Source organism: Bradyrhizobium sp. 157 (assembly GCF_023073815.1).
Taxonomy (GTDB): domain Bacteria; phylum Pseudomonadota; class Alphaproteobacteria; order Rhizobiales; family Xanthobacteraceae; genus Bradyrhizobium.
The window spans coordinates 56,420-100,000 of sequence record NZ_JADPKF010000048.1; the positions used below are offsets into that span (position 1 = coordinate 56,420).

Below are 43,581 nucleotides of genomic sequence, written 5' to 3' on the forward strand. Positions count from 1 at the left end.
TCTACGAATCCTATCTGGCGCGCTCCAAGGAAACCACCGCGCAAGAGAGCCTGGAGATGCCGGATTCCCGGATCGTGACCAAGGCCAGCATTCCGATCAGGCCATCGTCGCCCAAGACGATGCTGATCCTGGGCCTTGCCGTGATGCTTGGCCTCGGCGCCGGCAGCGTGCTCGCATTTCTCACCGACTATCTCGACGGCCGCATCAAGACGCTCGAACAGGCCGAAGCCATTGCGGGCGTGCCGGCCCTTGCCGCAGTTCCGTTGATCGGCACGCGAGAGTTGGCCCGCCTCGCCAAGCGCGGGCGCAGCGAACTCGGCCGCTACGATCCGAAGACCACGAAGCTTCTGCCAGCGCCGCTGCAGCCGCCTTTGACGCGCTACGCGATCGACGAGCCCGGCACGTTCTTCGCGGAGGCAGTCCGCGCGGTCCGCCTCGCGCTGCAACGGACGATGCGATCGCAGCCGGTGAAGGTGGTGCAGGTCACTTCGGCACTCGACAGCGAGGGCAAAACCACGCTTGCCATCAACCTGGCGCAGTCGCTGGCGACCCTCGGCATTCGAACGCTGCTCATCGATGGCGACCTCCGCAATCCACAAGTGACCCGATCCCTGTGTCCGCGCGCCGATGCCGGGCTTCTGGAGGTCGCGATCGGCCAGGTCGCTCCGGAACACGCCGTCCTCGTGGATCAAAGCACCGGGCTCTCCGTGTTGCCGTCGACCAGGATCAAGCAGGTCGAATACATCACGGAGCTGATGTTCTCCGACCGGATCGTCGACGTGCTCGATTATTTCCGCCACCGCTACGAATTGATCGTGATCGACTCGCCGCCGCTGGTGCCTCTGGTCGATGGCCGCGCGCTCGCCGAACTGGCCGATCGCATCATTCTGGCACTGGCCTGGGACCAGACGCCCCGCGAGGTGCTGTCCCATGCCATGGACCTGCTGTCCCCCGTCAGCGACCGGATCATGGGAACGGTGCTGACCCGCGTCGATCTCAGCCGCCTGCAATTCTATGATTATTACCGCAGCTCGGCCTACCTGAAGCCATACGGCACTGCGAGCCTGCATGCCGGAGCGGCCCGGTGAGAGCGCGCGGACCGTTGAACGGAGCTGCCGGTGTCGCACGGGCGCGTCCTCGCCACCCGGCATCACCGGCAGTGCGGGCAGCTTCCCCTATTGGCGGGCATGTCACGAATGCCGACGCGTTCATTGAACGGATCGCGACCGGCTTGATGCTGCTGGCCGTCATGGCGACATTCACGCTCTCGTCGTCCGTGCTGACCAATTGGAAGATCCACTATTTGACGGCGGGTGGAAATTTTTACGAAAAGCTGCACCCGGCAACCTATTTCACGTTGCTGGCATTCTCGCTGCTGCTGATGCGCAGCCGCGGACCGGTCGGCGAGATCAACCGGATGTTTTCCGAATCGAAGCTGCTGCTGGCCTATCTGCTCTGCTGGCTGTTTCTGCTGGTCCAAGTCATCGTGCTCGGCCGCCCGTTCACGGTCATCATCGACACGTTTCTGCTGCCGATCCTGATCGCGATGGTAATGTGGCAGTTGTCGCCGGCGCAACGGCGCCCGCTGGCCTGGGCCATTCACCTGACGATCCTGCTGAATGTCGTGCTCGGATATTATGAGTATTTCTCCGGCCATCGGCTGATCCCGCTGACGCTCGGCGACATCGTGGTGATGGGCGAATGGCGCTCCGCGGCACTGCTGGGTCACCCGCTCACGGCATCCGGTATCGTCGGCGCCTACGTGCTGGCGCTGGCGCTTCGTCCGGCGATTTGTCCACCAATCCTGCTGCGGCTGCCCTTGATCGCATTCTGCCTGGGATCGCTGATGGCCTTCGGCGGCCGAACGGCGCTGGTCACGGTCCTTGGAGTCCTCGGGCTGATCGGAGCTTTCGAGGCGCTCCGTCTGATGCGCGGAAAGCGAACGCAGCTTCCCGCGGCCATCCTGGCCATCTGCGTTCTGTTCGCTGCCGGTGCCATCATATTCGCCGCGCTTGACCTCGGCATTTTCGACAAGATGCTGCTGCGCTTCTCTTCCGATAAGGGCAGCGCGTTGGCGCGCTTTGCCACCTTCAACCTGCTCTCGCACTTCGATTGGCACGAACTGATCCTCGGCCCCAATCCGGTCCGGGTGAATGCGCTGCAGTCGCAACTCGGCCTCAACTATGGCATCGAGAACTTCTGGATTTCCGCCATCGTCCAGTTCGGACTCATCCATACCGTCGTCCTGACGATCGGATTGATCTGCTTCTTCGTCGAATTGCTGCGCCGTTCGAGCGTCGCCGTGTGGGCCACCGTGCTGCTGATCATCGTCATCGCCGCGAGTTCAGTGAGCTTCTCGTCGAAGAACATTCAGCTCGCGCAATTCGTGATCCTCATTTCGGTCCTGCTGCCGCGCGAGCAGCGGCGCATCGCCGCGTCCCCGCAAGTCCGCGCGCCTGTCACCTACCGGTCCGTTCCGGCATAACTTTAGGATCCACTTTCGTATGGCCATCTACGTCGACAACACCCACCTTGGACGCCACGTCACCGGTCTCGAACGAATTACGCTGGAGCTGTTCTCCGCCGCAGCGCTTGCGCCGCTCGAGGTCGTGCCGGTGACGGCGAAGGGTCTTCGCCAGATGCTGACGACGCAGACCCTGGGTCTGCCGATGCGGCTCGCCGCGTCGTCCTCGATCCTGCTCTGTCCCGGCTTTCCGCCCAGTCCGCTGCTGCGCCCGTTCGCATCGCGGGTGCTGCCCTATATCCACGATGATTTCCTGATCACGCGGCGCGCCGAGCTCAACATGCGGGCGCGGCTTTACATGGCCGGCCCCTTCAAGCTCGCGCTGCGCCACTATCCGCGCTTTCTAGCCAACTCCGGCGATACCAGGCGCAAACTTGCCGCGCATTGCCGGTCCGATGCCGAAGTGACGCTCTATCGGCCGGCGGTGCGCAATGTGTTTGACCTCGATCCCAAACAGCGCGGCGAACGCAGCGCGCAGCCGCGACCACTTCGGCTGATCGCGCTCGGCACGGTGGAGCCGCGCAAGAATTTTACTGCGGCGGCGAAGATCCTCGACGCGTTACGCATGCAGGGATTTCCGGACGCTACGCTGGAGATCGTCGGACGGCCGGGATGGGGTAACGACTGGCAAGCCCTCGAGCGGCAACCGGGCGTAACGTTGCACGGATATCAGTCTACTGACCGGGTCAATCAGTTGCTTGACGCGGCCGACCTGTTCATCTGCACCTCCCATGACGAAGGTCTGGGATTGCCGCTGCTGGAGGCGCAATACGCCGGCCTGCCGATTATCGCCCCCGATGCTTCCATCTTTCGCGAGGTGCTCGGCGAGTCCGGCATCTACATCGATACCGCTGATCCTGCTTCGGCGGCCGCGCGGATCGCGGCTGCGCTTTCGAACGAGGAATGGCGCGCCCGATACGTGGCGCAGGCAGTACGGAATCTGGCGCGCTGGAACGATCTCGCCCGCAGTGACCGCGAAAATGTCATCAGCCTGATTGCCCGCCTTGCTCACCTCCAGGGAAGCGCTACTCCGGAGTACCGCCGTCTTGCATGACACCAGCGCCACCAGGCATCAGGATGGATTGCGGATCATTGCGGCCGGCGCCGTGGTGATCCTTCACTATTCCGATTACTTCAAGGACCTGCCCATCGGCCGTTTCATGGTCGCGCACACCTGGCATTTCAATTTGTTCGTGGACCTGTTCTTTGTGGTCTCCGGCTTTGTCATCGCCCGTCAATATTTCGACCGCGTCGACAATGCCGCATCGATCGGCCGCTTCCTGTGGCGTCGCCTCGCGCGCATCTACCCGCTACATCTCGCCACGCTTGCGTTCTATGTGGCGCTTGCCGGCGCACTCCATTTCGGCGCTGCCCGGACGGACAACCCGGCCCGTTACCCGCTTTCCGATCTGCCGGCGCAGTTCCTGCTGCTTCATGCATTTGTCGGCGAGCGCCTGACGTTCAACTTCCCGAGCTGGTCGCTCTCGGCGGAGATGTTCTGCTATCTGCTTTTTCCGCTGGTCGCGCTGATTGCGCAACGCCGCAAGGAGGCGGTCATCGCGCTCGTGGTCGTTGCCGCTCTCGCCAATTCCCTTTGGGCATCGGCTCTCGGAACGGCGCCGTGGGCCGACTGGATCAACCAGGGCGGCGCCTTCCGGGCGCTGCCTGCCTTCAACCTCGGCATGGCCTGCTATCTGTTTCGCGACCGGATCGCCCGTTGGCCCGCGATTCCGGGCGCGCTGGCAGCGTCGCTGGCGGCCTTTATCGTGCTCGGCTCTTTGCTGCCGACGATGACCGCGCTGCTTGCGATCTACGCCATCGCGATGCTTGCGATTCAGGCCGACTGCGCCGGGCGTGAGACGCTGCTGTCGCGGCTCGGCTTCGATCGCTGGTCGGCGCTGACCTACTCCTGTTACATGCTGCACATCCCGGTTGCGACCGTCGTCATCACCCTTGGATCGCGCCTGTTCTCCTTATCGGAGCATGAACGACTGATTCTGGCGCCGGTAGCGATCATCGTTCTTGCATTCGCGAGCGTCGTCTCGCTGCGCACGTTCGAAACGCCGCTGCGGCGATATCTGACCGAGGCTTACGACCGCCGCGCCCTCAAACATGTGCCGTCTCCAGCGATCTCGCGGCAGGAGAGCACATGATGACGGTCGTCGAACGCATATCAGCAAACCCGCCATCTCTGAGCGTCTCGCGCTCAACGGCCCAAATCCGCGATGGCGTCGTCGACACCATGCGCGGCATCGCCATTCTGATGGTGATCGGCATCCATTCGCTGCCGCAGCCGCTCGACGCCATCTGGGCAAAATCACTTGATGCAGCGCTGCGGCCCTGCGTGCCGGTGTTCCTGTTCGCTTCCGGATATCTCACGGCGCTTTCCGGCCGCGTGCCGCTGGCAAAGCGGTTAAAGGCAGCCCTGGTCCCTTACGCGATCGCGTTCACCGCCGCCTACGTCTACATGGCGCTGCATAATCCGGCGATGGACCATCGCATCGGCACGACGCTCGCCAGGTTCGGGCTGGGATATGTGTTCGTCTATTATTACGTCTTCGTCTATGTCTGCTGCACGCTCGGTCTGTGGCTCGTCTTTGCCGCTGGCGGGGACGGACAAACCGCTTCAAGGCAGCGCATCGCGACTCTGCTACTGCTATCGATCGGCTGCGGCTTGCTTGCCGGCAGTTATCTCGACCCCGCCATGTCCAGGCTCGGCGCGTCGGACGCACTGCTCGACGAAATCCGCATGCGCGACATTCCGTTCTGGTTCTCGTTTGCCGCGCTTGGCGCGCTGACCGCGATGTTCGCAAGTCCAACCGATCAGAGCATGCGGCGCTCGCTGCTTGGCGCCATGGCGGCGGCCTACCTGGTCTATGCCGCCGTTCGCATTCTCAACCTCGGCGACGCCGCCACTTACGATTCGACCGCGTTCTTCCTCTATGCGGCCCTGTTCTGCATTTCACTGTTCGCGATCCAGCCGAAATTCCCGCTGCTCGGCTGGATAGGCTCCGGCAGCTACTTCATCTATCTCTGGCACATCTTCGTCGTGATGGCGCTGCGCGATCATACCGTGCTGCGCCAGCTCGGCGGTGTCGCCAGCTTTGCCGTTTCCTGCATCCTGACCGCCCTCGTCTCTACCGCAGCGCTGCTCGCCGTCCGGCAACTCGCCTCGCCCCGAATCTGCCGCTGGCTGGGGGCTTGAGCCATGCTCCTGAAGCACACCCTGCTCTATCTGCCCGCGCAGTTCGTCGGACCGCTGTTCCAGCTTCTGGCGATGATCGTATGGACGCATGTCGTCGACGAGCACACGCTCGGCGTCATCACCCTGATTACGGCCACGCACGAATTGCTGCAGATCGGCTTTCTCGCCTGGTGGTCGCAATTTGCGTTGCGTTTCCTCGGACGATATCAAGACGTCAACGACGCGCCTCGGTTCTACCGCACCGAAAACGCGGTCCTGCTGGCATCTCTTGCCTTGCAAAGCGCGGCCGTCATCGGAATTCTGCATCTGGTCATCGCGCCGGGCGCCGGAACGGGACTTTTGCTGGCCGCCGTCGCCTATGTGATGACCCGGTCGCTCAACCTCTATATCGGTGAACGTGCCCGCGCGCGGCAGCAGATCCGGGTCTACACGATCCAGCAGGTGTTCGGGCCATCCGTCGGATTCGTTGTTGGCCTGGTGTTAATCAAACTGCTTGGCCAATGCCCGGATTGGCCACTTGCGGGTTACGCCGCCGCGCAACTGACGGCCGCGCTCATCGTCCTGCCCTGGATCGGCTGGGGTCACCGCCTGTGGCCGATCGACCGGGAGATCGTAGTCCACGCCCTGCGCTACGGCCTTCCGCTGATTGTCGGCGGCGCGCTCGGCTGGGTCGGCCTCAACGCTTCGCGCTTCATCGTCAACGAAATGTCCGGAGTGGCCGCCGCCGGGCTGTTCGCCGTTGGCTACGGCCTCGGCCAGCGGGCCGCGGCGGTCGCAGCCATGCTGGTCACGGCGGCGGCGTTTCCGCTGGCGGTGAAAAGCATCGAGCAACACGGCGACCAGGCCGGGATGCGCCAGCTCGCCAACAACAGCGCTCTCCTTGTCGCAATCCTGGCGCCAAGCCTCGCCGGCATCGTCATACTGAGAACGGAGATCGTGCATCTCCTGATCGCAGCGCCGTTCCAGGCGGTGACGCTCGCCATCCTGCCGCTCTCAACGCTCGCCGGCTCAATCCGCAACCTGCGCGCCCATTTCGGCGACCAGGTATTCCTGCTGCAAAACCGCACGCGCTGGATGATGGCCATTGCCGCAATCGACGCGTCGATGACCGTGGCGTTGAGCGCCTTGTTCCTGCCGCGATGGGGACTGCCCGGCGTCGCCGGCGCCACGGTTCTGGCAGCACTGGCCGCCGCCACCGTGAGTTTTTCAATCGGGTTTACACGGTTTGGCCTGCGGCTTCCGGTCGGTCATCTCGTGCGCATCGTATTGGCCACCATCGCCATGGCGGCCGTGCTGCGGATATTTCCGGAGGCCCGGACGATCACGATTCTGGCCGGCCACATTGCGGCAGGCGCAGCCACTTATTTCGCAGCGCTTGCCCTGCTCTATGCACCGTCGCTGGTGCGGATACTTCGGCCACGCCCCCAACATTCAGGGGCGTGAGCGCATTCGAAACGATCGGCGCTTACGATTTTCTGGCATTCTCGAACGCGCGCGCCATCGCGAACCAAAGCGGCTTCTTCTGCATCGACGAATCGAACGGAAGCGGCCGAGGCAGCCGTCGCGCGAGCGGATCCTTCTTCTTCGCCGCGTCGGTATAGAACGAGTAGTTATCGGCAAGCTCCCACGCGATCACCACTTTGACGGCCGGCACGCGAAGCGCGTTGGTCAGGAACTTCTCCGCCGTCTCGGCGATCATGGCATCGCGCGCTGCGATGTCGTCCGGAAACGTGTCGTCGCGCACGTCGAACTCGGTCAGATAGATATCGACACCACGTCCGGCGAGCGCATGAAGGAACTCGGAAAAGCGCCCGGGGTCGTGCGGGTAGCGAGGCTGCAGGTGGCTTTGCAACCCGACGGCATGCAGCGGCACGCCGGCATGCTTCAATTCATCGACCAGTTGCAGCAGGCCGCGGCGAACCGCGAGGCCAACATCGTCGTCGCGTTCGCTCTGCGCCTCGTTGAGAACCAGTTTCGTCTTGCGGTCTATCATCGCCACGCGCTCGAAGGCGCGGCGCACATAACCGGTACCGAACGTGTCGTACCACGGACCGAGCCGGTAGCCGCCGGGCGCCTTGTGCCCAGGCCAGAACGGCTCGTTGACGACATCCCATGAATGCAATTTGCCTACATAGCGGGCAGCCACTTCGTCGATATAGGAATCGAAAAACCTCTCACGCTCGGCACTGCTCATGCTTTTGATCCATTGCGGAACCCATTCGTTCCAGATCAGGCAATGTCCGCGCATCGGAATGTTATGGCTCGCACAAAATTGCAGCAGACGATCCGCGCTTTCGAATCGCTTCGGTCCCGGTTGCGGCGCGATGGTGCCCATCTTCATTGCAATGTCCGTTGTGACGATGCGGACCTGCGTCTGATACAGCTCGCGATACGCAAGATCCTTGTCGATCACCGGCCCTGCAGCCGCGCCGAACACGATTCCGTTACGAGCGGCGATGACGCCGAGACTCTGCGCAGGCTGTGCGGCGAATACTTCCTTCCCGCACGAAGCAACGCTTGCTCCTGCGATAAGAGCGAGCGCATCTCGCCTCGACCACTCCTGCATAGCTGATCTCCATCATGTGAATGATTCGCCGCGATGTCTCGTCCTTCGCAACGCGGCATCGCCATCGTTGCGTCGCATTAGTTCGATTTCGTGACGAATGTCGGTCGAGAAAATTTTCGGCACGCAGTTCCCGTCGCGAAGCAACGCGCCTGTCGATAGTCCTCCACGAGTGCGTCTCTCGATTACATCATCAGCAGCAGGAGTCGACATGTTGGAACCACCAGCGCAGTTGCAGCCCAGCCTCACTGTCGATGGGATAACGATCAATGTTCCCTCGCTTCCGGAAGCTGTGTCGTCAATCGTGTCGGCCGCGCAACATGGCGACAACTTCAGCGTCTGCACGCTCAATCTCGACCACGTTGTCCAACTTCAACACCACGCCAACTTTCGCGCTGCCTATCGTCGCGCCAGATTTGTCACAGCCGATGGGTTCCCGATCGTCGTGCTGAGCCGTCTCATGGGCGCACGAATTGAGCGCACGACCGGCGCCGATCTGGTCGAACCGGTTTGCGCTGAAGCGCGCAAGAAAGGACTCCCGGTGTTTTTGCTAGGGGCGAACGATCTCACGCTTAAGATGACGGCACGGCGTTTGTCGGAACGATTCAAGGGATTACAGATCGCTGGATGCTTCGCGCCGGGACCGGGGTTCGATCCCCATTCCAGTGAAGCGGATGCTGCGATCGAACGCATTCGCGCCTCGGGCGCCAGACTCTGCTTCGTTGCGCTCGGCGCGCCGCGACAGGAGCTGTTCGCGGCGCGCTGCCTCGACGAGCTGGATGGAACCGGCGTGTTGTGCATCGGGGCCGCACTCGATTTCATCGCCGGCACGCAAAGCCGCGCGCCGTCCATCGCGCGCAGAACCGGCCTCGAATGGGCGTGGCGCATGTTGCGCGAGCCACGGCGACTCGGCCCCCGCTACATCAAATGCATGACCATTGTTCCGCGTCTTGTTGCGCGAACCATTCCGCAAATTGTCCAGGCACGCATGAGGAAAGCGGCATGACTTCAACATTGACCCTGGCGCTACGGGCGCGAAACGCCAACCGGATCAAGCCACGTTACCAGATCTGCCTGATCCACCCGTTCGACCCGCGCGGCCAAAAGGTCGGCGGCCTCGAAACATACATTCGCGATTTCATTACATTCCATCCGACCGACACCGACATCCTCTTCATCGGCGTCGACTCGACGGGCGAGCTGGAGCTCGGCAAGCTTCACCGGATGACATTCCGAGGCCGCGGCTTCGACTTCCTTCCGATCCTGCACTATTCGGACCAGCAAGCGCGCGAAGCGGCCCGCAGCATCCGCACCTCACTGACCGGGCAATTCTTTATGGCGCTGCTCCGCCACTTCGGCACGATCGCAAGGCTGATCCGCGCGAGGCGGTGCTCGGTCGATCTGCGGCGGGTGGAATTTTCCTGGTTGCCGGCGATCCTGCGGCTGCCGTTCGTGCAGATGCTTCACGGCGAGGGCGCGCCGAAATTGCAGATGGATTCGCTGTTGCGGAAATACGCCTTCGTTCACAATACCGGCGAGCGGTTTGCCGTCGCCATGAGCGAGAAATTTCTCTGCGTCAATCCGTTCATCACCGAGCGGTTACAGCGGACCTATCCGCGCCGCAAGGACAAGATCGACACGCTCTGGACATGGGTCAACACGGATATTTTCAAGCCGCAACTCTGGCCGTTGAACTCGTCGCCGTTCCAGATCGTGTTCGCCGGCAGGCTCGATGAATTCAAGGATCCACCGCTGATGTTTCGCACGATCGACCGCCTGCGGCGGCGATTGAACGGCGACGTACGGTTTCACTATATCGGCACCAGCGACCCGCACCGGTTCGAAGAGTTCGCCGCGATCGAAGACATCACCGTCCGCCACGGCTTCAAAGACGCTGCCGGCATGGCGGAGACGCTGGCAAGCGCGCATGCCGGCATCCTGACATCCGAATTCGAAGGCATGCCGCGCTGCGTGCTCGAGACACTTGCGGTCGGCCGGCCGGTCGTCGCCATGCACCTGCCGCAGCTCGAACCCGTGATCCATTCTGGCGTCAGCGGCTATCTGGTAGCGCGAAGCGGCAGCCGCGACGACATGGCCGATGCGCTCGCTCAGCGGTTCGTCGATGTACGGAGTGCCATCGACGCGGGCACGATGAATCCGGTACAAATCGCCGACTCCATCCGAGCGTTCACGCCGGGCACCCAGCTCGCGCGGGTCTTCCGTTATCATCAGGAAATTCAGGATGCCCGCGGACTTGCCGCTGCGGCGCCGACCTACTGAGGGCGCCGGATTGAACATTCTTCTGTTGACCAGCGAGTTCGCCCCCGCGATGGGAGGAATTGGGACTTACGCGCGCGAAATTGCGGCGGCGGCGAGCCGGCTCGGTGCCAAGGTCACGGTGGTGGCGCCGGACTACGGACGGCAAACCGCCGACGACGACCGCACCCTGCCCTTCGAGGTCGTTCGCTACAGCGGCGGCCTCCACTCCATGCGCGACATGCCGCGCAAGATCATGCTGGCACGCCGCGGCGTCCGCGGCGACCGATATGACGTGGTCCATGCCGCCGATTGGCCGTTCTTCATTCCGGTCGCGCTTTCGAGATGGCGAACTCAGGCGCGGGTATTGATGACGGTACATGGTACCGAGATCAACGAAACGCAGACGCCGCTGAAGCGCATGGCGATCCGCAGCGCCGGCGTGTTCGGGCCGCGGACGGAGATCGTCGCCAATAGCGGCTTTACCGAGATGCTGTTCCGCGAGCGGTTTGCCGTCGACCCGCGCCGGATCAGCGCGATCAATCTCGGCGTATCGGAGTTCTGGTTCGGCGGACGACGGACGCGCCGAGAGATTCGCCTGGCCCATCGTCTGCCGGAAGACCGGCTGGTGATGATCACTGTGGCGCGGATCACGCGCCGCAAGGGGCATCATCTGACGCTTGCCGCGTTGTCGCAGCTTCCGGACGATCTGCGCAATCGCATCACGTGGCTCGTGATCGGCCCGGACGGCGAAGCCGATTATGTCGATGCGCTGCGGCGCGACGCCGAAGCAGCGGCCTGCGACATTCGGTTCCTCGGCCCGCAATCGAACGAAGACATCCGCGATCTCTACGCGGCCTCGGATTTCTTTTGCCTGACGGGTCTCCCTGACACGACCGGCCGGGTGGAGGGGTTTGGATTGGTGTATCTCGAGGCCGGGGCAGCCGGCCTGCCGAGCGTCGCGACCGAGGTCGGCGGCGTGCCTGACGCCGTGCTCGCCGACGAGACCGGAATTCTCGTGCCGCCTTCGGCCGAGAGCATATCGCAGGCTATTGCAGAGCTGGCCGCCGATCGAAATCTGCGCGCCATTGTCGCGGCAGGCGCATCCTCCCATGCCCGTGCCCTTTCATGGGAACGATGCGCGGCGATGACCTATGGCCTGCCCTACGCCGGCAAGCCGGCATCTGCAGACCGCGCCATCGGAATAACGGCATGAAGCTGCTGGTCGCGACCGCGATGCTGCTGACGCTCGCGAGCAGCGCAGCGCGGGCAGACAACGAGAACTGCCGCAAGAGCCGCGAGTATCTCCTGGGAACGCCCGGCGGGGATCTGTCCCTGACGCCGCAGGCCTATAACGAGCTGTTCAAGATCTGCGTCGCGGCATCAGCCATGCCTAACGTGAAGGATGCGTATATCCTGCGGGATGGCGGCATCGCCGTGGTCCCCAAACAGGACAGCGTTTCAGCGACGGCAGCCACGCTGGCTCAGTTCTGCGACGCCTATCCTCGCGGCGTGCTCCGCTTCATCACCCGCAAGGAAAAGCTTTCCATCCACTCCGTAACCGACGTCGCACGGATGTCGTCGACCTCGTCCACGCCATGCAAGAAGGTCAAGGGGCTTTCTTGACCTCCTGCATGATCCGGCCACCGCTTCATTTTTGCCGGTTGTAGTAATCCGGCATGTCATGCGGATCCATCGCCTGTTCGGCCCTGCGCCCGAGAAAGAAGAAGCCACTGGCGGCATCCGCTGCGGCCCGGCCGCGGCCGAACGCATCGAGATATCTGATCCAGAAGAACGGCAGCACGATCAGGCGTGACAGCTTGTTGCCCGCGCCGAGCGCGCGCGCGAAATAGCGGATTGACCATTCAAGCGCCACACCGGCGCCGCCGACCGGTCCGGCGTTGATCTCGGAAAATCGCTTGAACAGCCAGCGGTGACCGCTCTGCGTGAAACGCGAGAAGTCATAGGCCCGCTCGTGCACCTGCTGCATGAACGGCGTCTCCGCATAGACCAGGCCTTCCAGCCGCAGCACCCGATGCAGCTCGGCAACAACCGTTGCGGGCTCCAGCACATGTTCCAGCACCGCCTGCACCCAGACGCCGTCGAACACGCCGTCTTCGAAGGGTAGACTGTGGGCGTCAGCCACCAGCACCGTGTGCGGCGAAGCATAGACGTCGGTACCGACGAGCTCGATGGAGTCGTCCCGGTAGAGTTCGTCTGCGCCCAAGCCGATCGTGCCGCCTCCGACCACGAGCACAACCGGCCGCCTCGACTCCCGCTTCAACAGCTCGATGAATGTTGCGCTGTTGGCGACGGCAACCGGATTGCCTCCAAAGGTAAGGCGATGCAGCCGCGATCCGAGGGAACGGCGGCTGACGTCCCGCTGCAGCGCCGAGCCATTCTCGGCCTCGTACATCCTGCGCTCAAAAATGCTGGCTGCGAAATCGATCAGCACCGGCTGCGCACCCATCATCGGAAACCCGGCCCTGCTATAATCGCAGGCACGGTTCGAGCAGGAGGGCTCTGACCACACGTTCCGCAGCGGCGAGGAGCAGCGAGGACAGCGAAGACGCTTCTTCCAGTGAGCGGGTTCCGTATTTGCTAACGAACGATCGACGGCAGAAAGCTGCAAAGAAGGACCTCATGTCATTTCTTCTGCCCTGCCCCGCTCATGACTCGCAATCGATGCTATTTCGAATGCAACGACGGCGCAACAATGCGGGACCGGGAACAATTCGGATGGTTGCAATTTGGATGTCGCAGGAAACTGCAGCCAGATGCCACCGTAACGGTTTGCGGAAACGCAACGCACGACCCGCCCTGCTGTTTCCAACAAATTTTAGGATTTATCGAAGCCCTCCAGCCGGCTTGTTTCGCGTCGCCTCGTGGCGACATCGGCCTCAGCCGGCGTGAGCCGGCACCTGCCCGATCAGATGAAGAGCAGGTGGTCCGATATGAGGGGCGAACCGCCGCTGAACGTTATGGATGCATCGTGACCGGGATCAATCCGGCTCATGCCGTCCCCGATTGACTCCCCTGCCTTGAAACCGCGTGCCACATCATGTCTGACCGTTTCGCTGAGAATGAACGCATCGCGGCTTGCGCCGTTCAGGAGGTCGCCGATAGTCCGGCTTCGACGAACGCTGGATGATCAGGCGCTGGCTGCGCAATCTCGTGTAAACCTCGTGCACCCGCGATCCATCGGCGCAACTCGCTAAACAGCCTTCGAACCCTCGGGAGAATGCTGCCTGCTACGAGCGCCATTTGAGTACATTGCCGATACTTTCCAGGCTCGGCGCAGATCAGCGACCATCTTACGCCAAGCGTCGCCGTTCGCCCCACCGAAGCGGCGGACGTAGGCCGGGTGAAAGGTGATTTGCAGGGGACGACCATCAAATTGGAGCTTTGCCTTGCGCGACGCTCGGATCGAACGCGACGCGCTGAATAGGCGAGCCGCGGTGCTGCCGAGTGCAACGACTACGCGCGGCTTGGAGCGCCGGATGTCCGTCAGTACCGCGGCGCCGTAATGATTGATTTCCTCGATAGTTGGAGCGCGATTGCGTAGCGCGGATTTTTCCGTGTGTTCTATAGGCCGAAATGGAATTGCGTTGGCCAAACGCAGCTGTCTGAGGTCGATCCCAGCCTGCCCGAGCAGTTTGCGCAACGCGCAGCCGGCCGGCCCGACAAAGGGCCTGCCCTGCTCAGCTTCTTCGGCGCCAGGCGCCTCGCCAACCAAGTATAGCCGCGGTTGCCGGAAGAGACCCTCGGGCGCGACCCGGCGCTGATCGAGTCGCTTGTTGGCAGTGTTTGTCCCGGCCATCGGTGTCTACACTCGCCAAAGCATGGTAACGCGAATGTCGTTCGGCTATCTCATCGAACTTGCTGTTGCGAGTGACGACCTACGCAACCCACTCCAAGCTGAGCGTTGCCAACATGATCAAGGGCATCAGCGCCGTTCGACGGCAAGAAGCTCTGACATCGGCCTTTAATGCGACATCAGTACCGGAACGGTCATCGTGTCGAGAATGCCGCGCGTCACGCCCCCGAGGACGAACTCGCGCAGCCGCGAATGGCCGTAGCCGCCCATTACGATAAGGTCGGCCGACAGATCTGCCGCATGCGACAGGATTACGTTTGCGACATCGCTCCCATCGGCGATGAGCGCTTTGGTGCTGCTGTTCAAGCCGTGGCGCGCCAAGTGTCTGCCAACGGCCGCCAGGGATTCTTCATCCTCCCTACGGCCATTACCTACGTTGATCACCTCGATCGACTTCGCGCGCTCCAAGAACGGCATGGAGTCCGCGAGCGCCCGCGCGGCGGTGCGGCTTCCGTCCCAGCAGACGAGAATGCATCCGAGCTTGATGCCGTCCTTTTGGATACTGGGTACGACGAGGATAGGCCGTCCGGATTCAAACATCGTTGCTTCAGCGGCAAGCCCCGTGGAGGTCGTCGCTTCGGGCTCGGTCTGCGCAACGATTGATCGAACGTCCGCGCAATACGGCCAAACGTCCTTGGGATTCCTTCAATGCTGGTCTCGATGATCTGCGCCTCGGCAGGAAGATGAGCCTGCGCCGCTGCCTGTTTGAATCTTTCGATGGCCCCGTTTGCCGCCCTGGCGCTCTCTTCGCGCAGGGCCTCGATCACGTCGGCCGGAACAGCCTCCATGCCGCCGGCCACAATCGCTGGAGAGTGACACATTGCGATCCCTGCAATCTGGGCATCGAACATCCTGGCGACGGAGATCGCGTACGCTGCTGCAGGATCGCGAGAGTTACCGGTCGCCAGGTTGACGACAATATCCCGAATCACGGCCAGCCTCCTCATGATGAGCCGCCCCTTGTGGGGCAAAGGGCTTGCGAGTTCGTTCGTGCAAAACGGCCGCTCAAAATGAAGAACTCCGGGTGGCCAGCATTAGTTCCGAGCGCAAGGCCAGTGGAGCGGTCCCGCCTGGAGCAGGACACGTCCGATATCCTGTGGCGCGATTCCGAGATCGCGAAAACCTGGGAGTTGCGGAGACGCGACGTTGTCGATCCTCATCAGATCGACCTAGTTTCTCGTGAGCGATAGGCTGACGGAGCATCTCGCGATTGTAGCAGGATTGCTCCATCATCCGCTGTGTCTCAGCCGCTGCTTGGGCCAAGTTGCCGGCTGCGGCGAGAGCCGCCCGCCGTGCGCCTCATCGTGCATCGACCGCAAATAGTGCTCGGCGTGCTGAAGATAATTTTCGGCTGCGATCAGATCGCCCTTCAGCGCTTCAGCGCGAGCCAACTCGACGTAGCGCTCGTAATTCCTTTGTGCGTTCTGAGACTGCCTCGGGAGGCGGGTCCTGACGACTTTGCTTTTCGGTGACCGTGTTCTTCTCGCCATTGTGCTAGCTGTAAAATGATCTTCGGCGCAAGGCTATCGCCGGCGACGCGCTCTGGTCCGGGCTGCCTTTTTGGCTGCCGCGGAGCGCTGCGCCGGGCCTTTGGTTTTTGCGGCCTTCCGAGCCGCCGCTGAGCGGGCCGCGGCGGAGCGACGCGAGGCGGCGCTTCGTGCTTGTTTCGACAGCGCTGCGCGCGACGCCGTGCTGCGTGGTTCACGCTTGAGGGTCTGCGATACAGCACGTGAAACGCGCGGCTGGCGTCGGGTCTTTCGCTTGCCCTGGCCCGCCTCATACGCGTATTCGGCGCTTTTGCGGGTTCTTGCCTTGGCCTTGCCTTTTGCCGGCGGACGGAGCGGAACACCCGCGCGCCTCGCCTTGGACAGGCCGATTGCAATCGCCTGCTGTGGCGATCTCGCTCCATGTTGGCCGCGGCGAACTTTGCGAATCTCCTCATGCACAAACTCGCCCGCCTGGGTGGTTGGCGATTTGCCCGCGCGTTTGGCCCGCTTGGCCTTCTGCACTGTTTTTCGCTCTGGCATGATCGTCTCCAGTTGGTACCTCGCCCCGCGAAACGGCTTCGCCACTGGCCGTTCTCTCAAGATACTAACGTCCAACCGCCGGAAATGGTCCCGCAGGCGCGGCCAGGCGAGTTCCTCAAGAGCACCGACACTGCGATGCAGGCTGGATAGATGGACCCGGCATCTCATCAGCATGAAAGAAATGCGCCAGTCGGTACGCATCATGAAACAACGTATCGCGAAGCTCTGACCGAAGCGCTCAACTGGCCGAAGCGACAAAAGCTGTGCGAAGCCTGATCGAACGGTCGTTCTGCGCTCTGGGCTCACGCGGGAGACGTTCTCCTTCGGTTCCATCGTGGGAACATTCATCGCCGAACGTCGGGCTTCGCGGCGGGGATCGGCGCGCGCTGGCGCTGCTGCACCAAGCTTGATCCGCTCGAAGCTCGGCATCAAGCGGCGTCTACCGCAGATCGTCTGGCGAGTTGTGACGAGCCGGCATTCAAGAAATTCAAACACCGCGAGCACTCATGGCGCAGCGCTATGCTCAAGTTGTTGCCAAGGCCTGGCGTGCGCTGAGGGCTGGGATCGCCGGTGCGTATCCCGCCGACGTTGTGACTGCGTGTTCAGCATACGCTTAGCGAGAATCGTCGCCGTCTTTGGTCGATAAAAATACAACATCCAACAAAAACGAACGCTGTTTTGAAGGCTTCTAATGCCCGAGACATGTCTGCTCGCCAAACGATTCAGTAAGAGGCCACCACGATGACGATCAAATCGGGGTGAGGATGAATCTTTCGACGAAGAAGCTCTACTGTGCCGTTTGTTGTGGCACAGCGAGTTACCTGGCACTGTCCTTTCAATTGGTAGAAGAAGTTCACGCAAGAGAACCAGTCTCCTTACCTGCCGTCACGATTGACTCACCAAAGCGCCAAGCCGCACGACGTCCACAGCCTCAGCAGGGCGCAAGGAGCGCGCGCGTCGTTGCTCCACGCGTTGCGGCTCCAGCGAGCCAGCGCGATGCTATCCCATATCTCACGCCTTCGACCGGCACCATTGGTCAGCCGCCGGCTCCCTATGCGGGCGGCCAGGTGGGGACCACCACACGCGTCGGCATGTTAGGCAATCGCAATGTCTTCGATACGCCGTTCAACACAACGGGCTACACGGACAAGCTTATCCGCGACCAGCAGGCCAACACCATCACCGACGTCGCCGACAACGATCCCTCGGTGCGCACGAACTCTCCACGCTTCAGCGGGCTAGACGGATTTCTGATCCGCGGCTTCCCGGTATTCGCGAGCGACATCGCATTCGACGGGCTTTACGGCATCACCGATACGCGCCGCCCCGCTCTTGAACCCATCGAGCGCGTGGAGATCCTCAAGGGACCAAGCGCCTTGTTGTATGGGATTTCACCGTTCGGAAATATCGGCGGCACGATCAACCTCATCCCGAAGCGCGCCACCGACGATCCGATCACGCGATGGACGACGGGCTTCGTGTCCAACGGAAATGTTGGGACGGCGATCGATTTCGGCCGGCGCTTTGGCCCCGACAAAGCATGGGGCGTTCGCGTCAACGGCGCCTATCGCGATGGCCGGACGCCGATCGACTTCCAAACGGATGGGTTCGGTGTCGGCGCGGTTGCTCTCGACTACCGTGGCGAGCGGTTCCGAGCCACCGTCGATTTCGGTTACCAGCAGCAGGACCTGAACGCACCCACGCGCGTGCGGCAAGTGGCCCCGAACTTTCCAATCCCGGCTTCGCCCTCGCTCACGATCAACCAGCAGCAGCCCTGGGAATACTACAATTCCAACCATCGATACGCTGCGGCCCGCGCCGAATATGACCTCAACGATTTCTGGACGCTGTATGGAGCCTACGGTCGCAGCCGATCCAAGGAGATCTTCTTCGGCGGAACTCTGCGCATCACGGACGCAATGGGCACGTTCACGTCACAGCCGGCCCTCACCGTGCAGGATTTCGATCGCGAGACTGGAGAGATCGGGCTACGCGGCCGTTTCACCACCGGAGCGGTGAAACATTCTACCGTGCTTGCGGCAACCGGGCTGTGGCAAGACAGCGGAGCTGCCACCACCAATGTCGGACCATCGATCACGTCGAACCTTTATAACCCGGTTTACGTGGCTCCGCGCAACGCGGCGGGCCTGTCGCACAACGCGCCACTTTCTGCGTGGCGGATCAATCAGAGCGTCGCGATCGCGGATACGATGTCGATCCTCGATGATCGCGTGCTTCTCACCCTGGGCGGGCGCTGGCAGGGGATCGACGTCGCCAACTTCAACACGACCACGGGTGCCGTGACCACACGCCCGCAGAACGAGGCGGTCACCCCTGCTGTGGCTCTCGTAGTGAAGCCAATCAGCAACCTGTCGCTCTACGGCAACTACATCGAAGGCCTGACGTCGGGTGGAACGGCGCCGCCCACTGCCGCTAATAAATTTGAAGTCTTTCCTGCGATCGTGACCAAGCAGATCGAGGTCGGTGCCAAATATGACTTCGGGATCTTGGGAGTTACCGTGGCGGCGTTTGAGATCACGCAGCCCAACGGCATCACCGGTCCGACCAATTTCTTCTCGGTCGACGGCGAGAATCGCAATCGCGGACTGGAGCTCAACACCTTCGGCGAGGTCGCCCCGGGAATGCGCCTGCTCGGTGGCGTGACTTTCCTCGATGGCGTCCAGACCAAGACCGCCGGCGGCCGCTTCGACGGCAAAACCGCGGTCGGGGTGCCGGATATCCAATTCAACCTCTATGGCGAATACGATCTTCCCTTCTGGCGGACATCGGGGGTGGCGACCCTGACCGGGCGGATCATTTACACCTCGCCGCAATATTACGATCAGGCGAACACGCAGCAGATCCCGGACTGGGTTCGGACCGACATCGGAGCGCGCTACGTCACCAAGATAGACGGCAGGCCGCTGACGTTGCGTGCGGCGGTCGAAAACGTCTTCGGTCTGGACTACTGGGCAACGACGGGACGTGGCTTCCTGACTCCGGGCACACCGCGCACCTACCGGCTCTCAGCGAGCATCGACTTTTGAGCCGCCTATGGGACGTGACGATGTGAACGGCCTTTCAGGGACCCCAGCGGCAGCCGCTTGGAAGCCGATGAGGGCGCGCCGCCTGCGCGTTGCGCTCGTTTGGCTCCACCGATGGCTTGGCCTCAGCCTCGGTGTCCTGCTCGTGGTGATCGGGCTCACGGGCAGCTTCATCGTCTTTTATCGCGAGATCGATGCGGCATTGAATCCGAGCCTGTACACCCCGGCCGGGCCTCAGCACCGTCTCGAGGCCGCCGAGGTCATGCGGATTGCGGCCACGGTGGATCCGGCGCCGATCCGATCCGTCATCGCACCTGACCGGACATGGCCGGTCTGGGTCGTCATGCACTCTCACGCGACGGAGAAAGGTCGGTATCCGAGCCTCTGGACCACCATGCTCGATCCCTCGAACGGGAAGGTGCTGGGCCGGCGCGACTACACCAACTGCTTTGCATTCACCGTCTATCGCGTGCACTACAATCTGCTGCTCCATGACTGGTGGGGCAGCGAGCTTGTCGGAGTGATCGGCTTCGTGCTGCTCGGGATGGCTTTCTCGGGCCTGTATCTGTGGTGGCCGAAGCGAGGTCGGTTCTGGCGCTCGGTCTCGATCCGCAGGCACGTGTCCGCGCAACGCTTTATGCTCGATCTGCACAACACGGCAGGCTTTTGGAGCCTACCGTTGCTTGCGCTGATCTCCATTACGGGTATCGGTATCGTGTTTCCCGGTGTCATCCGCCCCGTAGTCGGCCTGGTCTCGACGGCCACTCCTTATCCAGCGCCGACCATCAAGCCTGCACCGCCAGACGGAGCCGCACGATTGTCCGCTGATGCGATCGTTCTCGCAGCGCGCGCCGCCAAGCCCGGCTACGACATAGCCCAATTGAATCCGCCGACCGAGACCCGCAACACCTGGCGTGTCCTGTTGCGCCCGCCCGGCTCCAATCCAGCCCTTCGCACCCGCGGTGCCATCTGGCTCGATCCCTGGACGGGCGCACTCGCACACGACCGCACGCCCGATTCCATGTCGCTGGGCGACCGCTATATGACCGAACAGCTCTGGCTCCATAACGGATCGACCTTCGGCTTGCTCGGCCGTCTTCTGGTCTTTGCTGCCGGCTTCGTGCCGCTCATTCTCTTCGTCACAAGCTTTCAGGTTTGGCGATCCAAAGCGAGGCACAGGGCAAAAAGGAGCGACGCGCGAAGCTCATGAACGTGCCCTCGTTCAATGGAGCGAATGAGTTCCGAACGTGCATACGAACGCATGCGAGGGCACCGACGCCACTCTTCCAAAACGAACGCCGCCAGGTCGTTGACCTGGCGGCGTGATCTGGTTGCGGGGGCAAGATTTGAACTTGCGACCTTCAGGTTATGAGCCTGACGAGCTACCGGGCTGCTCCACCCCGCGTTAACCGTTGCACTGCCTTCGAAAAACCGGACCCGAAGTGAAAGCCGGCCAACGCGTGTTCGCGCCGATCGATCCCGTCCGGAGGCTTCCTGAGAAGGCGACCCGGGCAAGGCCATCGGGTGCGAGGGGTATGTATCAACGTCACCCTGCTTTGGAAAGGGGCAAGAAGGAGCTTTTGCAGATTTTATGACAGCAAAAACGAGGGGTTGGAGCGCCAAAACCGGCCCTTGGAACCATTCTTGCCATAAACGCCGCAAAAGCGGAGTTTTGCGCCCAAAGCCGCGGCTCATCAGGTCGCCAGAACAAAAATCCGGGAGGGGGAATGGGCGTGACCGATATCTTCGATTTCGTGGTGGTGGGTGGCGGCTCCGGCGGCTGCACGGTGGCGGGACGGCTATCGGAGGATCCGAACACGTCGGTGGCGCTACTCGATGCCGGCGGCAGGAATGACAATTGGGTGGTCACGACGCCGTTCGCACTCGTGCTGATGGTTGCCGGCAACGTCAACAACTGGGCCTTCAGCACCGTGCCGCAGAAGGGCCTCAACGGCCGCATCGGCTATCAGCCGCGCGGCAAGGGGCTCGGCGGCTCCTCGGCGATCAACGCGATGGTCTATATCCGCGGCCACCGCGCCGACTATGATCAATGGGCCTCGCTCGGCAATACCGGCTGGTCGTTCGCCGATGTGCTGCCCTACTTCAAACGCGCCGAAGACAATGCCGATTTTGACGGCGAATATCACGGCAAGGGCGGTCCCCTTGCGGTCAACAAGTCGCGCACCGGCAACCCGGTGCAGCAGATTTTTCTGCAGGCAGCGCAGGAAGCGCAATTCCGCCTGCGCGAAGATTTCAACGCCGACGAGCACGAAGGCCTCGGCATCTATCAACTGACGCAGAGGAACGGCGAGCGCTGCAGCGCCGCGCGCGCCTATATCCACCCGCATATCGGAAACCGCGCCAATCTGCGCGTCGAGACGCATGCCCATGCCACCCGCCTCCTGTTCGAAGGCAAGCGCGCGGTCGGTGTCGAATACCGGCAGGGCAAGGAGCTGAAGCAAATCCGCGCCCGGCGCGAGGTGGTCCTCTCCGCCGGCGCGTTCCAGACCCCGCATCTCCTGATGCTGTCGGGCATCGGCGACAGCGCCGAGCTTGCAAAGCACGGCATTGCCACCGTGCACCATCTGCCCGGCGTCGGGCAAAACCTGCAGGACCATCCGGATTTCGTGTTCGGCTACATGTCCGATAATCCCCACTTCAACGGCATTTCACTTAAAGCGCTGCCGCGGCTGCTGCGGGCCATCCGACAGTATCGCCGCGACCGCACCGGGCCGATGACGTCGAACTTCGCCGAATGCGGCGGCTTCCTGAAAACCCGGCCCGATCTCGACATCCCCGATATCCAGCTTCATTTCGGCATGGCGCTGGCCGACGATCACGGCCGCAAGCGCCATCGCGGCACCGGCTTCTCCTGCCACGTCTGCCTGCTGCGGCCGAAGAGCCGCGGCAGCGTTTCGCTGCTCGGCGCCGATCCATTTGCGCCGCCGCTGATCGACCCGAATTTCTTCGGCGAGGCGGAGGATCTGGAAACCATGGTTGCCGGCTTCAAGACGACGCGCCGGCTGATGGAGACGCCGGCACTGCGCGCGTTGCAGAAGAAGGAGATGTTCACGGAAGGCGTCCATGCCGACGACGACATCCGCAACCTTTTGCGCGCCCGGGTCGACACCGTCTATCATCCGGTCGGTACCACCAAGATGGGCGTCAACGATTCCCTCGCCGTGGTCGATCCGAAGTTGAAAGTGTACGGCGTCGGGGGATTGCGCGTGGTCGATGCCTCGATCATGCCGACCCTGATCGGTGGCAACACCAATGCGCCGACGATCATGATCGGGGAAAAGGCCGCCGACATGATCAGAGCGGAGATGCGGGTGAATTGACGCTGGCCAAACTTATGCCGTCATTGCGAGGAGCGCGAGCGACGAAGCAATCCATCTATCCGTTATGCCGCGCCATGGATTACTTCGCGGAGCCTGTCATCGGGCGCGCATTTGCGCGACCCGTTGGCTCGAAATGACGGGGATAGAGCCGCTTTCCGGGATCAATATGCATTATCAGAAGGACCCGCGGCTTATCAGCAGCACCCGATTTGGCTAAAGTGGCCGCATCGGACTACAACAAAATCACCTGACACAACGGGAGAAGAACAGTGGATCTAGGGATCAAAGGCCGCCGCGCCATCGTCTGCGCTTCCAGCAAGGGCCTTGGGCGCGCCTGCGCCATGGCGCTGGCCAATGAAGGCGTGCACGTCACGCTGACCGCGCGCGGTGCGGAGGCGCTGAAAAACACCGCCGACGAAATCCGCAAAGCGAGTCCTGACATCACGGTAACCGAGATTGTCGGCGATATCACGACGCCCGCCGGGCGCGAGGCCGTGCTGAAGGCCTGTCCCGAACCGGACATCCTGATCAATAATGCCGGCGGCCCGCCGCCCGGCGATTTCCGCAACTGGACCCGCGACGACTGGATCAAGGCGATCGACGCCAACATGCTGACGCCGATCGAGCTGATCAAGGCGACGGTGGACGGTATGATGGCGCGGAAATTCGGCCGCATCGTCAACATCACCTCGGCCGCGGTGAAGGCGCCGATCGAGGTGCTGGGTCTCTCCAATGGCGCGCGCGCCGGCCTCACCGGCTTCGTCGCCGGGATCGCGCGCAAGACCGTGATCAACAATGTCACCATCAATGCCTTACTGCCCGGCCCCTTTGATACCGACCGCCTGCGCGGGCCGGTCGCGAAGGTCGACGCGGAGAAACGCGGCATCACCGTCGATCAGTTGCTCGCCGAGCGCGCCAAGCTTAATCCGGCCGGTCGGTTCGGCGACCCCGACGAGTTCGGCTATGCCTGCGCGTTCCTCTGCGGCGCCAAGGCCGGATATATCACCGGCCAGAACATCCTGCTCGACGGCGGTGCTTTCCCCGGCACTCTCTAGTGCCGCCGATTTGAAGTTCCCCGTCACTCGCAGCGAGACCGATTGGGAACTTCAAATCGATAAGCGGCACTAGAAAAAATGAGTCTTTCTAGCGCCCTCTTGCTTTCCGAAGTTCGCGCAAGAGGGCGCCGCGAAAGCTCACGAACTTCGGAAAGGGGCGCTAGATGAAAGCGGTCTGGTACGAGCGAACGGGGCCGGCACAAGAAGTGCTGGCCTATGGCGAGATGCCGACGCCGGTGGCAGGCACGGGCGAAGTCCGGGTGCGGCTGGAGGCGTCCGGCGTCAATCCCGCCGATGTCGGCCGCCGCGGCGGCGGCTATCGGCCGATGGAATATCCGCGCGTCATTCCCAACAGCGACGGCGCCGGCATCATCGACCAGGTCGGCGACGGCGTCACGCGGCTCAAGCTCGGCCAGCGGGTCTGGCTGTTCAACGGCCAGCGCAACGGCCGCGCGTTCGGCACGGCGGCAGAATATATCGCGCTCGCCGAACATCTGGTGACGCCGCTGCCGGACAATCTGTCGTTTGCCGAAGGCGCTACCCTCGGCATCCCCGCCATGACGGCGTGGTGCTGCCTCTATTGCGACGGACCGATCGTGGGGCAGACCGTGCTCGTCACCGGCGGCGCCGGTGCGGTCGGGCACTATGCCGTGCAGCTCGCCAAATGGGGCGGCGCCAAGGTGATCGCGACCGTCAGTTCGGCAGCCAAAGCCGAGCAGGCGCGGTTCGCCGGCGCCGATCTCGTCGTCAATTACAAGACGGATGACGTCGCCGCGAAGGCGCGAGCCTTCACCGGGCAGCGCGGCGTCGACCGCGTCATCGACGTCGATTTCGGCGGCAATATCGATACCACGCTGAAGCTGATGGGTACCAATTCGACGATTGCGGTCTACGCCACCAATGGCAACCGCACGCCGATCGTACCAATGCGCGAATTGATGGAGAAATGCATCGCGGTCCGCGCGCTCGTGCTGTTTGCGCTGCCGCCGCCGCTACTGGCGGCGGCGCAAGCCGACATCACGAAATGGCTGACGGCAGGCCCGCGGATCCATAACGTCGCCGCGCAGTTTGCACTATCCGACACGGCGCAGGCGCATCTGGCGGTGGAGAAGGGCGACAAGCTGGGCACGGTCATCGTGGATTGCGCTCGTCTTCTTCCCGCTGGCTGACGCTAGAAGAATCGGCCGTCGTTCGCTCCTCATTCCAGGTAAGGCCGAACTCGTCGAGCCCCTGCGCCAGCAAATCTCCAAGCATCGGCTCGCCGAGAAGATAGCGCGCGGTGTCGCGGTCTCGCTGGTCGGCCGCTTCAGCACGTAGATCCTCCCATTCCTCAATGGTGGCGTCGCCGCGTCCCAGTCGCATCAGGGCGACGAGATCGACCCTCTCGTCCTCGGAAAGCGAGTTGATGAGGCCGGTGATCTCGCGAACGACCGGATCTTCCCCGTTGTCCTGCAGCACGTCGATCATGTCGTCATCGCCCGCGTTCGACCCGGAATCCGGATCGGACACCCCTTCCTTGACGTCGAATTGCCGGGCTTTCTCGATCAGAAAGCCGACTTTCTCGGGCGAAATCGTGAGTTCTGGCATCGCATGTTCCTCATACGGGCTATGCGATAACGCCGAACGCGGTCGGATGATCCATTGCACCGGAAGGTGGAAGGCCGCATCCTTGCCTGAACAACTAGAAACGAGAGGACGCGCCGGATGCATTGGGACGTGGGCAGGGTCAGGATCACGAGGGTGGTCGAAATGGAGACTGTCGGCAGCACCCGTTTCATCCTTCCGCTCGCGACCAACGAGGAAATCCAGAAGCTGCCTTGGCTGATCCCGCAATTTGCGACCGAGGAAGGCCGGCTGAAAATGTCGATCCATTCGTTCCTGCTCGAGACTCCCTCGCGCCGGATCATCGTCGACACCGGCCTCGGCAACGACAAGCAGGGCCGCAATGTGCCGACCTGGAACAACCGAAAGCATCCGTTTCTCGACATGCTGACAGCGGCGGGCTTCCCGCCCGACAGTATCGATACTGTGCTGTGCACGCACCTGCATGTTGATCATGTCGGATGGAACGCGAAACTCATCGACGGCAAATGGGTGCCGACCTTCGCCAATGCCCGATATGTGTTCGGCAGAGGCGAATACGAGCACTGGCGCGACCACAGCGATGCGCCGGACAAGGTCGCGGTGTTCAGCGATTCCGTGAAGCCGATCGCCGACGCCGGCAAGTCCGAGCTCGTCGCCAGCGATGCCAGATTGACGGATGAAATCACGCTGATCCCGACCCCCGGCCACAGTCCCGGCCATATCAGCGTCCACATCAAGTCAGACGGCGAGGAAGCCCTGCTGACGGGGGACGTCGCCCATCATCCTTGCCAGATGGCTCATCTCGACTGGTCCTCGACCGCCGATTCCGATCCCCGGCAGTCGGCCGAAACCCGCCGCGAACTGTTTTCGCGCTTCGCCGACACGCCCACACTGGTGATTGGCGGGCACTTCAGTGCCGGTCACATCAAGCGCGACGGCGACGCTTTCAGGTTCGTGGCGGTGGGGTGACAGGAGCGCCCTCTCTCCCCTCATGGTGAGGAGGCGCACTTGCGCCGTCTCCGGACGATGCTTCGCATCGCCGGGAGAACCATGAGGCCCGCGGCCCATTCCTCGAGACGGCCGCGATGTGGCCTCCTCGGGATGAGGGGGTGGTATGTGGCGAGCAGCCCCAGTCCGCAGTTGAATTTCCTGCGCCGCTGTTCCAAGAAGCGTCTGAAGTTTACGGACATCCCCCCGAAATCCTCAAGAAAACCCCGCAGGGAGCGATAAAATGAAGCTTGTTCGTTACGGCGCCAAGGGTGCGGAAAAGCCCGGCCTGATCGATAAATCCGGCCAGTTGCGCGATCTTTCCGCCCACGTCAGGGATCTCGACGGGGACGCCTATGCGCCGGACTCGCTGGCGAAGCTGGCGGCGCTGGATACCTCCAAGCTTCCCGCCGTCGACGGCAAGCAGCGCCTGGGCGCGCCGGTCACCGGCATCTCGAAATTCGTCGCGATTGGCCTGAACTACAGCGACCATGCCAAGGAGACGGGATCGCCGATCCCAACCGAGCCGATCTTCTTCCTGAAGGCCAATACCGCGCTGTCTGGCCCGAACGATGCGGTCGAGAAGCCGCGCGGCTCGACCAAACTCGACTGGGAAGTCGAAATCGCGGCCATCATCGGCACCCGCGCCAAATATGTCTCGGAGGCCGACGCGCTCAACCACGTCGCCGGCTACTGCGTCTGCAACGACGTCTCCGAGCGCAATTTCCAGATCGAGCGGCTCGGTCAGTGGACCAAGGGCAAGTCGCACGACACGTTCGGCCCCGTCGGCCCGTGGCTGGTCACCAAGGACGAAATCCCCGATGTGCAGAAGCTGTCGATGTGGCTCGATGTCAACGGCAAGCGCTGCCAGACTGGATCGACCTCGACCATGATCTTCTCGATGGCGAAGTGCATTTCCTATGTCTCGCAGTTCATGACGCTGTTGCCCGGCGACATCGTTACCACCGGCACCCCGCCCGGCGTCGGCCTCGGCATGAAGCCGCCGACCTTCCTCAACGTCGGCGATGTCGTTACGCTCGGCATCGAAGGGCTCGGCGAGCAGCGCCAGGAAATCGTCGCGGCGTGAGCCGGCGCACATACTCACCGCCGTCATTGCGAGGAGCGATAGCGACGAAGCAATCCACCTTTCCACGCGTTCGGAGACAATGGATTGCTTCGCTTCGCTCGCAATGATGGAGGATCCATCTATTGCCTAGAGGCTTCCTTCCATGAAACTAACCTTCTCTCCCGCCTCGCCGTTCGCCCGAAAAGTCCGCATCGCCGCGATTGAGACCGGCCTGATCGAGCGAATCGAATTCACTCCGGCCACCGTCGCGCCGGGTCAGCCGAACGAGGAATATTCGAAGATCACGCCGCTGAAGAAATTGCCGGTGCTGATCCTCGACAATGGCGACGTCATTCTCGATTCCTACGTCATCGTCGAATATCTCGACGAACTCGCCGGCGGCGGAAAACTGATCCCAACATCCGGCCCCGAGCGCTGGAAGGTGAAGAGCGACCATTCCCTGCTGCAGGGCATGCTCGATTCCATGCTGCTGTGCCGGTACGAAAAAATGGTGCGCCCGGAAGGGCTGCGCTGGGACGCATGGCATGACGACCATTGGAATCGCGCGTGGGCCGGCATGGCACGGTTCGAGAACAAGTCCGACGTGCTGTCCGGTCCGTTCAACGTTGCGCAGATCGGCCTGGTTTGCGTGCTCGGCTATGCGGATTTCCGCTTTGCCGATTGCGGCTGGCGCAAGGCCTATCCGAAGTTAGACGCCTTCCATCAGAAGATGATGGAGCGGCCGTCGGTGAAAATCTCGGCGCCGCCGCCGGCGTAACCAACCAATGGAGACGGCAGCATGACCGAGGCGAGCAAGAAACTGCGGCGCCTCGGCTTGGCCGCCGTATTCGTGCTGGCGGCATCCGGCGCAGCCGCACAGCTACAGGAATTCTCGACCGGCCAGCGCAATCTCGCCTGCGGCAGCCCGGCCGCGACTGGTGATGGTTGGCCTATCGCCACACCGGAAAGTGTCGGCCTCGATGGCCCGCGTCTGTGCGGCATCGCCGCGCGGCTCGTGGCTACCAATGCCAACGTTCATGCTGTGGTAATCGTCCGGCACGGCAAGCTGGTGTTCGAGCAGTATTTCCCTGGCTATGACGAGCCGTGGGGATTGGGCGGCGGGCGGCATGATTTCGATTCGGCCACCAAGCACGACATGCGGTCGGTTTCGAAAAGCGTCATCTCGCTACTCGTGGGAATCGCGATCGATCGCGAGCTAATCAAGAGCGTCGACGAGCCGGTCGTCAAATTCTTCCCGGATTATTCGGCAGTGAAATCGCCGGGTTGGGACAAGATCACGCTCCGCCATCTGCTCACCATGTCGTCGGGTATCAAGTGGGACGAGAACCGCGCCTGGAAGGATCCAGAGAATGACGAGCCGCATCTCGGCAGCGAAGCCGATCCTTATCGCTATGTCCTGTCGAAGCCGATCGCGGCGCCGCCAGACACAGTGTGGACCTACAATGGCGGCGGAACGGATCTGCTCGGCAATATCATCGAGCGCGTGACGGGCCAATCACTGGAAGCTTTCGCCCGCGAGGCGCTGTTCGCGCCGCTGGGTATCTCCGACTGGGAATGGATGAAGTACCGCAACGAGCATGTTGCCTCGGCGGTAGGCCTTCGGCTTCGGCCGCGCGACGCCGCAAAAATCGGTCAGCTCGTGCTCAACAAAGGCGAATGGGCCGGCCGGCGGATCGTCTCGTCGAAGTGGATTGAGCAATCGGTCACACCGCGCTTTCAGGCGATCGGCTATTTCGGTGGATTGTTCTACTACGGACAGCACTGGTGGATGGGCCGCACGCTATCCGGCGAGCACGACGCGAAATGGATTGCCGCCATGGGCCTGGGTGGTCAGCGCCTCTTCATCGTCCCCGAGCTTGACCTTGTGGTCATAACCACGTCAGGGCTTTATGGCAGCGGCCGGCAGGGGCACGCCGCTCTGGACATCCTCGCCAACTTCATCATCCCGCATGTCAGGGACAGGAACGAAGCGCGCTGATCCAGCCAAGACGAAAAGCAGGAGCAACCATGAGCCTGAAACTCTCCGTTGGCGATCTCACCATTCACCGCATCATCGAGCAGGAAACCACGTTCCTGCCGGCTTTGGAGATGCTGCCGGGACTGACGCCGGAGGTCCTGGCGGAGCACCGCCCCTGGATGCGGAGAAGCGGCGCGCTCGACGACAGAGACGTGCTGATCCTGTGCTTCCAGTCCTATGTAGTGAAGACGCCGCACCACACCATCCTGATCGATAGCTGCATCGGCAACGACAAGCCGCGGCCGCAGCGCCCGAAATGGAACATGAAGACCGACGACACCTATATGCGCGGTCTCGCTGCGGCCGGGTTCTCCGTCGAAGACATCGACTACGTCATGTGCACGCATCTGCATGTCGACCATGTCGGCTGGAACACGCGGCTCGACAACGGCCGCTGGGTGCCCACCTTCCCGAAAGCGCGCTACGTGTTCGACAAGACCGAATTCGACTACTGGACCGAGACGCATGCCAAGACGCCCGTGCCGCCGTTTGGCGACAGCGTGCTACCGGTCGTCGCGGCGAAACAGGCCGAAATCGTCCGCAGCGATTTTGCGATCGGCGATCACACCCGCATCCTGCCGACGCCGGGACACACGCCCGGCCATGTCGCCTTCACCTTCGGCCGCGACAAGGATGACGCCGTGTTCTCGGGCGACCTGATACATTCGCCGCTGCAGACGCGCTATCCGGAATTATCCATGAAATTCGATGTCGACCAGGCACAAGCGGCGAAGACGCGGCGCGGTTTCCTGGAACGCTACTGCGACACCGATACGCTGTGCTGTACCGCGCATTTCCCGTCGCCTTCGGTCGGGAAGATCCGGCGCGCTGGTGACGGGTTCTCCTGCGAGGCGATATGAGTTCGGATCCATCTGCTTTCGAGACGCTGTCGATCGAACCGGTCGACGAGCACGTGACGATCGTCCGGCTCAATCGGCCGAACGCATCCAACGCGCTCAACACGCAGATGGGGCGCGATCTCGTGCGCTATTTCGAAGACGTCGCGCTCGATCCGAAGAGCCTGCGCTGCATCGTTCTGACCGGCGCCGGTGACAAGGCCTTCTGCGCCGGCGGCGACCTGAAGGAGCGGCGCGGCATGACCGATGAGGCGTGGACACGCCAGCATGTTATCTTCGAGCGGATGGTGCGGGCGCTGATCGACTGCCCGGTCCCGATCATCGGCGCCGTCAATGGCGCGGCCTATGGCGGCGGCTGCGAGATCGCGGGCTGTTGCGATTTTATCTACGCCGCGGAAACTGCGCGTTTTGCGCTCACCGAAGTGACGCTCGGCATCATGCCGGGCGGCGGCGGCACCCAAACCCTGCCGCGCGCCGTCGGCGAGCGCCGTGCCAAGGAGCTGATCCTGACCGGCAAGCCGTTTACTTCGGCGGAAGCATGTGAATGGGGTTTTGTGAACGAAGTCTTCCCGCTCGCCGAATTACTGCCGGCGGCGCTGGCGACCGCATCAAAGATCGCCCGCAACGCGCCGATCTCGGTCCGACAGGCCAAGCTTTCGATCCATCGCGGCCTGCAATTGTCCCTGCGGGACGGCCTCGCGCTCGAGATCGAGGCCTATAACCGCATGGTGCCGACGGAAGATCGCCGCGAGGGCGTGCTGGCCTTTAACGAGAAGCGCACGCCCAATTTCAAGGGCCGGTGAAGACCTTCAATCGAACAGGCTCGGCGTGTGGTTCACCGCCGCGCCTTCGATCGCCAGCATCTTCAGCTTCGTCACCACGCCGCCATTGGCGGAGAAGCCGCCAGGCTTGTTGCCCGCCGCCAGCACGCGATGGCACGGCACCACGATCGGACAGGGGTTGCGCCCCAGCGCCTGGCCGACGTCGCGCGACAGCTCCACGCCGCCCAGCTTCTTGGCGATATCGCCATAGGTCATGGTCTTGCCCGGCGGGATCGTACGCGCGATGTCGTAGACGCCGCGGTTGAATTCGGGAACGCCGTCGAGGTCGAGTACGACGTCGGCGAGATCGTTCGGCTTGCCTTCGAGCAGCTCGACGATGCCGTCGATCGCGGCCTGCACCTTCGCGGGCGGCTCTGCCTCGAGAAGGTCGCCGTGGCGCTGCTGCAGGCGCGTGCGGGTCTTCTTCTCATCGCCCATCGGCAATTGTACCGAGGTAATGCCGCGCTCGCCCCAGACGATACCGCAGCGGCCGATCGCAGTGTCGAATATCGTAAAATGGTGCCCGGTCATGGCTGGCTCCATATTCTCCTGTTCAATGCCACCCAGCTTCCTTCTGGCGCCAAATCTAGGCTTGGAGATTATTGCTATCCACCCGAATCCCGGGGGAACTTGACGGCATGAACAACTTCCGCTGATCTGCGGCTCCCGCCGACGCCCTTCAATGGCCCCTCGCCTGCTTCCAATTCCACGAGCTTCGTATGCAAACCCTTCACGTCAACGGCTATGACATGGCCTATCTCGATGTTGGCCAAAGCGCCGGCAATGGCCCGCCGCTGGTGTGCGTGCATGGCTCGTTGTGCGATTTCCGGATCTGGTCGTCGGTGCTGGGACCGCTGACTCGCAAGCACCGGGTGATCGCCCCTTCGTTGCGGCATTTCTTCCCCGACCACTGGGACGGCGTCGGCGATACCTATTCGATTGCACAGCATGTTGACGATGTGATCGGCTTCATCGAGAAGCTCGACATCAGGCCGGTCGATCTGATGGGCCATTCCCGCGGCGGGCACATCTGCTTCCGGGTCGCGCAGCGCCGGCCTGATCTGCTACGCAAGCTGATCCTGGCCGAACCCGGCGGCGAACTCGATGCCACGCTCGATGCTGCCTACAAGCCCGGCCCCTCGCCGCTTGCCGGAATGATCGCGGCTTCCGCCGAGGTGATCGCCAAGGGCGATACCGACGGCGGCTTGCAGATTTTCATGGATGCGCTGGAAGGCCCCGGCGCCTGGAAGCGCCTGCCAGCCACGCCGAAACAATTGCTGCGCGACAATGCAACGACGCTGATCGGCCAGATGCGCGACCATCGTCCACCGTTTTCCAAGGCGGACGCGGAAGCGATCACGACGCCGACGCTGTTCATCGGCGGCGCCAACACCAAGGGTACGCTGCCAAAGGTGCTCAATGCCCTGGCTGCCAACGTCAGGGGCTCGCGCGTCGAAATGATCCCGGGGGCCACGCATCCGATGTTCGAACAGGCGCCGCAGAAATACTGCGATATCGTGTTGTCGTATCTCGCGGAGGATTGATCGCGATGCAGACCTTGAACGTCAACGGCTACGACATGGCCTATCTGGATGTCGGCAAGGGCACTGGCGACAGCCCGCCACTGGTTCTCGTGCATGGTACGCTCGGCGATTTCCGCACATGGAACGCCGTGCTCGGACCGCTGTCGAAACGGCACCGCGTGATTTCGCTGAGCCTGCGGCGGTTCTTCCCTGAGCATTGGGACGGCGTCGGCAACGACTATCTGATGGCGCAGCACGTCGCCGACGTCATTGGCTTCATCGAGAAGCTCGATGCCGGACCGGTCGATCTGATCGGCCATTCCCGCGGCGGGCATATCGGATTCCGCGTGGCGCAGGCCCGGGCTGATTTGTTGCGCAAGGCCGTCCTTGCCGAACCGGGCGGCGATCTCGAACCGGCGCTGCAGCCGAGCAGTCCGCCTCCCGGCCCCGTGCCGCTCGGCCCGCGCGTTCCGGTCGCGGCCGAGATGGTGCGCAACGGTGATATTGACGGCGCGCTGGCGCTGTTCGTCGACGGCATCGACGGTGAAGGTGCGTGGGCGCGGTGGCCGGCGACGGCGCGGCAGCAATTGCGCGACAACGTCTATACGCTGCTCGGCCAGGTCGGCGAGAATCGCCAGCCGTTTCTGAAGAGCGAAGCGGAGGCGATCAGGACGCCGATGCTGTTGATCGGCGGCGGCGACACCAAGGGCGCGCTGGCGGTGAACTGGCGCGTGCTGGCCGAACATATTCCGGGCGCGCGGACGGCAGTGATCCCGGGCACGCGCCACTGGATGTTCGAACAGGCGCCGCAGGAATTTTGCAAGGTCGTGCTGGATTTTCTGGCGGCGTAGATGCGCCGCCGACTTCTTACTTTTGCTCGAGCCGCCACGCACCATCCCAATCGGCGGCCGGCGGGTTGGCCTGAAAATTCTCGACACGCCCGGCCAGTGTCTTCGCCGGTCCGTCGTTGGGAACAGCCTCGAGCGCCGCATGGAATGCCCGACTCGCGTCGTCCCAGCGGCGCTCCCGATAGGCGGCGAGCCCTTCGGCATATCGCTCACGCAGCGCCAGTTGCTTCTCGGTGAGCTCGCCCTTGCGCCCCAAGATATCGAACACCGCCTGGGCAACGCTCTGACCGGCGACCACCAGCCGATCGATCTCGCGGGATTCGACCGCATCGCCGGCCGCGGTGATCGCAACTTCCGAAACCAGCGAATGGCTGCCATAGACCTTGTTGGCGTTCTCCAGCCGCGACGCGAGATTAACCGCATCCCCCATCACCGTGTAGCTCATCATGAATTCCGAGCCGATGCTGCCGACCAGCACTTCGCCGGTGGCAACCCCAATGCGGACGTCGCAGTCGCTCGGCACGGTGCGTATGCCGAGCAATTCGGGCAGTTCCTTGCGCAACGCCGTACCGCGATCGGCCATCTCGACGGCAGCGAGGCAGGCCAGGCGCGCCTGCTCGCTATGCTCGGTAAAGGGAGGTCCCCAATAGGCCATGATCGCGTCGCCGATATATTTGTCGATGATGCCGCGATGGCTGCGGATCGGCCCCGACATCGTCGATAGATAGTGGTTCATCACCTTGACGAGGCCCTGCGGCGTCATGCCCTCGCTAAGGCTGGTAAAGCCCTGCATGTCGCAGAACAGCACGGTCATCACCCGCCGCTCGCCGGCGCTGGCAGTCAGCGACCGCTGGTCGATCAACCCTTCCACCACGCGCGGATCGACATAGCGGCCGAACGTCTCGCGCAGGCGCTCCTTGTGGCGCAACTGCTCGACCATGTTGTTGAAGGCGGCCGTGAGCTGGCCGATTTCGTCGCGCGTGGTAACGTCGATCGATCCGTCAAGCTGGCCGGCTTCGACGGCGCGGGTGCCGTCCAGAAGACGGCGAACCGGGCGAGTAATACCGGTGCTGACGAAGAACGCGAACGTCAATCCGAGGATGGCCGCAAGCATCGTCACGATCGCAGAGATGACGATCGCGCGCTGCTGATCCCGCATCGTCACGGCCGCATCGCTGCGGACCTGCTCCAGCATGTCGTGTCGGATTTCCTCGATTTTGCGATTGAATTCGTCGCGAAGCTCGTCGGTCCGAACAAGGCTGGCGCGTACTTCCGGCATGTTGCCGGCCTCCAGCAGCGGCCACATCCGCTTATTCTCTTCGTCCAGATAACGGCGAAGGTCGCTGGTTATGTTTTCGATCCGGTTTTCAATCCGTCCGAGCTTGGCGTCGTCGGAGACGGTGGTCGGATCATCAATGATTGCAATGATCAGGGCGCGTGCGGCCTGCGCCTCCCTGTCAATCTCCTTGCCTTTCGCCTCATAGATCGTTTGCTGATCTGCAAAGGCAGTTTGGTCCGGCGGTGTCTGTAGCTTGAGGAACACCATCCGGCGAACCACCACCGCCTGCTCCAGCGAGCGGACGTTCATCCGCGCCAGATGCCCATATGCTTCGACGTATTTTGTCGTCAGCTCATCGAGCTGATGCGCAATCTTTCGCGTCATCACCGTCGACAGCGCCGAGATGATCACCATCAGAAAGATCAGCCCGATGGCGATCCCAAGGATTCGCTTGCGGATCGTCGGTCGCAGCATCGAGGTATGTTCAAGAGCCAAGGACATGTTGGGAAACGGGATGAAGGTAATCCAAAAGCGAAAGCCCGGCCGATCTGGCCGGGCTTGATGTTTAGCGCGGGCCGGTGAATTAAGCACGTTCCGGCGCGTTAAAATTGGCCATAGTTTTGGGGATTCCCTCCCCGCTATACCTTCCAGACACCCACAGGCTGACGCACGGCGACGTTGAGCCTGTTCCAGACATTGATATTGGCGATTGCCAGAATCAACGCCGCGAGCTCCGCCTCGTTGAAATGCTTGTCGGCCTCACGCCAGACCTCGTCCGGCACCGGATCGGCGCGGTCGCTGATCCGGGTCAGCGCTTCCGTCAACGCCAGAGCCGCACGCTCGGCTTCGGTGAAATAGGGCGTGTCGCGCCAGGCGGCCACCGCGAACAGCCTCTCATCGGTCTCTCCGGCCTTCCTGGCGAGTTTCGGGTGCATATCGACACAGACGCTGCAGCCGTTGATCTGGCTGGCGCGCAGATGCACCAGTTCGAGCAGCTTTTCCGACAGGCTGTTCTTGGTCAGGTCACCCAGCGCCTGCAGCGCCTTCATGGCGTCGGGAACGACCATGACGGGGTGATTCATTCGGGCTTGCATCATTTTGCGCTCCATATGGTTGGTTCTGTTTTTGACGCGGCGGCGCCGATTTGCTGTCACATCGGCGCGCTTTCGTTCGTCATCACCATGACGGAACGCGACATGGGAATGTGACCGATGGACGAGAAAAAGTTTCTGGCTGAGAAATTCGAGGCCAACCGGCCCCATCTGCGGGCGGTGGCCTATCGCATGCTGGGCTCGACCAGCGAGGTCGACGACGCTGTGCAGGAGACATGGCTGCGGCTGAGCCGCTCCGACGCCAGTTCGGTTGAAAACCTCAGTGGCTGGCTGACCACGGTCGTGGCGCGCGTCTGCCTCGACATGCTGCGCTCGCGCAAATCGCGGCGAGAGGAACAGATGGGTCCGCACGTGCCGGAACCTGTCGCCGATGACCAGCATGGGCGGGATGCGGAAATGGCCGACTCCGTCGGTGCGGCACTGCTGGTGGTGCTGGAAACGCTCGCGCCTGCGGAGCGGCTCGCTTTCGTGCTGCACGACATGTTCGCCGTTCCGTTCGAGGAGATCGCGCCGATCGTGGGCCGCACGCCTGCTGCGGCAAGGCAACTGGCCAGCCACGCCCGCCGCCGGGTGCAGGGCTCGCCGCCGCCGGATGTCGACTTCAGCCGGCAGAAAAATATCGTCGACGCCTTCATCAAGGCCTCCCGCGAGGGCGACTTCGAAGGGCTGCTCGCGGTGCTCGATCCCGACGTGGTATTTCGCGCCGATTCCGCCGCGCAGCGACTGGGCTCGCTCGCCGAAATCCGCGGCGCTGCTGCGGTCGCCGAAACCTTCAAGGGACGCGCACAAGCCGCCAAGCCGGCGCTGGTCGATGGTGCATTGGCGCTCGCTGTCATTCTCGGCGGACAACTGCGCATCGTGGTGCGGCTGACGATCAGTGGCGACAGGATATCGGCGGTGGAAGCGGTGGCCGATGCCGAACGGATCGGCCAGTTCGACGTAAACCTGCTCACGTGAGCGGCGTCATCTTTGTTGCGGAAAACACGATCGCCTGAACCGGCATCCGGCCGGGATCGCCGAATTCGTGGCGAAACGCCTGTGCCATCGAGTCGACGATCTGGTCCGGATCGACGCCGCCGCGCGCCCGGACCTGATCGATCAGCGGATTACCATGGACGGCTGCCCGCGCGAAGATCGCGACATCTGGGAGCTCTCTTATCTGCCTGATCACGGCAATGCCGATGTCGCCGAAGCCAGCCGTGATCAGCATCTCCTTGATCGGATCGATCTGGTGGCAGGAGAACGGCACGTTGTAAAACTGCGGCGGGTCGGTCGGGAAGAAACGGCCCGGCACTTCATGCGCGATCCGGCCGAACGGATTGTAGCGATGAGAGTCCCAAACGCTGAGCACGTAGCGGCCGCCGGGCGCGAGCACACGATAAGCCTCGGAAAAGGATTTTGCCTTGTCCGGAAAGAACATCAGGCCGAACTGGCAAACGATCGCATCGAAGCTTGCATCGGCAAAGGGAAGCGCGACCGCATCGGCGGGCTGGAAGTCGACCTGCTCGCCGGACTGAAACTTGGCGCGGGCAATATCGAGCATCGGCGGATTGAAGTCCGTCGCCGTCAATTGGGTATCGGCCGGCAACGCATCGCGCAACTTACGCGTAACGATGCCGGTGCCGGCCGCTGTCTCCAGGACCCGCGCCGGGCGGCCAGCCGCAACGCGTTGCGCAATGTCAGCGGCATATTCGACGAAAATGACCGGCCCGAGGCCCTGATCGTAATAATGCGGGATGCTGCCCGTAAAACTCGCGGCGTTGTTGTCCATGTTCATCCTCCGATCACGCCAAGTATAGCCCGCCGGGCGCGCTGCAATTGTGAGTCTTCCCACAAGCCCTTGACAGAGCCTGGGCCGGCCGCTAGTTAGAATACGGAATTCCGTATTCTGAGATGGGCCGTCGGCGATGATTCCCTTGGATCCGCTCCCCAACCTGATCGATCAGGTCTATGCCCGGATCCTGGAGGCGATCACCGATCGTTCGCTGCCGCCCGGGCATCGCATCCGGCAGAGCGAGCTTGCAGAAAAGCTCGGCGTTTCGCGCCAGCCGGTGTCCCACGCGCTGCATTTGCTGCATTGGCAGGGGCTCGTCGCCGAAAGCGGCCGCCGCGGCTTTGAAGTCACCCGGCTCGACCCCGAACGCATTCGCCAGCTCTACGAAGTCCGAGGCGCGATCGACGCGCTGGCGGCAAAACTCGCGGCGGGGCGGGCGAAGACCGATGCCTCGGGGCGCGCGCAGCTCGAGGCGGCGCTGCAGGCCGGGCGGAGCATCGGCAAAGACACGCCGCTTTCGCGGCTGATCGCTCTCGACGTCGATTTTCACAGCGCCGTCTATCGCCTCGCGGGCAATCCGGCGATCGAGGAAATGATCGCGCCGCAATGGCCGCATATGCGCCGCTCGATGGCAACCGTGCTGGCGGAGCTCGATTACCGCGAACGCGCCTGGGCCGAACATGAGGCGATTGCGGCGCAGATTCTCGCCGGCAACGCCAGGGCGGCGGAGACCGCAGCGCTGGCGCATGCGCAGACGGCGGGACGAATGACTGAGGAGAGACTGAGGGCGACAGATAAGGCGGCGTAGCTAGAACGTCGCCGTTCCGGTATGGCGCGTCAGCACCAGACCGGAATGACAAACAACAAAAACCAAGGGAGAGAACACCATGAAACTGACGCCACAGCAGATCGAATTCTTCAACCGCGAGGGCTGGCTGTTTCTGCCGGAGTTGTTCAGCCAGGAGGAGGTGGATTATCTCGCCCGCGAGGCCGTCAGCATCTACGACACCGACCGGCCCGAGGTGTGGCGCGAGAAGAGCGGCGCACCGCGCACCGCCTTTGCCGCGCATCTCTATAACGAGGCGTTCGGTGCTCTCGGCGCGCATCCACGCATGATAGAGCCGATCGAGCAGATATTCGGCGAGAAGGTCTACATGCATCAATTCAAGATCAACGCGAAAGCCGCCTTCACCGGTGATGTCTGGCAGTGGCATCAGGATTACGGCACCTGGAAGCGCGACGACGGCATGCCGGAGCCGCGCGCGATGAACATCGCGATCTTCCTGGACGAGGTAATGCCGATCAACGGCCCGTTGATGCTGGTGCCGAAGAGCCAGCACGCCGGCGACCTCAAGGCCTCGCATGATCTGGAAACGACGTCCTATCCGCTGTGGACGTTGGATGAGGAGACTGTCACGCGGCTGGTAAAGGAAGGCGGCATCGTCGCGCCCACCGGCAAGCCGGGCGGCATGCTGATGTTCCACGGCAATCTGGTGCATGGATCAAGCGGCAACATCACGCCCTACCCGCGCAAGATCGTCTACCTGACGCTGAACGCGGTCTCGAACTATATCCGCACCCCCACCCGGCCCGACTACATAGCGCATCGCGATTTCACGCCGATCCAGACCGTCGACGACGACGCGCTGTTGCGGCTCGCGCGTGCGCATCGGCAAGCCGCGGAGTAAGGCTCTCGTGCCCCGGACGCAGCGCGGCGCGAAGCGATGCGCTGCTGAGCCGGGGCCGATGTCATGATTCCCCATCGGTCCCGGCTCTGCGGAGCAGCGTTGCGTCCGGGACACGTTTCAAATAGAGAGCCCGATCTCCATGAACCTTCACCACCTTCTCAACGCCCGCCTGGCGGCCGGCAAGCCGGTTCGCGTCGCGCTGATCGGCGCCGGAAAATTCGGCTCGATGTTCCTGTCGCAGGTGCCGCATACGCCGGGACTCGAAGTCCCTGTTATCATCGACATCGATCGTGATCGCGCGCGCGAAGCCTGCCGGATCGTCGGCTGGGATCAGGCGCGGATCGCGCGGACCGTCTTCACCAACGACGGCGCGCGCGCGATTGCCGACAGCGCAGTGGACGTCGTGGTGGAAGCTACCGGTAACCCGGCGGTCGGCATCAGGCATGCCCGCGCGGCCATTGCGGCCGGCAAGCATATCGTGATGGTCAATGTCGAGGCCGACGTGCTGGCCGGACCGCTATTGGCACAGGAAGCGCGCAGGGCTGGCGTGGTCTATTCGCTGGCTTACGGCGACCAGCCGGCGCTGACAGCGGAGATGGTGGACTGGGCGCGTGCGACGGGCTTTCGCGTCGTCGCCGCCGGCAAGGGCACCAAATACTTGCCCGCCTATCATGACGTGACGCCAGACGGCGTCTGGCAGCATTACGGGCTGACGGCGGGCGAAGCGCAATCGGCCGGCATGAACCCGCAGATGTTCAACTCGTTTCTGGATGGCACCAAGTCCGCGATCGAAATGGCGGCGATCGCCAACGCGACCGGACTGGATGTGCCGTCGGACGGTTTGCTGTTTCCGCCTTGCGGCGTCGACGATCTGCCGCATGTGATGCGGCCACGCGAGGCGGGCGGCGTGCTCGAGAAGGCTGGCCTTGCGGAAGTCGTGTCTTCGCTGGAGCGCGACGGCCGTCCCGTATTCAGGGATCTACGCTGGGGCGTCTACGTCGTGCTGGAAGCGCCGAACGATTACGCCGCCGATTGCTTCAGGCAATACGGGCTGAAGACCGACGCATCAGGACGATATGCGGCGATGTACAAGCCGTATCATCTGATCGGGCTCGAGCTGAATATCTCCATCCTCTCTGCCGCGCTGCGCAACGAGCCGACCGGCCAGCCGCATGATTTTCGCGGCGACGTCGCGGCGGTAGCAAAACGCGATCTGCGCGCCGGCGAAATGCTCGATGGCGAAGGCGGCTACACCGTGTGGGGCAAGTTGATGCCGGCATCGAAAAGCCTCGCCGCCGGCGCGCTGCCGATCGGGCTTGCCCATCGCGTCAAGCTGAAGAACGACGTCGCGCACGGCGAGGTGGTGCGCTGGAGCGATGTCGAGGTCGACGAAAATAGCGATGCCATCAAGACGCGGAGAGCGATGGAAGCAGCATTCTCGACGAGACGGTGATCACGCGGCGCGTGTCGGAAACAAGCTGCAGCCGGAAATTCCACGGCGCTGCGCATGCACGTTCAGGTCAAAATGACGAGTGCTGTCCTGGGCGCCTGCGCGGCGGAATTACCGCAATGCGGCAATCCGATTAGCCGACCGCGCATATTCCAGCGCCCACCATCTCAGTCTTTTGTCGGGTGAGAGCGACGGGCCGCTCGATATTCAAGCAGCTCTTCGCACTGCGATGAAACCAGAACGCTTGATTATCAATCACCAATTCGTCATCCTGCCTTCAGGTCCATAAAGCCGGGAAATTGATTGCATCGAAAAACCAAAAGCCTTGGTTTCAGGGCCCACATTCCTAAACAACAGTCCGGCACCGCCCATCGGAAAACCAGAGAAGACGACATGAGATCGTTGTCCCTTGGTCGGTCTCGACGACAACAGAGGGGAGACAAATGAAACGTCGTGATTTCTTGAAGGTGGGCGGCGTCGGTCTTGCCGCGAGTGCGGTGGCCGCGCCAGCAATTGCGCAGTCTAACCCGGAGATAAAGTGGCGCTACACGGCAAGCTGGCCGAAGGCGCTCGATACGCTGTACGGCGGCTGCGAATATTTCGCCAAGCGCGTTGCAGAAATCACCGACAACAAATTCCAGATTCAGGCGTTCGCGGCCGGCGAAATCGTGCCCGGTCTGCAGGTGCTCGACGCCGTCTCGAACGGCACGGTCGAGATGGGCAACACGGCGCTCTATTACTATTGGGGCAAGAACCCGGCCTTCACGTTCGGCACGTCGCTACCGTTCGGCCTCAACACACGCTCGCATATTTCGTGGCTGCGCTTCGGCGGCGGCATGGACATGCTCAACGACCTCTTGAAGGAGTATGGCTGCATCGGCCAGCCGACGGGATCTACCGGCGCGCAAATGGGCGGCTGGTTCCGGAAAGAGATCAAGTCGATGGACGACTTCCGGGGCCTCAAATTCCGCGTCGGCGGTTTCGCCGGCACCATCATCGCCAAGGTCGGCGGCGTGCCGCAGCAGATCGCGGGCGGCGACATCTATCCGGCGCTGGAAAAGGGCACCATCGATGCGGCCGAGTGGGTCGGCCCCTACGACGACGAGAAACTCGGCTTCGTGAAGGTCGCAAAGTACTACTACTATCCGGGCTGGTGGGAAGGCACCGGCCAGGGCCACAACATCATGAACCTCGAGAAATTCAACGCGCTGCCGAAGCATTACCAGGCCGCGATCGAGACCGCGTCCTACGATACGTTCACCTGGGTCACCGGCAAATACGACTACGTCAATCCGCCGGCACTGAAGCGGCTGTTGGCCGCGGGCGCGATCCTCAGACCGTTCCCGCAGGAAGTGCTCGAGGCCTGCTACAATGCCGCCAACGGCATCTACGCGGATCTCGCCAAGAACAACCCGCACTTCAACAAGATGTATACGAGCCTGTCGGCGTACCGTAACGAGTCGCTGGCGTGGAATCAGGTGGCTGAGCTGAGCTACGACAGCTTCATGATGCGGATGCGCACCCGCACCTGAGGCTCAAAGCCGCTGACAAAAAGAAGCCCCGGAGATTTCTCCGGGGCTTCTTCGTTGGACGGGTGGCTCTCCAATCTTTACGCGTTTTCTTCACGCGAACCGGTATCCGCCCTCGGATCACGTCCGAGGGCATGCTTCGTTTGAAAACCTGCGGCTTATTCCTCGCCCTCGCCGAGCGCCTCGGCGAGCTTGTCATAGTATTTCGCAACGAGATCGATGTTGCCCTTGTTCTCGATTGCCGGCGGCGGCGACTTCAGCGCCTCATTGAGATCGGCCAGCACTTCCTTCTTGTCCTTGGCCGACATCTTCTTATCGGCTTTGACCTGGGCAATCTGCGCTTTGAGCACGGCTTCGGCGCCGACGAACTTCTTCGTCGCGGGATCGAAGCCGCCGAGCACCAGACTGATGTTGTCGATCACGGTGTTGTATTCGTCGTAGCTGGTAAAGCCGTTCTTTTTGGCGGCGGCGTCGAGCTGCGCGTCGATCTTCGGATCGGGCTTCGCATTGTCGGGAATCTTGTCGGTGATGGCGTCAACGTCCTTTTGCGCCGCCAGCACGCCCTCGATCTGCTTCTCGGTCAGCGCGATCTGCTTGATGGCGGGGACCTCCTGCTGGGCAGGCGGCGGCGCGGCCTGGGCAGGAGCCTGCTTCGGCGGCGCCTGCTTGGCCTGCGCTAGCACCTCGCCGCTGGAAATGGCCGACAACGCGAGCGCGAGACAGGCGGTGCTCAAGGCAACGGCGGCGGGACGAAAGATCTCACGCATAGGACGCTCCTTTGAGGGATAGGCAGTGTTCGGACTTCATCCAACGAGCTATGGGAACCCGAATGAATGGCGTGTGAACTCGGGCGAAAGCTGATGCCGAATCGTGGCCGAATGATCACAACTCGTTCAGAGTTTGGTGATCGCTCCTCTTGTAGCTGTGCTTTAAGACGCTCGGAGGCCAGGCTAGCCGGCCGCGAATCACACTAAGCAACGCCACATGACTAGGTCTGTGAGAGACTGCACGTTGGCACGATGAAACGATCAACCCGACGCATCTGTAGGGTTGGCCACGCGCCACCAAGGCGCACCGTTACGCTAGGTCCAATGAGGTACAGAAACAAAAACGCCGCCTCCCCGAAGGGAAGC

At 62.5% G+C, this 43,581-nt stretch carries 39 protein-coding genes, 1 tRNA gene and 1 pseudogene (1 of these 41 running past the window's edge); 28 read left to right on the forward strand and 13 right to left on the reverse strand.

Annotated features, from left to right (window positions below):
* The 6 genes from IVA95_RS10745 to IVA95_RS10770 form a co-directional block, all read left to right on the forward strand.
* Window positions 1–1,088 carry the final stretch of an AAA family ATPase gene (locus IVA95_RS10745; protein WP_247510448.1) on the forward strand. Its footprint begins 1,225 nt before the window's first position, so only the last 1,088 of its 2,313 coding nucleotides appear in the window; its start codon lies off the left edge, out of view; the stop codon is at window positions 1,086–1,088.
* A gap of 71 nt (window positions 1,089–1,159) precedes the next feature.
* Entirely contained in the window at window positions 1,160–2,485 is a 1,326-nt protein-coding gene (locus IVA95_RS10750) for a VpsF family polysaccharide biosynthesis protein (RefSeq protein WP_346657992.1), read from the forward strand.
* 19 nt (window positions 2,486–2,504) lie between these two features.
* On the forward strand, window positions 2,505–3,578 hold the full coding sequence (locus IVA95_RS10755) for a glycosyltransferase (RefSeq protein WP_247510450.1): 1,074 nt from the start codon (window positions 2,505–2,507) through the stop codon (window positions 3,576–3,578).
* Complete coding sequence (locus IVA95_RS10760; protein ID WP_247510451.1) at window positions 3,571–4,677, forward strand: acyltransferase; 1,107 nt, start codon at window positions 3,571–3,573, stop codon at window positions 4,675–4,677. Before IVA95_RS10755 ends, IVA95_RS10760 begins: the two co-directional genes overlap by 8 nt.
* Complete coding sequence (locus tag IVA95_RS10765) at window positions 4,677–5,729, forward strand: acyltransferase (protein WP_247510452.1); 1,053 nt, start codon at window positions 4,677–4,679, stop codon at window positions 5,727–5,729. Before IVA95_RS10760 ends, IVA95_RS10765 begins: the two co-directional genes overlap by 1 nt.
* A gap of 3 nt (window positions 5,730–5,732) precedes the next feature.
* A complete protein-coding gene (locus tag IVA95_RS10770; protein ID WP_247510453.1) occupies window positions 5,733–7,172 on the forward strand; it encodes a lipopolysaccharide biosynthesis protein in 1,440 nt (479 codons plus the stop codon).
* Window positions 7,173–7,194: 22 nt separating this feature from the next.
* On the opposite strand, the gene IVA95_RS10775 is transcribed toward IVA95_RS10770, so the two are convergent.
* Window positions 7,195–8,295: an endo-1,4-beta-xylanase gene (locus IVA95_RS10775; RefSeq protein WP_247510454.1), complete on the reverse strand. Its 1,101-nt coding sequence runs from the start codon at window positions 8,293–8,295 to the stop codon at window positions 7,195–7,197.
* A gap of 97 nt (window positions 8,296–8,392) precedes the next feature.
* Between IVA95_RS10775 and IVA95_RS10780 the strand changes: the two genes are divergently transcribed.
* Genes IVA95_RS10780 through IVA95_RS10795 form a run of 4 tightly spaced genes read left to right on the forward strand, consistent with a single transcriptional unit; the run spans window position 8,393 to window position 12,174 of the window.
* Entirely contained in the window at window positions 8,393–9,298 is a 906-nt protein-coding gene (locus tag IVA95_RS10780; protein WP_247510455.1) for a WecB/TagA/CpsF family glycosyltransferase, read from the forward strand.
* Window positions 9,295–10,572, forward strand: coding sequence for a glycosyltransferase (locus IVA95_RS10785; protein ID WP_247510456.1), 1,278 nt, complete (start codon window positions 9,295–9,297; stop codon window positions 10,570–10,572). Before IVA95_RS10780 ends, IVA95_RS10785 begins: the two co-directional genes overlap by 4 nt.
* Entirely contained in the window at window positions 10,535–11,764 is a 1,230-nt protein-coding gene (locus IVA95_RS10790; RefSeq protein WP_247510457.1) for a glycosyltransferase family 4 protein, read from the forward strand. Before IVA95_RS10785 ends, IVA95_RS10790 begins: the two co-directional genes overlap by 38 nt.
* A complete protein-coding gene (locus IVA95_RS10795; RefSeq protein WP_247510458.1) occupies window positions 11,761–12,174 on the forward strand; it encodes a hypothetical protein in 414 nt (137 codons plus the stop codon). The genes IVA95_RS10790 and IVA95_RS10795 overlap by 4 nt, the downstream gene beginning before the upstream one ends.
* A gap of 25 nt (window positions 12,175–12,199) precedes the next feature.
* Here the strand turns inward: IVA95_RS10795 and IVA95_RS10800 are convergent, their stop codons facing one another.
* From IVA95_RS10800 to IVA95_RS10820, 5 genes and pseudogenes are all read right to left on the reverse strand, one after another.
* A complete protein-coding gene (locus tag IVA95_RS10800; RefSeq protein WP_247510459.1) occupies window positions 12,200–13,018 on the reverse strand; it encodes a class I SAM-dependent methyltransferase in 819 nt (272 codons plus the stop codon).
* Window positions 13,019–13,762: 744 nt separating this feature from the next.
* Entirely contained in the window at window positions 13,763–14,368 is a 606-nt protein-coding gene (locus IVA95_RS10805) for a uracil-DNA glycosylase (RefSeq protein ID WP_247510460.1), read from the reverse strand.
* A gap of 165 nt (window positions 14,369–14,533) precedes the next feature.
* The gene (locus IVA95_RS10810; protein ID WP_247510461.1) at window positions 14,534–14,965 is read right to left on the reverse strand and encodes a universal stress protein; all 432 of its coding nucleotides are present in this window, start codon (window positions 14,963–14,965) and stop codon (window positions 14,534–14,536) included.
* A gap of 773 nt (window positions 14,966–15,738) precedes the next feature.
* Window positions 15,739–15,915, reverse strand: a pseudogene (locus IVA95_RS38770) (DUF4167 domain-containing protein); the annotation flags it as partial.
* A 33-nt stretch (window positions 15,916–15,948) separates the two neighbouring features.
* A complete protein-coding gene (locus IVA95_RS10820; RefSeq protein WP_247510462.1) occupies window positions 15,949–16,947 on the reverse strand; it encodes a hypothetical protein in 999 nt (332 codons plus the stop codon).
* A gap of 269 nt (window positions 16,948–17,216) precedes the next feature.
* Here IVA95_RS10820 and IVA95_RS10825 point away from each other — a divergent pair, with 269 nt between their 5' ends.
* Together IVA95_RS10825 and IVA95_RS10830 are read left to right on the forward strand one after the other, a co-directional pair.
* Window positions 17,217–19,499, forward strand: coding sequence for a TonB-dependent siderophore receptor (locus IVA95_RS10825; protein ID WP_247510463.1), 2,283 nt, complete (start codon window positions 17,217–17,219; stop codon window positions 19,497–19,499).
* A gap of 7 nt (window positions 19,500–19,506) precedes the next feature.
* Complete coding sequence (locus IVA95_RS10830) at window positions 19,507–20,706, forward strand: PepSY-associated TM helix domain-containing protein (RefSeq protein ID WP_247510464.1); 1,200 nt, start codon at window positions 19,507–19,509, stop codon at window positions 20,704–20,706.
* Window positions 20,707–20,824: 118 nt separating this feature from the next.
* On the opposite strand, the gene IVA95_RS10835 is transcribed toward IVA95_RS10830, so the two are convergent.
* A tRNA-Met gene (locus IVA95_RS10835) sits at window positions 20,825–20,901 on the reverse strand.
* A gap of 328 nt (window positions 20,902–21,229) precedes the next feature.
* Between IVA95_RS10835 and IVA95_RS10840 the strand changes: the two genes are divergently transcribed.
* The 3 genes from IVA95_RS10840 (at window position 21,230) to IVA95_RS10850 (ending at window position 25,061) form a co-directional block, all read left to right on the forward strand.
* Complete coding sequence (locus tag IVA95_RS10840) at window positions 21,230–22,837, forward strand: GMC family oxidoreductase N-terminal domain-containing protein (RefSeq protein WP_247510499.1); 1,608 nt, start codon at window positions 21,230–21,232, stop codon at window positions 22,835–22,837.
* A 269-nt stretch (window positions 22,838–23,106) separates the two neighbouring features.
* Complete coding sequence (locus IVA95_RS10845) at window positions 23,107–23,892, forward strand: SDR family oxidoreductase (protein ID WP_247510465.1); 786 nt, start codon at window positions 23,107–23,109, stop codon at window positions 23,890–23,892.
* 164 nt (window positions 23,893–24,056) lie between these two features.
* Window positions 24,057–25,061: an NADPH:quinone reductase gene (locus IVA95_RS10850; protein WP_247510466.1), complete on the forward strand. Its 1,005-nt coding sequence runs from the start codon at window positions 24,057–24,059 to the stop codon at window positions 25,059–25,061.
* Here the strand turns inward: IVA95_RS10850 and IVA95_RS10855 are convergent.
* Window positions 25,024–25,479, reverse strand: a complete 456-nt coding sequence (locus IVA95_RS10855; RefSeq protein WP_213246909.1) for a DUF3775 domain-containing protein — start codon at window positions 25,477–25,479, stop codon at window positions 25,024–25,026. The two genes, IVA95_RS10850 and IVA95_RS10855, sit on opposite strands and share 38 nt — an antisense overlap.
* 117 nt (window positions 25,480–25,596) lie before the next feature.
* Between IVA95_RS10855 and IVA95_RS10860 the strand changes: the two genes are divergently transcribed.
* The 6 genes from IVA95_RS10860 to IVA95_RS10885 all read left to right on the forward strand — a co-directional run bounded on the left by IVA95_RS10860 (window position 25,597) and on the right by IVA95_RS10885 (window position 31,227).
* Window positions 25,597–26,445 carry an MBL fold metallo-hydrolase gene (locus tag IVA95_RS10860; protein WP_247510467.1) on the forward strand — a complete coding sequence of 283 codons (849 nt, stop codon included), beginning with the start codon at window positions 25,597–25,599 and terminating at the stop codon, window positions 26,443–26,445.
* Window positions 26,446–26,707: 262 nt separating this feature from the next.
* A complete protein-coding gene (locus IVA95_RS10865; protein ID WP_247510468.1) occupies window positions 26,708–27,550 on the forward strand; it encodes a fumarylacetoacetate hydrolase family protein in 843 nt (280 codons plus the stop codon).
* A gap of 142 nt (window positions 27,551–27,692) precedes the next feature.
* A complete protein-coding gene (locus IVA95_RS10870) occupies window positions 27,693–28,307 on the forward strand; it encodes a glutathione S-transferase family protein (protein WP_247510469.1) in 615 nt (204 codons plus the stop codon).
* 21 nt (window positions 28,308–28,328) lie between these two features.
* The gene (locus IVA95_RS10875; protein ID WP_247510470.1) at window positions 28,329–29,528 is read left to right on the forward strand and encodes a serine hydrolase; all 1,200 of its coding nucleotides are present in this window, start codon (window positions 28,329–28,331) and stop codon (window positions 29,526–29,528) included.
* Between the two features lie 29 nt (window positions 29,529–29,557).
* Window positions 29,558–30,427 carry an MBL fold metallo-hydrolase gene (locus tag IVA95_RS10880; RefSeq protein ID WP_247510471.1) on the forward strand — a complete coding sequence of 290 codons (870 nt, stop codon included), beginning with the start codon at window positions 29,558–29,560 and terminating at the stop codon, window positions 30,425–30,427.
* Complete coding sequence (locus IVA95_RS10885; RefSeq protein ID WP_247510472.1) at window positions 30,424–31,227, forward strand: enoyl-CoA hydratase-related protein; 804 nt, start codon at window positions 30,424–30,426, stop codon at window positions 31,225–31,227. Before IVA95_RS10880 ends, IVA95_RS10885 begins: the two co-directional genes overlap by 4 nt.
* A gap of 6 nt (window positions 31,228–31,233) precedes the next feature.
* On the opposite strand, the gene IVA95_RS10890 is transcribed toward IVA95_RS10885, so the two are convergent.
* Window positions 31,234–31,776, reverse strand: a complete 543-nt coding sequence (locus tag IVA95_RS10890) for a methylated-DNA--[protein]-cysteine S-methyltransferase (protein ID WP_247510473.1) — start codon at window positions 31,774–31,776, stop codon at window positions 31,234–31,236.
* Between the two features lie 188 nt (window positions 31,777–31,964).
* On the opposite strand from IVA95_RS10890, the gene IVA95_RS10895 reads away from it, so the two are divergent.
* Both IVA95_RS10895 and IVA95_RS10900 read left to right on the forward strand, forming a co-directional pair.
* On the forward strand, window positions 31,965–32,789 hold the full coding sequence (locus IVA95_RS10895) for an alpha/beta hydrolase (RefSeq protein WP_247510474.1): 825 nt from the start codon (window positions 31,965–31,967) through the stop codon (window positions 32,787–32,789).
* Window positions 32,790–32,794: 5 nt separating this feature from the next.
* Complete coding sequence (locus IVA95_RS10900; protein ID WP_247510475.1) at window positions 32,795–33,619, forward strand: alpha/beta hydrolase; 825 nt, start codon at window positions 32,795–32,797, stop codon at window positions 33,617–33,619.
* A 16-nt stretch (window positions 33,620–33,635) separates the two neighbouring features.
* Here IVA95_RS10900 and IVA95_RS10905 read toward each other — a convergent pair whose 3' ends face one another.
* Together IVA95_RS10905 and IVA95_RS10910 are read right to left on the reverse strand one after the other, a co-directional pair.
* On the reverse strand, window positions 33,636–35,369 hold the full coding sequence (locus tag IVA95_RS10905; RefSeq protein ID WP_247510476.1) for an adenylate/guanylate cyclase domain-containing protein: 1,734 nt from the start codon (window positions 35,367–35,369) through the stop codon (window positions 33,636–33,638).
* 164 nt (window positions 35,370–35,533) lie between these two features.
* A complete protein-coding gene (locus IVA95_RS10910; RefSeq protein ID WP_247510500.1) occupies window positions 35,534–35,989 on the reverse strand; it encodes a carboxymuconolactone decarboxylase family protein in 456 nt (151 codons plus the stop codon).
* Between the two features lie 117 nt (window positions 35,990–36,106).
* On the opposite strand from IVA95_RS10910, the gene IVA95_RS10915 reads away from it, so the two are divergent.
* Complete coding sequence (locus IVA95_RS10915) at window positions 36,107–36,964, forward strand: sigma-70 family RNA polymerase sigma factor (RefSeq protein ID WP_247510477.1); 858 nt, start codon at window positions 36,107–36,109, stop codon at window positions 36,962–36,964.
* Here IVA95_RS10915 and IVA95_RS10920 read toward each other — a convergent pair.
* Window positions 36,957–37,778: a methyltransferase domain-containing protein gene (locus IVA95_RS10920; RefSeq protein WP_247510478.1), complete on the reverse strand. Its 822-nt coding sequence runs from the start codon at window positions 37,776–37,778 to the stop codon at window positions 36,957–36,959. The genes IVA95_RS10915 and IVA95_RS10920 overlap by 8 nt on opposite strands.
* 136 nt (window positions 37,779–37,914) lie before the next feature.
* Between IVA95_RS10920 and IVA95_RS10925 the strand changes: the two genes are divergently transcribed.
* From IVA95_RS10925 to IVA95_RS10940, 4 genes are all read left to right on the forward strand, one after another.
* Window positions 37,915–38,589 carry a GntR family transcriptional regulator gene (locus IVA95_RS10925; protein ID WP_247510479.1) on the forward strand — a complete coding sequence of 225 codons (675 nt, stop codon included), beginning with the start codon at window positions 37,915–37,917 and terminating at the stop codon, window positions 38,587–38,589.
* A gap of 79 nt (window positions 38,590–38,668) precedes the next feature.
* Window positions 38,669–39,469 (forward strand): phytanoyl-CoA dioxygenase family protein, encoded by an 801-nt coding sequence (locus IVA95_RS10930; RefSeq protein ID WP_247510480.1) that lies wholly within the window; start codon window positions 38,669–38,671, stop codon window positions 39,467–39,469.
* Between the two features lie 139 nt (window positions 39,470–39,608).
* Window positions 39,609–40,922 carry a Gfo/Idh/MocA family oxidoreductase gene (locus tag IVA95_RS10935; RefSeq protein WP_247510481.1) on the forward strand — a complete coding sequence of 438 codons (1,314 nt, stop codon included), beginning with the start codon at window positions 39,609–39,611 and terminating at the stop codon, window positions 40,920–40,922.
* Window positions 40,923–41,362: 440 nt separating this feature from the next.
* A complete protein-coding gene (locus IVA95_RS10940) occupies window positions 41,363–42,451 on the forward strand; it encodes a twin-arginine translocation signal domain-containing protein (RefSeq protein ID WP_213246877.1) in 1,089 nt (362 codons plus the stop codon).
* Between the two features lie 155 nt (window positions 42,452–42,606).
* Here the strand turns inward: IVA95_RS10940 and IVA95_RS10945 are convergent, their stop codons facing one another.
* Window positions 42,607–43,215 (reverse strand): hypothetical protein, encoded by a 609-nt coding sequence (locus IVA95_RS10945; RefSeq protein ID WP_247510482.1) that lies wholly within the window; start codon window positions 43,213–43,215, stop codon window positions 42,607–42,609.
* Window positions 43,216–43,581: the final 366 nt, after the last annotated feature.

What these genes read in the sequence shown, in the direction of transcription:
- IVA95_RS10755 (WP_247510450.1), top strand. Translation starts at nt 2,505, where the DNA reads ATGGCCATCTACGTCGACAACACCCACCTTGGACGCCACGTCACCGGT.
- IVA95_RS10765 (WP_247510452.1), top strand. Translation starts at nt 4,677, where the DNA reads ATGACGGTCGTCGAACGCATATCAGCAAACCCGCCATCTCTGAGCGTC.
- IVA95_RS10770 (WP_247510453.1), top strand. Translation starts at nt 5,733, where the DNA reads ATGCTCCTGAAGCACACCCTGCTCTATCTGCCCGCGCAGTTCGTCGGA.
- IVA95_RS10775 (WP_247510454.1), bottom strand. Translation starts at nt 8,295, where the DNA reads ATGCAGGAGTGGTCGAGGCGAGATGCGCTCGCTCTTATCGCAGGAGCA.
- IVA95_RS10780 (WP_247510455.1), top strand. Translation starts at nt 8,393, where the DNA reads ATGTCGGTCGAGAAAATTTTCGGCACGCAGTTCCCGTCGCGAAGCAAC.
- IVA95_RS10785 (WP_247510456.1), top strand. Translation starts at nt 9,295, where the DNA reads ATGACTTCAACATTGACCCTGGCGCTACGGGCGCGAAACGCCAACCGG.
- IVA95_RS10790 (WP_247510457.1), top strand. Translation starts at nt 10,535, where the DNA reads ATGCCCGCGGACTTGCCGCTGCGGCGCCGACCTACTGAGGGCGCCGGA.
- IVA95_RS10795 (WP_247510458.1), top strand. Translation starts at nt 11,761, where the DNA reads ATGAAGCTGCTGGTCGCGACCGCGATGCTGCTGACGCTCGCGAGCAGC.
- IVA95_RS10800 (WP_247510459.1), bottom strand. Translation starts at nt 13,018, where the DNA reads ATGGGTGCGCAGCCGGTGCTGATCGATTTCGCAGCCAGCATTTTTGAG.
- IVA95_RS10805 (WP_247510460.1), bottom strand. Translation starts at nt 14,368, where the DNA reads ATGGCCGGGACAAACACTGCCAACAAGCGACTCGATCAGCGCCGGGTC.
- IVA95_RS10810 (WP_247510461.1), bottom strand. Translation starts at nt 14,965, where the DNA reads ATGTTTGAATCCGGACGGCCTATCCTCGTCGTACCCAGTATCCAAAAG.
- IVA95_RS10825 (WP_247510463.1), top strand. Translation starts at nt 17,217, where the DNA reads ATGAATCTTTCGACGAAGAAGCTCTACTGTGCCGTTTGTTGTGGCACA.
- IVA95_RS10830 (WP_247510464.1), top strand. Translation starts at nt 19,507, where the DNA reads ATGGGACGTGACGATGTGAACGGCCTTTCAGGGACCCCAGCGGCAGCC.
- IVA95_RS10850 (WP_247510466.1), top strand. Translation starts at nt 24,057, where the DNA reads ATGAAAGCGGTCTGGTACGAGCGAACGGGGCCGGCACAAGAAGTGCTG.
- IVA95_RS10855 (WP_213246909.1), bottom strand. Translation starts at nt 25,479, where the DNA reads ATGCCAGAACTCACGATTTCGCCCGAGAAAGTCGGCTTTCTGATCGAG.
- IVA95_RS10860 (WP_247510467.1), top strand. Translation starts at nt 25,597, where the DNA reads ATGCATTGGGACGTGGGCAGGGTCAGGATCACGAGGGTGGTCGAAATG.
- IVA95_RS10865 (WP_247510468.1), top strand. Translation starts at nt 26,708, where the DNA reads ATGAAGCTTGTTCGTTACGGCGCCAAGGGTGCGGAAAAGCCCGGCCTG.
- IVA95_RS10870 (WP_247510469.1), top strand. Translation starts at nt 27,693, where the DNA reads ATGAAACTAACCTTCTCTCCCGCCTCGCCGTTCGCCCGAAAAGTCCGC.
- IVA95_RS10875 (WP_247510470.1), top strand. Translation starts at nt 28,329, where the DNA reads ATGACCGAGGCGAGCAAGAAACTGCGGCGCCTCGGCTTGGCCGCCGTA.
- IVA95_RS10880 (WP_247510471.1), top strand. Translation starts at nt 29,558, where the DNA reads ATGAGCCTGAAACTCTCCGTTGGCGATCTCACCATTCACCGCATCATC.
- IVA95_RS10885 (WP_247510472.1), top strand. Translation starts at nt 30,424, where the DNA reads ATGAGTTCGGATCCATCTGCTTTCGAGACGCTGTCGATCGAACCGGTC.
- IVA95_RS10890 (WP_247510473.1), bottom strand. Translation starts at nt 31,776, where the DNA reads ATGACCGGGCACCATTTTACGATATTCGACACTGCGATCGGCCGCTGC.
- IVA95_RS10895 (WP_247510474.1), top strand. Translation starts at nt 31,965, where the DNA reads ATGCAAACCCTTCACGTCAACGGCTATGACATGGCCTATCTCGATGTT.
- IVA95_RS10900 (WP_247510475.1), top strand. Translation starts at nt 32,795, where the DNA reads ATGCAGACCTTGAACGTCAACGGCTACGACATGGCCTATCTGGATGTC.
- IVA95_RS10905 (WP_247510476.1), bottom strand. Translation starts at nt 35,369, where the DNA reads ATGCTGCGACCGACGATCCGCAAGCGAATCCTTGGGATCGCCATCGGG.
- IVA95_RS10910 (WP_247510500.1), bottom strand. Translation starts at nt 35,989, where the DNA reads ATGCAAGCCCGAATGAATCACCCCGTCATGGTCGTTCCCGACGCCATG.
- IVA95_RS10915 (WP_247510477.1), top strand. Translation starts at nt 36,107, where the DNA reads ATGGACGAGAAAAAGTTTCTGGCTGAGAAATTCGAGGCCAACCGGCCC.
- IVA95_RS10920 (WP_247510478.1), bottom strand. Translation starts at nt 37,778, where the DNA reads ATGGACAACAACGCCGCGAGTTTTACGGGCAGCATCCCGCATTATTAC.
- IVA95_RS10925 (WP_247510479.1), top strand. Translation starts at nt 37,915, where the DNA reads ATGATTCCCTTGGATCCGCTCCCCAACCTGATCGATCAGGTCTATGCC.
- IVA95_RS10930 (WP_247510480.1), top strand. Translation starts at nt 38,669, where the DNA reads ATGAAACTGACGCCACAGCAGATCGAATTCTTCAACCGCGAGGGCTGG.
- IVA95_RS10935 (WP_247510481.1), top strand. Translation starts at nt 39,609, where the DNA reads ATGAACCTTCACCACCTTCTCAACGCCCGCCTGGCGGCCGGCAAGCCG.
- IVA95_RS10940 (WP_213246877.1), top strand. Translation starts at nt 41,363, where the DNA reads ATGAAACGTCGTGATTTCTTGAAGGTGGGCGGCGTCGGTCTTGCCGCG.
- IVA95_RS10945 (WP_247510482.1), bottom strand. Translation starts at nt 43,215, where the DNA reads ATGCGTGAGATCTTTCGTCCCGCCGCCGTTGCCTTGAGCACCGCCTGT.